Raw genomic sequence first — 54,410 nt, forward strand, 5'->3', positions numbered from 1 at the left:
ATCGACTCGTCGCGTCCGGCGCAGGAGATCATGAGCCTCGTGGTCGACGAACTGCACTAAACATTGCGCGCACGCTCGAGCCAGCGTTGTCTGGCTCAAGGCCGCAAAAGAAAACCCGCCTGCGCATCGCCGCGCAGGCGGGTTTTTTCATGCCCGCGCGCGAGCCGTACTCAGTGCGGAATCATCCAGGTGAGCAAGTTCTGCTGCAGCCACACGAGGATGCCGAGCAACACGGTCAACAGGATCGAGTGCTTGAACGTCTTCGCGAACACAATGCCTTCCTGGCCCTTGAGGTCCGTGGTGGCGACGCCCGTCGCGATGTTTTGCGGCGAGATCATCTTGCCCATGACGCCACCCGACGAGTTGGTCGCCGCCATCAGGATGGGGTTGAGATTGAGCTGTTTCGCGGCTACCACCTGGAGGTTGCCGAACAGCGCATTGCCCGAGGTGTCGCTGCCCGAAAGGAACACCGCGACCCAGCCGAGGAAGGCCGAAACGAGCGGGAAGAACGCGCCGACCGAAGACACCGCGAGACCCAGCGTATAGGTGAGGCCCGAGTAGTTCATGAGGAACGCGAGCCCGACGATGGTCGCGACCGTGAGGATGGCGATGCGCGTCTGCACCCAGGTATCGACGATCGCGACGCCGAAATCGGCGGGTTTCAGGCGCACGACGAACGCGGTGATGATCGCCGCGACGAGAATCGCCGTGCCGGTGGCGAGCGGCTGGAAGTCCCAGATCGCGCCATAGGGCGTGTTGTAGAGCGTGATGTAGACGGCCTTGTCGAGGCCCGGCCACGGCACTTTCACCTCGCCGATCGTGAAGACCCTCGCGACGGTCCAGATGATCACGACGGCCGCGACGATGATCCACGGATACCAGCCCTGCGCGCCCGTCACGGCGCCGCGCGCTTCCTTCGCGCGATCGACCTTGATGGCGAAGCGCGGATCGGGCGCGGGCTTCCACACGCGCAGGAACAGGATGGTGAGGATCAGCGAGACGAGCGACGAGAGCACGTCGGTGAGGCTGTAGTTGATGAAGTTGGCGGTGATGAACTGCGTGAGGGCGAAGCTGCCGCCCGAGACGAGCAGCACCGGCCAGATGCGCAGCATGCCGCCCATGCCCGCGTAGATCGCAATGACATAGAACGGCAGCAGCAAGGCGAAGAACGGCAACTGGCGGCCGACCATTTGACCGAGCAGATCGGCGGGCAGGTGCGTGACCGCGCCGAGCACCGTGATCGGCACGCCGAGCGCACCGAACGCAACAGGCGCCGTGTTGAAGATGAGCGTGAAGGTCAGGGCCTCGAGCGTCGGGAAGCCGAGCATGATGAGCAGCGAACTCGTGATGGCGATTGGCGTGCCGAAGCCGGAAATCCCTTCGAACAGCGCGCCGAACGAGAAGCCGACCACGACGAGCACGATGCGCCGGTCGTTGGGCAGATTGTCGAGCAACCACATGCGAAACGCCGCGAAGCGGCCCGAGCGCAGCGCGATGTTGTAGAGCAGGATCGCCGTGACGACGATCCACATCACCGGCCAGAGTGCGAACACCACGCCCGCGAGCACCGAGCTGATCGCGAGATTGACCGGAAACTGCCAGCCGGCGATCGCGACGATCAGACCGACCACGAGCCCCGCGAGCGAGGCTTGCCATGCAGGCCGCCGCGCCCAGCCGAGCAGGGCGAGCACGGTGAGAATCGGCAGCACGGCGATCAGAAACGAAAACAGCAGCGAATTGCCGATGGGGGTCAACAGCTGGTGGAACATCACGTCTCCTTTATGCTGGTTCGTTGTCGGCGCAGCAGTGCGGCAGCATGCGCCGGGGCGCGTCGTCGGCTGTGGCGTTCAGGGCCCGGCCAGGCGGCCGAGTTAAGGCGCTGCTTCAATCCCCGCTAGCCCACTTGGAGGATAGATAACGACACGGGAGCGTCAAGGAGGGAAAGTACGGTCCGGCACCGTTTTGTGGCGCAGTTCGCGGCGTGGCTGGGTGCGTGAACATCAGTGATGCCAGTGCCTGCCGCCGCCCCAGTAGCCGAAGCCGAAAGAGACGGCGGGCGCGCCCCAGCCCCAGCCGTACGCAGGGTAAGGGTAGTAGGCGGGATAGGTCGGGGGGTAGACCGCTGGAGATGCTGGATAGGCCGGCCACGCAGGCACGGCGATCGCAACCGGCGGCGAGGGATAGAGCGGTCCCGGATACTGCGCGTCGGGCACGGCGGCAGGCGCGGGGTTCGGCGCCGTTTGCACGACCGCGGTTTCCTGCTGGGTGGCGGCGACGGGCACGGTGCCGTAGTAGTAGGGCGGGTAGCCGTAGGGGGCGTAGTAGTAGCAGCCGGAAAGCGCGGGGAGCGCGCTCGCGGCGGCGATCACCAGCACAGACGGACGTTTCATGGCGGGCTCCGCGAGTGGCGAACGGCCGCGCAGGATGATCGCCATCGGGCTCGGGCCGTCTGATTCGTTCGAGCTTACGCCGTGCGAACACGCTTTGCGCGATGCGTCGTTAACCGATTATTTCGCGCAGTCCTGCGGCCGCGACGCCAGCGACCCAAGCAAACGCGGCGCAGCCCGTGAGGGTCTGCGCCGCGCATCCTTCCCTGATGCACGCCGTGGATGGCGTGTTGCCTGTCGTGTCGTTTCTGTTCTGTGCCGTCGCTTCGATCGTGCAGCCCGTCGTGCAGCCGCATCGTCGATCCGTACTGGCGCTAACGCTTACTTGCCCACCTGATTGCCGATCACGCCACCCACCGCTGCGCCGCCCACGGTCGAGAGCGCATTGCCGCCGATCGCCGCGCCGGCCACGCCACCCACGCCCGCGCCGATCACCGTATCGCGGTCGCGTCTCGACATGTTGTCGCAAGCGCCAAGACTGCCCAGCACGGCGATGAGTGTCGTCACCGTGAGTAGCGTGCGTGCACGTTTGAGCGTATTCATTTTTCGACTCCCTACGCATGATGCGTTCGAGTGTGCGGTGCGGCGTGCGCTGGCACGCACGCTGCGCCTTCGACACCCTCATGCTAGCCACGCGACCCGTATCAGGGTGTGTGCGCTTGTCAGAGAGTTGTGGGAATCGTTAGTAAATGTTTCGGCGGGCGGCGAGCGCCCGCCGGGGCGTAGTGAGCCCTGAGTCAGCCCGAAGTCAGCGCTTACTGGCGCTGATAGATTTCGGCGCCTTGCTTGATGAACTCGACCGCCTTCACTTCCATGCCCTTCTTGAGGGCCTCGTCGTCGCTCACGCCTTGCCTGGCCGCGAAGTCGCGCACGTCCTGGGTGATCTTCATCGAGCAGAAGTGCGGGCCGCACATCGAGCAGAAGTGCGCGACCTTGGCCGAGTCCTTCGGCAGCGTTTCGTCGTGGAACTCGCGCGCCTTGTCCGGATCGAGGCCGAGGTTGAACTGGTCTTCCCAGCGGAACTCGAAGCGCGCCTTCGACAGTGCGTTGTCGCGCACCTGCGCGCCTGGGTGACCCTTCGCGAGATCGGCCGCATGCGCCGCGAGCTTGTACGTGATGATGCCTTCCTTCACGTCGTCCTTGTTGGGCAGGCCCAGGTGTTCCTTCGGCGTCACATAGCAGAGCATGGCCGTGCCGAACCAGCCAATCATCGCAGCGCCGATGCCCGAGGTGATATGGTCGTAGCCCGGCGCGATGTCGGTGGTGAGCGGCCCGAGCGTGTAGAAGGGCGCTTCCTTGCACCAGTCGAGCTGGAGATCCATGTTCTCCTTGATGAGCTGCATCGGCACGTGGCCCGGGCCTTCGATCATCACCTGCACGTCGTGCTTCCACGCGATCTGCGTGAGCTCGCCAAGCGTCTTCAGTTCGCCGAGTTGCGCTTCGTCATTGGCGTCGTAGATCGAGCCGGGACGCAGGCCGTCGCCGAGCGAGAAGCTCACGTCGTATGCCTTCATGATTTCGCAGATCTCTTCGAAATGCTCATAAATGAAGGACTCCTTGTGATGTGCGAGACACCACTTGGCCATGATCGACCCGCCGCGCGAGACGATGCCCGTCATGCGGTTCGCGGTGAGCGGCACGTATTGCAGACGCACGCCCGCGTGAATCGTGAAGTAGTCCACGCCCTGTTCGGCCTGCTCGATGAGCGTGTCGCGGAACATTTCCCACGTGAGGTCTTCGGCTTTGCCGTTGACCTTTTCGAGCGCCTGGTAGATCGGCACCGTGCCGATCGGCACCGGCGAGTTGCGGATGATCCACTCGCGCGTTTCGTGGATGTGCTTGCCGGTCGAGAGGTCCATGACCGTGTCGCCGCCCCAGCGGATCGCCCACGTCATCTTGTCGACTTCTTCGCCGATCGACGAAGTGACCGCCGAATTGCCGATGTTCGCGTTGATCTTCACGAGGAAGTTGCGGCCGATGATCATCGGCTCGCTTTCCGGGTGGTTGATGTTCGCCGGAATGATCGCGCGGCCGCGCGCGATTTCGTCGCGCACGAACTCGGGCGTGATTGCCTTGAGCGCGTTCTCGCCGAAAGCGGCTGCGCCGAACGCCTGGCCCGGATGCTGGCGGCCCATCATCGCCGCGAGCTTCGCGCCGTTCGGGCCACTCGCCTTGAGGCTTTCCAGATACTCGGCGCGGCGCTGGTTCTCGCGAATCGCGATGTATTCCATCTCCGGCGTGATGATGCCCTGACGCGCGTAGTGCATCTGCGTGACGTTCTTGCCGGCCTTCGCGCGGCGCGGCGTGCGGTGCAGGCCGGGGAAGCGCAGTTCGGCAGTCGCGGGGTCGGCGGCGCGCTCGCGGCCGTATTCGGAGGAGAGGCCCGGCAGCGCTTCGGTGTCGCCGCGCTTTTCGATCCAGCCCTGACGCAGCGCAGGCAGGCCCTCACGAATGTCGATCTTCGCTTCAGGGTCGGTGTACGGACCCGAGGTGTCGTAGACGTAGATCGGCGGATTCTTCTCGCCGCCGAAGCCCGTGGGCGTATCCGCCTGCGTGATCTCGCGCATCGGCACGCGGATATCGGGCTGCGAACCGGTCACGTAGATCTTGCGGGAATTGGGCAGCGGCGCGATCGCGGCTTCGTCGACGTGCGCGTTGGCGGAAATGAACTTCGGATTCGCGTTCATGCGTCTCTCTCTCCATGCAAAGCAAAGTGGGAACAGCGGCTTAGCAGGAGACGAGACGGAACGTGGACGGACTTCGCTGTGATGAGGTGAGGCGCTGAGCGATGTTGCGAAGTCCGGACGCTTCCCTGCGCTGGCATTATCCAGATCAGGTTCAAAGGGTATTTCTCACCCGCGAAATACGCTGCACGACTTTCGTTCGATGCGGCGCATGACGCAGGACCCCCGCGTAAGCAAGGCCAAACGATACACCGCGCTGCGACGATCTGGCAAGTGCCATCTCGCGCGCGATGTGCCAGGCGCGGGGTGTCGCGATGTGTAGTATGGGCCGAGCTTACAGCGTGAAATCCTTCGAAGCTTCCGGCTGAAACAGGATGCGCTCGATCTTCAGCGTTTCGACCGCGCCGCCCGGCGTCGTGAAGCGCACGGCGTTGCCGCGTTTCGCGCCGAGGAGCGCGAGACCCGCGGGTGAGAACACGTTCAGGCGCCCGGCGTCGACGTTCGCCTCATGCGGATAGACGACGGTGTACGTGAGGGATGCGCCGTTACGCTCGTCCACGAGCGTGACCTGCGAGTTCATCGTCACGACGTTGGCGGCCATGTCGCGCGATTCCACGATCACGGCGTGTTCGAGGAGTTCGTCGAGCATGGCCTGGCGCGCGGGCGCGGCGCCGGGTTCGGCGGCGCATTTTTCGAGGCGGGCGACATCGAGTTCGGTGAAGTAACGGATTTTCTTCGACATGGCAGTCTTCCTTGCGATCCAGAAAAGATTCGAGGTAACGGCGAGGGCTGGGAGCGAACTCGCGCAATCGGGCGCGGGCCGCAGCGGGGCGTAACGGCGGTGTAACGGATCGGCCCGGAGCCCGACCGACCGGCTCCGATGGGTTGGGGAGGCGGTTCAGTGCGGACGCCGGGCGGCGTAAAGCGGAGCGGAGAGAGTAGCTAGGGCGCGCGCTCGGGTGTCGAGAGGCCACAGCGCGGTTCGCTCGCGCTCGGCGCGTACGCGTGCCGACGCGCCGCGCAAATGACGCGGCGGCAAGGCGAATACGGGACGCGAAACGAGCGAAAGCATGGCGAGCGGCGTGTATGAAATCCGGTTGGTGAAAGTTAAGCGAAAGGTTTTGTCATGCTAGCACGGTCTTCCCAGCGCGGCGCAACGCGGCCGTTACACGGCAATATGGTGCGCGATCCACGGTCCTCGCTTGCGCCGCTCACACTGTGACGCGCACGCAACGAATCGCTGCGCATAAAGCATCCTGAAAGCATCCGCAACACCCGGCGTTGTTGCATAATGCGCTTCGCCCGTCCCCGGGTGTCCTTCGTACTCCGTTTTTTTTCGCGTTTTTGCGCATCTGCACCATGCCGTCGAGCTTCACACGTCCCGCCACCTTGCTGCCGGGGCGACCGCGGTCCTGCCTTTCACCTGCCGCGGTGAATTGACGATGCCTCCCCGTTTGCCTTTCCACGTGAACACTCAATCTTTTTTCGCCGGGGCCAAGCAGGTCGCAGCCGCGCTATGGCGTTTCGCGCGTGCCGTACGGCTGCCGCAATCGCGCACCGGGCGCGTTGCGCTCTCGCTCGCCGTCGTCTACTTCGTTTGGGGCTCGACGTATCTCGGCGTGAAAGTCGCGCTCGATTCTTTCCCGCCGCTCCTGCTTTCCGGCTTGCGCAATCTGCTCGCCGGGATCGGCCTGTTCGTCTTCGCCATGCGCCGGCGGCCCGTCATGCCAACGCTGCTCGAAGTGCGCAACGCGGGCGTGGTGGGCACGCTGCTCGTGGGCCTGTCGAGCGGCATGCTCGCCTACGGCATGCGTACCGTGGGCACTGGCAAGGCGGCCGTGATGGTCGCCACGGTGCCGCTCTTTGCGACCGTGATCTCGGCGGTCACCGGGCGGCGCGTGGCAAAGGCCGAATGGGCCGCGGTCGCGCTCGGCCTCGTCGGCATCGCCATCCTGAGCCACGGCGGCGCCGCGGCCGGCTCGGCGGGCGGCAGCCTCGCGATTCTCTGCGGCGCGCTCTTCTGGGCAATCGGCGCGCATCTGGCGGGCAAGCTCACGTTGCCGACCGATCTCTTCGTCGCGACGGCGCTGCAGATCGGCCTGGGCGGCGCCATTTCGACGACGGTCGCGTGGATCAGCGGCGAACGCATGGGCGAGCTGCATTTCCTGCCGCTCGTGGCGTTTCTCTACCTGCTTTTCATCGGCACGATGGCGGCCTACGTCGCTTATGGCTACCTGATCCGCCATACCAGCCCGCTCGTCGCGAGCAGTTGCATGTACGTGAATCCCGTTGTTGCCGTCGCACTCGGCGCGCTGCTGCTCGGCGAGCCGGTCACGAGCGCAACCGTTGTCGCGACCGTGCTGATTCTCGGCAGCGTGGGTCTGTCGTTCCTGTTCGACGACCGCCGCCGCACTGCCTGAGTGCATCCTACCTTCGCGACGCGCCTCGCGTCGTCGCGCCGCGTTGCGTGCGCGGCCGCTGCGCATGCGAGGCGCACAGCGGCCGCGACTTCGTCGTTCACCGGTGATCGATGCCGGTAGCGTACGTACGAGCTACGCGCACGCGTTAGCCGTCATTCCGGCGCCTTTACCGTTTGCCGGACACTATTTTGCCTTTTCCGCCGAATTCGTGAGGGCGTGGCCGCCTGCGGAAACGTCCTCGCCGGCACCCGCCATCGTGTTGCAGGCCGAGAGCGCTGCCAGCGATGCGGTAACGAGAAAGAGGGCAATCAGGCGTTTCATGAGGAAGTCCTCCACGGTGTCAAAGGAGATCACTCTCCAGCATGTCTCGTGCCCGGTCATTTGTGCCGCCATGCGTCTGCGTGTGCGCAGGCGTCGGGTCCGCGGCTTGCGCTAGCGCTGACGCAGGCGCGACATAGCGCAGCACATCCGCCCACAAGGAGGACTACGCCATGCTTCACTACGCCATCGTGTTTTTCATCATCGCGATCATCGCCGCCGTGTTCGGCTTCACGGGAATCGCTGCGGGCGCGGCCGAAATCGCCAAGATCCTGTTCTATATCTTCCTCGTGGTCTTCGTCGTCACGTTGCTGCTAGGCGTGATGCACCGATGACGCGCGCATGCGAAACCCAATCCCACTCATGCATGTCATGTTCGAAGGAGAATCAGATGTCGAAGACACACGCTTCGTTTGAGTTCGATCTCAAGCGCGTACGCGATGAGGCGCGCCGCAATCTCGACCAGGGGCCGGTCACGTCGGACTACCCCGCGAATCGCGAGACCGTGCTCAAGTTGCTCAACGATTCGCTCGCCACGGAGCTCGTGTGCGTGCTGCGCTACAAGCGGCACCATTTCATGGCGAAGGGCATCGAGTCCGAGTCGGTGGCGGCCGAGTTTCTCCAGCACGCGACCGAGGAGCAGCAGCACGCCGATATGCTCGCGGCCCGGATCGTGCAGCTAGGCGGCGAGCCAGACTTCTCGCCGGCAACGCTGCTCGAGCGCTCGCACTCGGAATACAAGGAAGGGGTCGACCTGAAGGACATGATCCGCGAGAATCTGATCGCGGAGCGCATCGCCATCGAGAGCTATCGCGCGATCATCAATTATCTCGGTCATGACGACACCACGACGCGACGCATCTTTGAGGAAATCCTCGCGACGGAGGAAGAGCACGCCGACGATATGACCGATTTGCTGTATGCGAGCAAATAACGCCTGACGCCAGCCCTCAGGAAGAAGTCCGCGCGCCCGCGCCCATGCGCGGGCGCGTTGCATGGTGAATCCAGCCGGCGAGCGCCGTGAATGCGATGCCCGCTGCGCACACGCCGATCCAGCCGAATGCGTGCCACGCGGTTACGCCCACGGCGGAACCGGTCGCGCCGCCAATGAAGTAGCAGACCATGAACACCGTATTCACGCGGCTGCGCGCCTCGGGGCGCAGCGCGTAGATGCGCGACTGATTCGAGATCTGCGCGGCCTGCACGCCCACGTCGAGCACGATCACGCCGATCACGAGGCCAATCAGGCTCGTGCCGGAGAATGCGAAGATCACGAACGCGAGCGCCATCAGCGCGATCGACATCGTGATGACAGCGCGCGGCCCGCGCTTGTCGGCGGAGCGGCCCGCCATCGGCGCGGCCAGCGCGCCCGCCGCACCGACGATGCCGAACAGGCCCGCCGCCTGCGGCCCGAGATGGAACGGCTCGCCCGCGAGCAGCAGCGTGAGCACGGGCCAGAAGAGGCTGAACGCGGCGAAGAGGCAGGCGCCGGTCGCCGATGCTTCACGCAGTCCGGGCAGCTCCAGCACGAGATGCCACATCGAGCCGAGCAGCTTGCCGTAGCCGAGCGTCGAGGTCGGCTGGCTCTTCGGCAACTTTTTCACGATGACGAGCGCGAGCACGAGCAGCGCGACGATCGACGCGCCGAATACCGCGCGCCAGCCGAAGTACTGACCGACGAAACCGGCCGCCGTACGCGCGAGCAGGATGCCGAGCAAGAGGCCGCTCATCACCGTGCCCACCGCGTGGCCGCGCGCCTCGGGCGGCGCGAGTTCCGCGGAAAACGGCACGGCCTGCTGCGCGATGGTGGAGAGGATGCCGATCGCGAGGCTCGCGCCGACCAGCACGGCAAGCGAGGGCGCCGTGGCCGCGACGAGCAGCGCGACGCACAGGCCGGCGGTTTGCAGCAGGATGATGCGGCGGCGGTCGTAGCGGTCGCCGAGCGGCGCGAGCAGCAGCATGCCCGCTGCGTAGCCGAGCTGGGTGCCGGCCGGCACGGCGCCGATCCACGCGGCGCCGGCCGGGAAGCTCTGGCGGAAATCGTCGAGCAGCGGCTGGTTGAAGTAGATGTTCGCGACCGTGACGCCCGCGATGGTCGCGAGCAGGAGCAGCAGGCCGCGCAGCGACTGGCTTGCGCCAGCGGTTGCGGAATCAGGTGTGGACATGTGCGATGCGGGCGGCGCCCGGTGATGCGAAAGGCAGGCTTCGAGCGTGCCGATCATACCGGAGCGCGCACAATCGCGCTGACGGCCCGGGAGCGGGCCGCCTGTCGCGCTTTCAGGCAATCAGCTCGCCCGTGGGCTCGTAGAACGGATACGGTCCGTCGAATGGATCGACGTAGCCATGATGCGTGACGATCCCGCCCCGCGGATCGTAGCGATGCAGCGCGAAGGCGGGCGGCTCCAGCGTGAAGGTGGAGGGCGCATCGGGTGCGAGGTCGAGTGTGACCTGGTGGGCCGGCGCCGGCACGGCCGCAGCGATCGTGCCGCCGAAGCGCACGAACATGGGCCGGTGCACGTGGCCGCACAGCACGCGCTCGACATTGGGATGGTGCGCCACGAGCGCTTCGAGCGCCTGCGCGGCACTGTCGTCGAGCCGAATCGCATCCATGTGGCCGATGCCGCAGTCGAACGGCGGGTGATGGAGTGCGACGATCACGGGCTTGCCGCGCGCCGCATCGAGCTGCTGCGCGAGCCACGCGAGGCGCGTCGCGCAGAGTGTGCCCGCGCTTTGCCCCGGCTGCATGGAGTCGAGCGCGATCACGCGTAGCGCGCCGAGGTCAACGGCGTACTGGATGAACTCGCCGCCTTCGCGCAGTTCGGGCCGATCGGCGAATACTTCGCGCAGCGGCTCGCGCGCGTCGTGGTTGCCGATCAGGAGCCAGTACGGAATCTCGAGCGTGTCGAGCAGCGATTTGAGGTGCCGGTATTCCTCGACCGAGCCCTGGTCGACGAGGTCGCCGGTCATGAGCACCGCGTCGGGGCGCGGCGTGAGCGCGTTCAACCGCGCGATGGTGCGTGCGAGGCTCGCGGCCGTATCGACGCGGCGATAGGCGAGCGCGCCCGGTGGCTTGATGTGCAGGTCGCTGATCTGGGCGAGCAGCATGGTAGTCCTCATTGAGTAAGAATTACGCGAGCGCGATGAGCGCTTCAGGGGCAATCGAAATGCCGACCGGCGTGCCGCGCGCCAGCTCGACGCGGCCCGCCACGTCGACGAGCAGGGCATCGGGCGCCGCGCCGCCGATCGTGAGCCGCGTGCGCTCGCCGAGAAAGGTCGCCTGTTCGATCACGCCGCGCAGCTGCGCGCCGACAGGGTCGGCGAGCGTGGCGTCTTCGGGGCGGAAATACAGCTCGGCGGCGCCGCTCGTCTGGTACGGGCCGGCCGGCACGGCGCCGCCGCTCGTGCGCAGCATGCCACCTTGCCATTCTCCGGCGATCCGGTTGAGCGTGCCGACGAACTGCGCGACCGCACGACTCGCAGGCCGGAAATAGATCTCGCGCGGCGTGCCGATCTGCTCGATGCGGCCTGCGCTCATCACGACGATGCGGTCGCCCAGCTCCATCGCCTCGGCCTGATCGTGCGTGACGTAGACCGTCGTCACGCCCAGCTCGCGCAACAGCGCGTTCATCTCGCTGCGCAAGGTGTCGCGCAGGCGCGCATCGAGCGCGGTGAGCGGCTCGTCCAGCAGCAGTACACGCGGGCGTGGTGCGAGCGCGCGTGCGAGCGCCACGCGCTGGCGCTGGCCGCCCGAAAGCTGGTTGATGGGCTTGGTCGCGTGCGCTTCGAGACGCATCATCGCGAGCAATTCGTCCACGCGTGCGCGCGCGTCGGCGGCGGGAACGCGCTGGATTTTCAGGCCATAGCCGATGTTGCCGCGCACGTCGAGGTTCGGAAAGAGGGCGTAGTTCTGGAACACCATGCCGACCTTGCGCTGCTCGATCGGCAGCGCGGTCACGTCCTCGTCGCCAAAGGCCACACGGCCGCCGGCGTCGGGCGTTTCCAGACCCGCGATCATGCGCAGCGTGGTGGTTTTGCCGCAGCCCGAAGGGCCGAGCAGCACGAGCGTTTCGCCGGCGCCGATCGCGAGGTCGAGCGGTTCGAGCACGCGCGTGCCGCGAAACGTCTTCGCGCAGCGCGTGAGCGTAATCGGGATCGGTTCGAGTTTCATTCGGAATCCTTGTTGCTATTTTGCTGGCCTGCGAGGCGCTGCTTGCCAGAGGGCTTTCCCGAGGCGCCGGGTACGTCCACGCCGAGCCATTGCATCGCCACGAGCAGCGGCATCGTCATGACGAAGAAGAGGATCGTGTAGGCGCTGCCCACTTCGATGCGCAGCGACGCATAGGTGTCCGCGAGGCCGACTGGCAGCGTTTTGGTGTCGGGCGTGTGCAACATCCAGGTGAGGTTGAATTCGCCGATCGAAAGCGTGAGCACCGCGAGCGCGCCCGCCACGATGCCGGGCCGTGCATTGGGCAGCACGATGGTCGTGAAGCGCTGCCAGAAGCTCGCACCGAGGCTCGCCGCGCCTTCTTCGAGCGTGCGCAGGTCCGCCGACGCGCACACGGCTGCCACGGGCCGCACCATGAACGGCAGCGTGAACACCACGTGGCCGACCACGATGAATGCCGCGCTCATGCGAAAGGTGCTGAAGCCGCCGTACACCACGAGCAGGGCGAGCGCCGAAGCGAGGCCGGGCAGCGCAACGGGCAGCACGAGCAATTCCTCGATCAGGCGCGAGAGGCGCGTGCGGCTGCGTGCGAGCGCATAGCCCGCGGGCACGCCGGTCACGAGCGTGATGACGAGCGTGGCGGCCGCCACTTCGAGCGAGAGAAAGACGCTCGCGTGATACTGCGCCCAGACCTGGTCGAGCCAGCGCAGCGTAAGGCCGCTCGCGACGCCGCGAAGATAGTTGACGGTAAGCCCCGCGACGATCGACATCACCACGGGCACGATGAGAAATGCGCAGGTGGCGAGCGTGACGAGCCATTGCGCGCACGCAATCCATGCGCGCACCGAGGGCCGGGCGAAGCGCCGCCGCGCGGCGGGCGGCTGGCCGGGCGCTTCATGCATGTCTTGCGCAGCCGTTGCGGCGGGATTGACGACCGAATTCATTCTGGAGTCCTCGAAAACCACAGCGTGCTCATGCCGTGGCCGCGACGGCCGCGCCCGTCACGCTGCGTGCGAGCGTGAGCACCGCCCACGTCACGAGACCGAGCACGATCGAGAGGCCGGCTGCGGTGACCATGTTCGCGTTGAGCGTGAACTCGGTATAGATCGTCATCGGCAGGACGTCGATGTCGGTGGCGAGCGTGAAGGCCGTGCCGAACGCGCCCATCGCGGTCGCGAAGCAGATCGCTCCTGAGGCGACGAGGCCGGGCGCGAGCGCGGGCAGGATCACATCGCACAGCACGCGCCACGACGACGCGCCAAGCGATCGCGCGGCCTCTTCGAGCGAGCCGTCGAGCTGGCTTGCGCAGGCGATCACGGTCACGATCACCCGCGGAATCGAAAAGTACAGATAGCCCGCGAAGAGTCCCGCCATCGAGTACGCGAACACCCAGCGCTCGCCGGTGAGCCGCAGCGAGAGCGCGCCGATGAGCCCCTGGCGGCCGGCGAGCATGATCACCATGAAGCCGACCACCACGCCAGGAAAGGCCAGCGGAAACGTGAGCAGCGCGACGAGTGCGCGGCGCCCGGCGAACGTGCGCCGTGCGAGCAGAAGGCCGCAGATCGTGGAGATCACGAGCGTTGCCGCGGTCACGGCGGCCGAGAGCGCAATGGTCGCGCCAAGGCTCCTCATGTAACGGCCATTCGTCAGGAGTGCGCGATAAGTCTCGAAGAAGTGTCCGTCGGCGCTCACCTGCACGAGTGCGATCATCGGCAGCAGCCAGAAGGCGAGGAACACCGCGAGCGCGGGCGCGATGAGCGCCACACGCCAGCGCAGCGGAAAAGTGAGGTCATGCATGGAAGTGATCGGCCGGGGTATCAGTGCATGATCTGCAGATAGCGCTCGCCGAACGCCTGCTGCTGCGCCGCCATCTTCGCGAAGTCCACGGGTTTTGCGCGTGCATAATCGCTCGCGGGCAGGAACTTCGAAGCCGCTTCCGGCGAGAGCGCGCTTGCGCGCACCGGGCGCAGGTAGGCATTGGCCCAGAGCTTCTGGCCTTCGTCGGACAGCACGAAGTCGAGCACCTTCTTGCCGTTCGCTTCGTGCGGGCCGTTCTTCACGAGGCTCATCACGTAGGGCACCGAAATCGTGCCTTCCTTGGGGATCACGAACTCGACGTTTGCGTGGTCCTTGTACCTGGCGCGGTAGGCGTCGAAGTCGTAGTCGAGCAGGATCGGAATCTCACCCGACAGCACGCGCGCGTAGGCGGTCTGCTTCGGCACGATCGGCTGGTTGGCCTTGAGCTTGCCGAACCATTCGAAAGCGGGCTGGAAGTTGTCGAGCGTGCCGCCCAACGCGAGATTCACGGCTACCGCGCCCGCATAACCCACGAAGGCGCTCGACGGATCGAGGTAGCCGACCATGCCCTTGTACTCGGGCTTGAGGAGATCGGCCCACGAACGCGGCACCGGCTTGCCTTCGAGCGCGTCCTTGTTGACGAAGAAGCCGAGCGTGCCCGAGTGGATGGCGAACCAGTAGCCTTGCGGGTCCTTCAGGTCGGCGGGAATGTCGTTCCAGTGCGCGGGCTTGTATGGCGTGATCACGCCCTTGTCCTTCGCCTGGAATGCCGATGACACGCCGAGATAAACGACATCGGCGACCGGGCTCTTCTGCTCGGCCATCAGTTGTGCGATGGATTGGCCGGAGTTCTTGTTGTCGAACGGCACGCGAATACCGGTCTCTTTCTGGATCGCCTGGATCTGGCTCGCCCAGTCGGCCCATTCGGGCGGACAGTTGTAGCAGATGGCGGTCTGATCGGCCTGCGCCGTCAGCGGCGCGGCAAATCCGGCTACGAGGGCGGCGGCGCTCGCGGCGAGCGGCAGCGCGCGGGAGAAGCGGGCGAAGCGGGTCAGGCGCCGCACGGGTGCGGCTAGCGTGCGCAGGACGGCGCGCACGGGCACAAGCGAAAGCGGGCCGGCAAAGGCGAGTCGGCTGGTCAAGGCAGGTCTCCAGGTCGGTTGCGAGAGCGTTCTGGTGGATGAGGGCCGCGTGCGTGCACGGCCCCGGATTGTTCGGCTGGTTCGGTTTGTTCCTCAGACGCGCCACAGACTCACGAGAGCGCGCCGCCGAGTTCGAGGCCGCGATCGATCGCGCTTCCACGCGCGCCGAGCGGCGCGTGCGCGATCGCCGCGATGGTGCCGCCGGTGCGCAAGGTGTGCGGCAGCGTATTGGCGAGTGGCCCCGCATACTGGCCGCCGATGCGCGCCATCAGGCATTGCCACGCTTCGCAGCCGATATCGCGGTTCGGCGTGCCGATGCTCGCAAGCGGCGGTGCGAGCAGTTTGCTCATCGCGAGGCCGTCGAAGCCGAGAATCGACATGTCCTGCGGCACGCGCAGGCGGGCGCGGCGCAGTCCGCGCATCACGACCATGGCCAGCAGGTCGTTGCTGCAGAAGAGGGCCGTGGGCCGCGCGGGCCCGCTCGTCAGATGTGCGAGCACCGAAGGCGCAAGCTCTTGCGCGTTGAAATCGACTTCGAGGGCCGGCGCGGGCGTGAGGCCGGCCTGCTGCATTGCGAGTGCATAGCCCGCATGGCGCTGGCGCGCGCGGTCGGAGGCGGCGAGCGTGCCGGCCAGCATGAGGATGCGGCGATGGCCGTGCGCGATGAGCATGCGCACGCCGTCGCAGGCGGCCTGGTGGTTGTCCACCGACACCGAAGGGCGCCGTTTCGTGTCGTTGTGCATCAGCACGTAGAGCGGGCCGTCCGCGTCGAGTTCGTCGAGCAGGGGATGGGTGTCGGCGTCGGCGACGGTCAGGATCAGCCCCTCGACACGTTGCGCGCGCAACGTCTCGATCGCATGACGCTCGCGTTCGGCGTCGTACTGCGTGGTCATCAGCATGAGGCGAAAGCCCTGCGCCGCGGCGAGTTCGTCGATGCCCTGCAGGCACTCGGCGAACACCGGATTGGCGAGCGTGGGCAGCACCACGCCGATCAGACGCGTGCGCTCGCCGCGCAACTGGCGGCCGAGCGGGTTCGGGCGGAACTTCAGCGCGTCGATTGCTTCGCGCACCCGCGCGAGCGTGACGGGGTTGACCGTATGAGGCGCATTGATCGCGCGCGACACGGTGGCGATCGAGAATCCGGCGTGTGCGGCGACATCCTTGATGGTTGGCGTCATGCGATCGGCCCCGGCGTCGTATGTAAACGTTTTCGATGGGGCCGATTATGAAAAATGCGTATGACCGGCAGATGACGGATGCGGTCCCCCGTCCCGCCTTTGGGAGGTGCGCCGGGCAATGGTAGAATCGCGTCCGCCCTGCCGGGGTGATGAAATTGGTAAACATAGCGGACTTAAGAAACGATTGAGTGCCCGACCGGAAACGGCCGGTGCAGAACCCCTCAAATTCGGCGAAACCCCTGGGCCTGGAAGCGCGTCGCGCGCGAGGCGCCGAGGCAACGCCGAGCCAAGCCGGCTGCCGCGCAAAGCGGTGGTCAGGAAGGTGTAGAGACTAGACGGGGGGCGCCTAAGGCGAGGCGCGGCGTGAGATTACGCGGCGCTCAGCGACGGTGAAGGCATAGTCCAGCGCACGAACGCGCGCCCATGCATGGCGTGTGGCGTCGAAAGACGTGGTGTGACGAAAATCCGCCGCCTTACGGCTTGCCGGTTCGAGTCCGGTCCCCGGCACCACGACGTTTTAAAACATTCCCCCTCGAATGTTGAACCCCGTAGCTACGGGGCTTCCAGCGCGTCGTACTGTACGAATGAACAGTATTACTCCCCGGTCAATGGGGATATTCTTTGGCGCGGCTCCCCACGGATTCCCCAAGGCATTCCCCACGGTCACAACATGGCATCAATCACCCCCTACAAAGACGGCTGGCGCGCGCAGATAGCGATTAAGGGCGTGCGCGACTCGCGGACGTTCCGCACGCAGCGCGAAGCCCGCGCATGGGCGGCGTCGCGCGAACACGAAATCCGGCTGCAATCCACGCAATCCCCCGGCGAACGCTACACAGTGCGGGACATGCTGGAACGATACGAACGCGAGGTATCGAGCACGAAGAAAGGCGCGCGCTCTGAATCGTTGCGTATCGCGTCATTGCTGAAAAACTTTCCCGACTTCGCCGCGCTCAAGCTGGCGGACGTGCGGACCCCCGACTTGGCGGCGTGGCGTGACGCGCGCTTGCGCGACGTGTCCCCTGCTTCGGTCAATCGCGATATCAACTGGCTTCGCAATGCGTTCTCTGTCGCCCGCAAGGAATGGCACTGGATGGAAGGCAACCCGTGGGAAGGGTTTCGGCTCCCCGTGGACGGCCCGCCGCGTGACCGGCGCGTTACGTCGCTGGAAGTGAAGTTGATTTGCCGCCAGTTAGGCTATCGCACGGGCGTTGCGCCCGTGACCCTATCGCAAGAAACGGCGCTTGCGTTCCTTGTCGCGTTGCGGACGGCGATGCGCGCCGGGGAAGTGCTTTCGCTTGGCGCGGGCAATCTCGACCTGACAAAGCGCGTTGCGCGTGTGAACCACAAAATGCAGCACTTGACCGGTCGGCCCCGCGAAGTGCCGTTGACGCGGCACGCCGCGCGGTTGCTGCGGCCCGTGGCGGCGCGTGACCGATGCTTTACGGTCACGTCCGCAAGCATGGAAGCCCTGTTCCGAAAAGCGCGCGGTCGGCTGGCGGCGCTGTATCCCGACATTGCCGGGTTGCACTTCCACGACACGCGGGCGGAAGCGTTGACCCGGCTCGCGCGACGTGTGGACGTTATGACGCTGGCGAAAATCAGCGGGCATATGGACTTGCGCACGCTGCAAAACACCTACTACCGGGAATCGGCGGCGGACATTGCCGCACGAATCTAGCGCTTGCCGGTCGTCGGGAGCGCGGCGCGCGCGGCATCGACCATTTCAATCGGGATGCGCCCGCACCTGTTGAGCGCGAGCGTTCCCATATCAACCAACTTCGCCACGGTCCAGCGGGACAAGCCAAGCATTTCGGCGGCTTGCCCGATGGTCACTTGCGTTGGGCGCGGGTGGCGCGCCGCGTAAATCTCGATTGCCGCCAGTGCGGCCTGTGTTGCCTCGGTCATGTCAATTTTCTGCGTGAGCGCTTGGTTGATCTTCGGGGAAATATCCCCGGTCTGCAAAATCAGGATCACCCGGATAGCGGTCTGACCCGTCCGCCCTGTACCAACAATAAAGCGATCCTCGGCGATGCGGGAACGGGTACTGGCGGCAATCACAGCGCGTTACCGTGGTATCGCGCCGGTTCATCCATTTGTCTAGCCTGTAGTCACGAGCGCCGCACACGCGGCACGCTGGCGCGCTCGCGTATTGATCGGGCGGGCGCGAAAAGCAACGTCGGGTTGCGCACTTGCGGCAACGGCAGTGATAACGAAATCTGACAGACATTCCGACTCCCTTACGGCGGAGTAAATCTCCCGGAATCCCCGGAAATTTACTCCGGGGGAAACATTGTCCCCCGTTAGTTACCCATTGGTCAATCCCCTTGGGTCAATCTTTGGGCGAGTTTTTCCCGCGCGATCCTGTTCACTTCGCTGGCGTGTTCCTGATTGCAACCAAGGAACGGACGGATGCGACGGACGCCAACCGACAGTTCCCCGGCGTCGATTGCCGCAATCACGCGGGTAACGTCCGCGTCCATATCGCGCGAGGCAGACCCGGCGCTTTCCCGGCACACGTCCGGTTCCGGCATCGTCGGTGCTGGCGGAACGCTTGGCGGCGGTGCGCTCGGCGCGACGCGCGGCTTTGGCGGCGGCGGCATCGGCGCGCGTCGCGCTTCCCTCTTCGGTTCAAGGTGAAGCGGCCCGGTGAATCGCGGACCCGTGAACAGTTCCGCCGCCGTGGGCGCTGTTCCCGAAGTCTTTACGGTAGCGGTCACGGTCACGGGAACCGGCGCGGTATCGGTAGCGGGCGCGGTAACGGTCGGCGCGCTGATATACCAAAACGCGATTGCGCCAAGCTCAAGCGCGCAAGCCGTGGCAACGCCAAGGGCGGTTCGAAGCGCGCGGGACGAAATCCCCAAGGCGTCCGCCACGCTCGCCAGCGTGTCCGCGCGAGCGCTCGCAACCGAACTGCTATAGGCGGTCATTTCCGCGTCATATCGGCGGCTTGCGCCGTTCTGCGCGGTCAAGCGGTCTAGCGTGTCCGTTGTGGCGGCGACGGCGGCGCGCACGGTCGGGCAGGGCTCGACGCATCGGCGCGACTTGGCGGCGGTCACAGCGCGCGCCGCGTCGCGCAGCGGGGTTGCCAACTGCTCGACGGTCGCATAGCTGGCGGGCATGACCGGAACCGGCAACACGGCGGCGCGGTGGTCCGTGTTTTCGCTCGCGGAGTTCACGAAGAACGAAACGTGATTTGCCATGACCACGGCGAGCGCGACGACGAACGCTAGCACTCCAAGCGCTACCGAACCACGGTCACGCCCACGGATACGCGATAAGGCGGCATGCGCCACGAACGTTGACGCCAGCGCGGCAATGATCCAACCGGCGCGCGCGGACGGATCGGCGGATTGGTAGGTTGCGCCAATGACGGCGAGATAGCCGGAAACGCTGGTGAGTGCCAGCGCGGCGACGCGGTCGAAAAGTTGAGGCTTTGTCATTGCAGTTCCTTCGTGACCGGCTTCGTTGCGTCGAAGTAACCCGCCGACTCGGCAAGGGTGGAGTCACGCGAGATTGCGCGGCCCATTTGCGCGGCGTTCCAACCGCGCGCATATTCCGCGATCTGGCGCGCGGCGGTCATCTGTTCCCGAATTGCTTTCATGCTCCCGGCTCCCGGTGGTTGTTACCTAAAGGTCAACAGAATAGCGTTACCTTTACCCAAAGGTCAATAGGCGGTCACAAAAAAGGCCGGTAGTAACCGGCCTGTTACGGGTAGCGGGTCATCAGTACCGCACGACCTTTGCCGCAATGCGACCAACAATGCGCGCCTTCGCCAGCGGGGTAATCCCTTCCGGCCATGATGGATTCAGGGCGCGGAGGTATTGGCCGGAACTGTCAACGACAAGCTGGCGCGGGCACATGCTGTGCGATCCGGGGCGAACGAAAATTACCAAATCCCCCGGCTTCGCGGTTGTTGCAGGGTGGATCAGTAGCAAATCCCCGTCTGCAAGGCTCGGTTCAACTGCCGGGTTGTGCATGCACGGCCCGATCATGCGGAGGTAGTACGCGTTTGGATCGGCGGTAACGGCGGCGGGTATCCAATCGAGCACTTCCCAAGCGCCTTTCCCTTTCGGCAACTGCCACGAATACAGGGGGATCATGGTTCCCGCTTCTGCGCTGCTGGCCGCTAGTGGCGCGGCGGTCGGCGTCGCGAGCAATTTTGCAGTTTGATCTTTCTCGACTTGTCCGCGATTCGCAAGGATCGTGTCTATCGGTAGCTTGCTGTCAAGCGTTCCAGTTGGCACGCCAAGCGCATGCTCAATCTCTGCAACCATATCTTCGCCAATGCGCTTGCGGCCTTCGCGATCATCGGTCCAAAGCATCCGGGTAATGTAGCTGTCAGACTTCCCGATACGTTTTGCAAGGCTCGAATTCCGACCGTCACAAAGGCGGTCACGAAGTTCCAGCAAGCGCACGCGGCGGCGTTCATAGCGGTTTTCCATTGCTTCAAATCTCCTAATTCATGCCTGAATTGTGCGGGCATGCGCGCATCCGGGGAATTCCCGTTGGGATAACACCAAAAGGTAAAGCATAACGCGATTCTTGACACTTTGCTTTACCCAACGGTAAAGTATGGTATCACCAACCACGAAAAAGGGGAACAATCGTGAAACAACTACTCGACTTCATCAATTCCATGACGCCAGAAAACCAAAAGGCGTTCGCGGCGCGCATTGGAACGTCCGTTGGCTATCTGCGGAAAGCGATCAGCGCCAAGCAAACGTTCGGCGCGGGCCTGTGCGTGAACATCGAACGCGAAAGCGGCGGCGCGATTCCGTGCGAAGTGCTGGACCCGTCCGTTGATTGGGCTTATCTGCGCTCGACGTTCAAGCAAGCGGCATAAGGTGCGCGCATGAGTCTCGACGCAATCACATGGGCGCGCGCGCAAACACTCGGCAAGGGAAGTCTTAAGGCGGTGTTTATGGCGCTGGCGGACTATGCGGGGGAAACGTGGTTGTCCTACGTTTCCACGGAAACAATCTGCAACTGGACGGAGCAGGACCGTAAAACCGTGCTGGCGAATCTCGGCAAGTTGAGGGATTCCGGCTGGATCATCGACACGGGAAAGCGGGTTGGCGTGACGGCGCAAATCGTGGTCTATCGCATCAATCTGGAACGCGGCGTGCCCGTGACTATCGGCCCGCGCCAAGAGCCGAACAGTCCCAAAAACGGAACAGTTCCGTTTTTCCCTGATAACAGTACCGTTTTTCCGCGAAACAGTACCGTTTTTCCGCCGAAACAGTCCCAAAAACGGGACACAGAACAGTATGGAACAGTAAGAACAGTAGGGAACGGTATATCTGGCGATGAATCGCCAGCATCCAACCCGCCGAAAGCGAAGCGAGTGACCAAGGCGGAACGGGCGCGAATCGACGGCATCGCGTTTCTGGTCGACAAGGGCGTTGACGAGCGACACGCGGCGGATTGGATGACGGCGCGGGGAGATTCGGCAATCACGGAAACGGCGTGGGCGCGGCACTGCTCGCAAGCCGCCGAAGTCGGCATGACCCCGGCGCAAGCCGTGGAGTACGCAGCGGGCGCGGGCTGGAAGGCGTTCACGGCGGCTTACTGGCGGAATCAGAACCGGACGGACGCACCACGCGGCGGCGCGGCGGACGCGGCGGGAAAGTCGGAGCGTGCATTTGGCGCGCTGTTCCCTTCGGCGGCGAATCAACTCAAACGGGGCAAGGATGACGGGCGAACAATTGACGGTCACGCAAATTGGCAATGACGGCGGCGGGCTTCCCCGGCCTGATTCCGTGGAAGGCGCGGTTGAATTCATCTTCGCGCAGTTCGCGGGCGCGTTCGGGTTTGATGCGCTGGTGAGCAAGTTTGCGGGGCGCGGCGCGGGTTCCGAACTGGCGGACGCCGTGCTTGCGAACATGCGGATTCAGTGGGGCGACGATATCCGCGAAGCCGGGTTCACATGGTCGGAGATTCAACGCGGCGTAAAGGCATGCAAGCGCGCCCGGTTCGTTCCGGTATGGGGCGAGTTCGCGGAAGCATGCCGACCGGCGATCAATCCTCAAGCGGCGCTGTATGAGGCAATCGAGCAAATGCGCAAGCGCCAGTTCGGAAAGGATGTTTGGACGAACCCGGCGATTTTTTGGGCGGCGCGAAAGATCGGTGAGCACGACATGATTCAAGGCTCGGTTACTTCGTTGCTCCCGCGCTTCGAAGCTGCATTGGCGCAAGTGCTCGCAAGCGGAAAGATTCAACCCGTGCCGGAACGCATCATGGAGCTACCGGCCCCCGGCGCGGCGGAATCGACGCGCGAGCATGGGCGCAAGCAACTGTCCAACCTTGGCGCATCGGGCTTGCTGCGTCCGATGAAGGGCGGGAATCGAGATTGGGCGCGGCGTCTGTTGCAGCGGGCGAAGGATTACCCGGAACAGGTTGACGCGAATCAAATCCGCATCGCAACGGAGGCGCTGGCGTCATGACGAGCAACGCGGCGGCGGACGTGACCGAACGCGTTTGCCGGAACTGCAAGCACACGCGCAGCGCGGAATTCGTTTCGCGCCCTATGCACAAGCTCAGATACCGGAACTGCGATCACAAGCCGGTTTGGGTATTCGTTCCGGGTGGGATGAAATGCAATATCGGGAAATTCGAGGCAAAAAGCGTTTAGCGGCCCTGTGACGGGCTGGCGGTGTATTGGTGCGTCCAAGATATTCCCCAAGGGGAAACAATCGGCTGGCGGGTGGTTTCCGTGCGTTTCTCGCGGTGTTGCGCCCGACATGCACGGTCGGGAATGTCCGCATCGCGTTTCGGTAGGGGCCGGGAGAATTAGAGGAAAAGCTCTATATTTGCTCCTGGCTAGCTTTACCCAAGGGTGTCAGAATTTGACTTCGCAGTTACCTAGCGGGAAACGTAATGAGTATCGACAACGCGACGTTCGAAGAGTGGAAGGACGCCGCAAAACAGGAGCGGGAACGTATGGCAATGCAGCGCGCAAGTTGGGGCATGGCGGTGGAGCCGGGTCAAACGCATATCGGAACGGCTCGAATCCGTGAAGTGGTCGCATATGCGCCGGGACAGTTCGAGGACGAAATCACGCGGGAACTGCTGGCGCAGCGCGCCGCAAGTCTCGCGCCGGAAAAAATGGAACCGGTTCCGGCGAAGAAGGCGAAAAAGTCGAAGTATCGGAACATCGAATGCGAAGCGGACGGGATCAAGTTCGATTCGATGAAAGAGCGTCGTCGCTACATTTACCTACGGGACAAGCAAGCGCGCGGTCTGATTCGCGACCTTCGCATGCAAGTTCGCTACCAAATCGCGGAGTCATGCACGGTCGAAGGCGAGAAGCTGCGCGCCCGGTTCTACGTTGCCGATTTTGTTTATCGGGACATGGAGCGGGAAGCGGTGGTTGTTGAGGACGTTAAGGGCATGCGAACGGATATGTACCGGTTCAAGCGCCAGATGATGAAGTTAGTTCACGGAATCGAAGTCACGGAGATTTGAGGGTGAAGAAGCGCAGCAAGGGAAGCCCGCAAAACCGCCGCACGCGCGGCGTGTCCCGAATGAACGCGGGCATGAATCTGATTTTCAGCAAACAGGGCATGGACGACACGCAGCGCAACACGCTTGGGATTGCGTATCACGTCGCGTTGTCGCAAATCGAGCGCGGTCACGGCGACGAAACGCACTTTTCCACGCTCGCATGCGCCATGAACATCGGGATTGTGCTGGCGGAATCGGGCGCTGGCGCGGAAAGCATCGATGCGTTCAAGGGCGCAATTCAGGCGCTTGTTCGCATGCGTGACCGCGCCGACAAAACGGGCCGTTGGGGGTTGGACGGCGACGGGATTGTTGACCTTCGCCTTGCTGTGTCGCTTCACGATTCGCAACTGGAAATCTGTTCGCGCCGGATGGTCATGGCGGCGCGTGACGAAGTGCATAGACGGATCGAGGCGGGAACTGTGTTTAAACGAAACGAAGAGGTTGAAGCATGAGCGCGAAAGTTAAGGTCAAGGCATTGATGCAGGATTGCAAGCCGCGCACGATTGACGAGATCGTTGACGCCATTCCCGGCGCGGTGCGCAAGACGATTCAAGCCGCCGCCCGCGATCTGTCGCGCCCCGGTATGGGTCAAATCCTTCGCGTCGTCGGCTCGCAGGGGCGGAACCATGCGATTGTGTATGTGCTGTTCGGTGCGCCGACAACGGCAGCGGAAGCGGTGAGGGTCGGCGCAACGCTGGCGGAAGTTAAAACGGCGCGCGTTTCCATAGCTCGACGCATTGCCGAACTGATGCAGGACGAAAAGGAACGCAGCACGGCGCAAATCGTGGCGGAATTGAACGCGCCGGAAAAGACCGTGCGTTCCGCGCTGTCGGAAATGTGCATTGAGGGATTCGGGCAAGAGGTCCACATATCGCGCCGCTTCGGTCGGGTCAACTTCTACAAGGCCGGGGAAGGCGATAACGCCCCGGAGGAATATCAATCCCCGGCGCACGCGGCGAAGGCGGCGGCGCGTAAGCAACGGCTGGCGGATCAAATCGCGGGCAAGTGGTGGCCTGTCGCGTGTCCGGTGACGGTATCGGCAATGCACAACATGGTCACGGCGGGGAGGGTCGCAGCATGACGGCGCGCCGGTTGAAGTTGGCGGACGTGTGGGGCCAGTGCGGCCCGCACGAATCGCGCTTGAAGGTTCTGCGCGTTATCGAGCGGGAAAACCGCCCGGTAACGAATGGCGAAATTGCGGCGCTGGCGGGTCTGACACAACGCGCCGTTCGTTCGCATGTTGACCGGCTAGTTGATTCGGGCGTGCTGGTTCATTCAACCATCAACGTGAAAGCTGGCTTGGGGACGAAGGACATTCGGATTGTTTGGCGGTCGGACGCGCATTTGCCGTGCGAAGTTGAGGACGTGCTAGACGCTGGATGGTGGCCCGCTGCGGACCCGGTTGTGTGCCATGCGATCCGGGGGATGGTGCTGGTTGGTCGGATGGGTGGCGGCGCGCGTGCTGCGGCGTAGCGGATTCAAGCCGAAGCCGGGGAAAGTGTACAAGGGTCTATCCCCCGGCAAGGGATTCCAGAACAAGGGCGGCGGGCTGAAACAATCCGGGTTCAAGCGGAAGCACGCTGGCGGCGCGGTATTCATTGACGAAGCGGGCGAGGCGCACGCGCTGGACCATCAAGACCCGCACGGGGTCTATCGCGACGTTGACGCGGACGCGGTGCGCGGCGGCGTGCGCGTGTTCAATCCCGGCGACGTGGACGAGCACGGCGAGCCGTTACCGGCCCCGACTCGCGCGAAGCGCATAACGTTTAAACGGTCACGCCCGAAGCAACCCAAGGGTAACGATGCGCGGTATCTGGCGGCGTGTCGCGGCGAACAGTGTTACCTACGGCTCCCCGGCTGTATGGCGCGCGGCTTCGAACATGAATCGGTAGTGCCAGCGCATCGGAACGAAGGGAAAGGAATGGGCCTAAAGGTTCCCGACGAATTCACGGTGCCCGCGTGCTACGCGTGCCACATGGAGTTCGATCAAGGCATGCGTTACCCGCGCGAGCGCAAGCGCGCACTGTGGAACGCCGCTTATGCCGTGTGGGAACAGGTTCGAATGCATAAGTTGGGGCTGGCGGACAAGCCGGAATTCGTCACGATTTGACCTTTACCTAGAGGGAACACCTGTGGAATAATCGGGGTTCCCTGTTTTACCTAAGAGAAAAGTCTAGACCATGTTCAAGCACGCGTTCCGCTCGGGTATGTCGTCAAAGATGGATATGCAAGCCGCCATTGATGCGGGCGTGCCGTTCGGCGCGGTGGCGGGCGAACTGCAAACCGTCCAAAAGCTGATGACGATTCCGAAATACCTTGCCAGCGGCGGCGCGGTATTCATCGATTCGGGCGCGTTCACGGCGTTCCGAACGGGCGAGGCGATGGACTTTGACAAGGTGCTTGCGACATACGAAACCATTGCGGAAATGGCGGAAAGCGATTCGGGGATACCTGGGCTTTACGTGGTCGCGCCCGATGCGGTCGGGGATCAAGTCGAAACCCTTCGATTGATCGGTCAGTATCGGGAACGCCTGTTGGCGTTGATCGGTACGGGGTGCAATCTCATTGTTCCGATCCAGCGCGGCGCAATCCCGGCGCAAGAAATGCTGGACCGCGCAAAGGCGGTTCTAGGCACGGATCAATTCGTTGCGGGCATTCCTTCGAACGAAGAGGCTATGACGGTCGAAGAGTGCGCGACGCTCAAGCACCACGCGTTTCACATTCTCGGGCGCGTGAAGGTCAACGCGGAACAGGCGGCGCGCATCGACGCATTGCGCAAGCTGCAACCCAACGCAGCAATCACGGCGGACGCGAACTGGATGCGCTCGCGCATCGCGACGATTTGCAAAAACGCGGACGCGATCCGCTCGCGCATTTACCGGGACGGCGGGCGCGAAGCTGGTCAAGCGTCGGCGCGGACCATCGCACTATCAACCATGCTGAAAAGCGATAACCAATGGGCGGCAATGCCGGAAATGGAAATGACGAACGAACACGAACATACGCGCGCGGAAGATCGAATTGCGGAAGCCAAGGCGATTGACGGCGCGACGAAGCGCGCGAACGCGGTCATTGCTCGCGCTGACCGGGCGATTGCGGACGCGGAAGCGCTCGACAAGGGGCGGACGCTGGAAGGCTTCACGCATCGCGGCTATCGAGTGGCGAAAGGTCTGTGCGGCGGCGTTGGAATCTTCGCGCTTGATGACGGCTTTCAATGCGCCACGGTCGAAACGGGCGAAGCCGCGAAGCGCCGGATTGACGCATGGATTGACGGATGGATTGTGGCGGCGCGTGAGTCGTTCGATAGGGACGAAGCGGAAATGGCGCTGGCGGCGTTGATCGAGATTGGCGAGCTACCGAAGGAAACCACGCGCGAGGCGGTGAAGGCGGCTTGCGGGAAGTTCCTAGATGGCTTGGCGGAATCCGGCCCGATTGACTTTTTTGGGGTGAAGTAATGGCCGGGTACACGTCGAACGGCGTTTTGATGCAGGAAACGCGGAAGCAAGTCAACCGCCGTGAATTGGTCGCGTGCGTCCGTGAATACCATCGTGCCGTGCGCTTCAATGAGGCGGATTACATGGCGCTTTGGGCGGCGTCGATCACGAAGCGGCTGGCGATGGTCGGCGGGATGGTTGGTAGATGGTAGTTGGCGATTCGATCCGGCTAACCGTGCGAATGCCAACCATCGGGTCATTCGGCTCGCGCGGTCGAACGTCATACGGGACCGTTGAGGAAAGCATTGAAACGATGGCGCTGGAAATGCGGCGTATCGAGCATCGCGGGGTTCTCACGGGCGATTCGTGCAAGGTGCTGGCATATGCGCCGGAACGGTATAGGCGATACCTAAAGGAAATCGGGCGGCTGGTTGACGGGGAATATGTGTGGTGCTTCGCGTACCTGTCGCAAAACCGGAAATCGCTTGCGCCGTTCTTCGCATCGGGCGATGCGGTTTGGCCGGTCCCGCCGCCCGCGCCGGAAAAGATTGTGACGCACACGTTGACCCGCGCGCAGTTCGACGCGCTGGCGGCGGCGTGCGAAGTGCTGGCGGAACGGCTTGCCGCGCCGCTGCGTGAAATTCTCGAATGTTCGGGGGTTGTGAGTGAGTGAATCAACGTTGTTGCTGGTGGACGGTCATTCGGTCGTGCGCCGGGTTTATGAGGCGGTCAACGGCGGCGCGCCAATGATCGAGGCGGAAAAGGTCAAGCAAGCATCGCGGTCCAGTCTGCAATCGTTGCGCCGCGCATTTGACGAACACCCGTCAACGCATGCGCTGGTGGCGTTCGATGCTGGCGGAAAGAACTGGCGTCACGCGCTTTACCCGGAATACAAGGCGAACCGCGAAGAAAGCACGCCCGAATTCAAGGCGATGATTGCGCCGTTGCGTGAGCGCGTCGAAGGCGTGTTGGGCGTGCATACCGTGGCGGTTCCCGGCGTCGAAGCGGATGACGTGATTGGGACAGTGGTTCGGCGCTGGATCGAATCGGGCCGTGATCCTGCTCGAATCACGATCCTTTCCGGGGATAAGGATTTGGTGTGGCTGACGGCGCACCGTGCGCGCGTGTATGACCATTTCGGCGCGGAGTGGCGCGGCGCGGAATGGATTGAAAAGAAGTTCGGCGCGGGGATCAGGGCGGCGCAAATCCTTGATTGGCTCGCGCTCAACGGGGACAAGGTGGACGGCGTGCCGGGTTTGAAGGGTTGCGGAAAGGTCACGGCGACACGCTGGCTTAACGAGTTCGGAACGCTGGATGCGTTGATCGAGCGGGCGGCGGAAGTCTCGGGAAAGATCGGGGAAACGCTTCGCGCCGGTATCGAGGACGTGCGCTTGTCGCGGCGGCTTGTGTCGCTCAAAACGCGGGTTGAATGCGGTGTGACGTGGGGATTGCTTCGCCGCCAATGATGCGATTTTCGCGGGAAAGTATCTTTACCCGAAGGGAATCGACGTGGTATAGTTTGACCTTCAGGTAACGCAACGAAGGCGGACGAAATGGCAAAGGCGAAGGCGATTCCGGTTCACCCGGAAGGGTTCAAGTTCAAGGGCGGCGCGGGTCAATTCAAGGTTTGGCATGCGGGCTACATGGATTACCGCGTGACGGACGAATCGACCGGCGCGGAAGTGTCGAAGAAACAGCAGTTCGGTAACGCGTGGACTGCGGCGTGCCAAATGTATGACGCGGCGCGGCTCGGGTTGCGGGTTTAGTGAGTGGCAACCGGCCCGCCGCGCTGGCGGGCCAATCGAACGGAGGTTTGCGAATGGGTTGGTTGGCTGATGACGTGGCGCGGATTCGGAAAGAAGAGGCGAAGGCGCTGGAAAGCACGAAGGCAATCGAAGCGGGCGGCGTGACCGTCCAGTTGTATGCGAAGCGCGAGGGGATCAGCGAATCGGCGGCGCGCTACCGGCTGGAAAAGCTGGTGAAGGCGGGCAAGGCGAGCAAGCAAGTATTCAAGGAACCGGAATTGAGGACGAAGCGCGGCGGGTCGGGCTTCGGGTATGAGTGGCGGCGGCTGGCGGTCTACACGATAAGCGGGGGTTCGGAATGACGTGGGCGGTTGTTGGTGGTTGTGTGCTGGCGTGGGCTGGCGTTGTTGAATTACTTCGGAGGTTGGTGAAATGACGGTTGGTGATATCGAGGTCGCGCGCAAGGCGCTGGTTGTGGCGGTTCGCACGTTCGCGGGCAACGATCAATATTCGGACTACATTCGCCGGGAACTGGCGGGCGACTTCGCGGTAACGGTCGCGTCGCTTCTGGCGGAACGAACGAGAATCGCGGACGCGTGCATATGCGCGGCAATCGAACCGCCGTACAACGCGGAACAGGCTAAGGCGTGGCTGGAAGTCGTCAAGGCGCTGCGTGAGTTCGTGCCGGAATGGTCGAGCGTGGGCGCTCCCGGTGCAACGCCAGCGCAAAACGCGGTCAACGCAATCCGCACGCTGGCGGAAGTCGCGCGCGAAGCGGTAAAGGGTGGTAGCAAAACTACCCGGATTGAAGCCATGCAAGGTGAATCGCTCGCGCTGGAAGCGCTGGCGGGCGTGTCGATCACGATAAACGGCAACGTCACGATCACGGGGAATCTGGAATGACGGCGGCGGACCCGGACGCGGAATACATGGTTTCGGTGGACGTGCGCGACTTATTCGCATTTCTGCGTGCTGCGTGGCGCGAAGGCCAGCACTATGACCGTGAGGGCGTGCCCGACCAAGCCGATAGTTGGAGCGCGGCGACGGATCACGCTAGCAAGGTGATTGACCGTTGGGTTGGCGCTTCGGCTAGCGCGACGCTTCGAAATGGCCCGTTCCCGTTGTTCTTCGATTCGCTCCCGGTTGCGCGAGTTGGAAACGGCGGCGCGTTCTTTCTTCGGCGGCGCGATGACGGTTCCCCGTGGCCCTACGGAACGGACCTATACGTTGCGGCGGACATTGGGGCGTATATCTCGGGGCTGGTGCCGCTCGCGCTATCCCCGGATGAAATCGAGCGCTTGGCGCAAGGTGCTGGCGCTGACATTCGGATTGATACGGCGGGCAATGTCGATATCGGTGCCGGCGCGGTCTGACGCGCAATGATGCGATTTTCCCGGCAAAACACTTTTCCCAAAAGGTAATTGGCCGGGTTCTTTTTTTTTCGATTCAGGTAAAGGGAGTTATTGACGTGACGGTGCAAATTGATTCGACCGCTTCAATCCTTCGCAAGCGCTTCGGCGCGATCCTGCAAGCGCGGCGCGAGGATATCGGAATGACGCAATTGGATATGTGCGTTGAGTTGGACTATTCGGCCCCGACGATGGTTAGTCAGGTGGAACGTGGAACGTCCGCATTGCCGGAAGTTGACTTGATGCTGTGGGCGGACCTGTTGCGAATCAACCGTGCGGAGTTCGCGCACAGATACACGCGCTATTGCCGCCCGTTCGTGCATGAGGCGATGACGGGCGAGGACGTGTTTAAGGCGGAAGGCTTGGCGCGCCCCGCAAAGACCATCAAGCCGCGCCCGAAGAAACGCGGAGCAGATGCGAAGCTGGATTCCCGTCAGGTAATTGATAGGATATAATTGACCTTTGGGTAAAGATCAAAGGGAGCATCGGCCAGGTGAGAGTAACGACACGGGGAAAGGGTCAATGATCGGAAACAAAAAGGCACGCGCGCTGTTCGCCGCCAAGGTGGCAATGCGGTTTGATTCGAAGTTGCGGCATTACGTGGCGGATCAATTGAGCGAGGCGGGCGAATGGGCGTATGGCGCGCAGCGCTGGCGGTCGGTGGTTGTGAGGCTGTGGAAGTCGAAGGCGGTCAAGCTGGCGGCGCTGCTGGCGGGCATGACGGTTCGGGAGTTGGTTTCGTGGTGGTTGATTGATGCGGGGTATGTTCCGCGAACGCTGGCGGGCCGCCGCGATCTGATTGGCGACGTTATGGGGGTGACGGAATGACGGACGCGCAGAAGCGCGAGGCGGACGCGGCGGCGGAAAGTGCGGCGCGTATCGAGCGGGCAAAGGCGGAATTCCTTCGCTATCTGACCGGCGATTGGACAACTTCAAAGGGTGGAAAGTAAATGCTGGACGTGTGTTTGTTCGCGGGCGTATTGATCGGCTCGCCGCGCTTGCTGGTGAAGCTGGCGGGCCATTGGTTCAAGTGCCGTGTACGCGGCGAGTTCGGAGGGTTGGCGCGATGAAGGCTGTTCGGTCGTGGATTGGCGGCGGCGCGATGGCGGTCGCGATGGTGGCGGCGGGATACGGCGCGGAAGCGATGCACAACGCGGCTATCCCCGCGCACGGCGGCGCGCCGACCGCTAGCGTTGCCGGTTGCAGCATGGGCAAGGTTGGCGAGTGGTTCGGCTGTACGGCGCGCAAGCTGACTGGCGGCGCGCGATGAAACAAAGGTGCGGAACGTGTAGCCAAGCAGTATTCGAGCGGACGCCAACGGGTCGGGTGAAGCGCAAAGAGCCGGGTCAATGCCGCGCGGACATTCCGAACGTGGCGGCGCTGCTCCCGGCGTGCGTCATGGTTCGATATACAAGCCGCATGGCGGTATGGCCTGACGATGGCGAAGCGTGCCCCGCATACAAGCCGCCACGGTCACTGGTTGCAAGCGCAGGATAGAGAAAACGCGGGAAAACACTTTTACCCGTAGGAAAAGCCCCGAATTGGATTTGTCCGTTCGGGGCTTTGCTTTTGTGCGGGCCGAAAGCGCGCGAAGCCGCGCCGGACAACGGTTTGCGCCGTCCGTGCCCCCGTAGAATACAGGTAATTACCTATGGGGCAACGCAATGCGCGCACTACCGACGAACGTGGAAGAGGTTGCAAGGATCATTGGCCGCGATAAGGCGCTGTTCCTTGTCGGTGCGTTGCCGCGCTACGAGCGGCGCAACCACGGCGACGGAACCGTTCGGTACGACATCATGGCCTATGTCCCAACGATAAGCCGTCTGAAGCCGGATCACGCGCTATCGAAGCTGTTGGGGTACGCAGTGGCGGGCCGGTTGTCGAAGGCGTTCGGTGGTTCATTGCTGCGCCTCGAATCATGCCGTGAAATCTATCGTTCTTACCGGGATCGCATGGTGCGTGAGTTCTACGCCGAAGGCATGCGGGCAAGTGAGATTGCCGAACTATTCTCGATCACGGATAGGACTGTGCGAACAATCTGCTGCGATATTGAGAAACCAAGCAACAAAATGTTGCGCGAACCCAAGGCATCGCAGTCGTTTGCCGACGCCAATGGTGAGAAATTGCGTTTGTCAAGCAAAACACGCAACAAAATATCAAAAAGGGTCCTTCCGGCGGCGGGATAGCTTGCGGGGCCAAGGCTTCGCGCCGTTTGATATCTGGGTGGTGTAAAAACTACCACTTTACTATTACCCAAGGGTGCAGTTTTCCATGTCTGACACGTATAACCGAAGTGGGCTTGCCGCCGCTATGGGCGTGGCTTTGCCGACAATCGACGCTTGGCGAAAGGATGGTATGCCGGTTGTAAAGGTCGGCGGGCGTGGCGTGGAGTGGGAATTCTCATTGAAGGCGGTCATTGCGTGGCGGATCAAAACGCAGGTTGACGCGCTTTCAACCGGCCAATCAACCGACATGGAAGAGATTGAGCGGCGCACGGCGTTGGCAAAAATGGAAAAGGCGGAACTGGAACTGTCCATTGCCAAAGGCGAGGTTGCGCCAATCAAGGATTTTGAGCGGGTGCAAACCGCCGTCATGGCGACGATTCAACAAAACATCATGAATGTCCCGCAACGCGTGGTTCTGCAACTGCTCGGGGAGACGAGCGAAGCGGAGTTCAAAAAGAAGCTTTCGGCGGAACTGCGGACGGCGTTGGAGCAAGCCGCCAGCGGGGATATCGACATTCCAGAAGAGGACGAAACCGGTGACGAGGAATCCGTTTAAACAATTCGGGAATCTGACCGGGGTTCTGGATTCGATGGTGCGGGCCATGACGAATCTGGTTCCGCCGCCTGAAATGCTCCCGTCCGAATGGGCGGAAGCCAACGTAAAAATCCCTATCGGTAATGCCATTCCCGGCCCGATCAACTTTGACAATGCGCCGTATCAGCGGGGCATGCTCGACGCGATCAAAGAACCGGGCGTGTATCGAGTCGATTACATGACCGGCGCGCAGTTGGGGAAAACCACGGTGCAGCAATGCGCGACCGGGTTTTTTATCGCGCACGAACCGCGCTCGCAAATCTTCGTGCAACCGACGCAAGGCGACGTTCAGACGTTTCTAGAAACGAAGCTGCGGCCAATGCTCGACGCCAATCCGAAAATCTCCCGGCGCATGGCGAAGAAGCGAAGCCGCGAAGGCGTGAACAACTCGCGGATCATTTCGTATATCGGCGGGTGGCTTATGTTCTCGTGGGCTGGCTCCCCGAAAACGCTTCGCGGTCGATCCGCGCCGATCACGCAGGCGGACGAAGTGGACGGCATGGACGCAACGCCAGAAGGCGATCCGGTCGAACTGCTCGCGCAGCGCGCCGCAACGTTCGGGGACCAAGCGCTTTCGACGCGATCCAGCACGCCAACAATCAAGGGTAGTTCGCGGATCGAAACCGGGTTTCTGGAAGGCGATCAGCGGCGCTATCACGTTCCCTGTCCCGGCTGCGGCGAGGGGCAATATTTGAAGTGGTCGAACGTCCATTGGTCGGGGCGCTGCTCGACCGGGATTCATGACGCGGAGAACGACAAGGGCAAGGAACATGACCCGCATTCCGCGCGCTATACGTGCGAGGTGTGCGGTTCGCTTTGGGATGACGGTCAACGCATTGCGGCCATTCGCTCGGCGGAATCCAAGGGGTTCGGCTGGAAGGCGGAAAAGCCGTTCAAGGGTCACGCGTCATTCCATGCGCCGGAACTGCTATCGACGTTCCGCAAGCTGCGCGACATTGTTCAATCGTATCTGGACAAGCTGGCGGTCAACGATCTGCAATCCTTCGTCAATGTGTCGCTGGCGGAAACGTGGGAAGAGAAGGGCGACAAGGCGGATTCGAACGCGCTGATGCAGCGCCGGGAGCAATACCGCGCACAAGTGCCAATGGGCGGCGTGTGGCTCGGCGCGGGTATCGACGCGCAGGTTGACCGGCTGGAAGTGCAAGTTGTGGCGTTCGGGCTTGGCGAAGAGGCTTGGCACGTGGATTACCGCGTGCTTTATGGCGATCCGCTCGGGCCTGACGTGTGGGCGGACCTTGAGGACGTTCTGGCGGAAACGTGGCAGCACGAAACCGGCGTTGAAATGCGGATCATGGGCGCGTGTATGGACACGGGCGGGACGAATTCATACACGCAAACCGCTTATGACTGGCTGGCGGGTAAGACCGGGCGGCGCATTTTCGGGGTCAAGGGCGTTGCCGGTTGGGGGCGCGGGATCGTTGAAAAGAGCCAGAAGAAGCAAAGCGGTAAGGGTTCCAGAAAAATTGACCTTTACCTTGTGGGCGTGGACGAAGCGAAGCTAATCACTATGCGCCGGTTGAATCAGCAATCACCCGGCCCCGGCTACATTCACTTTTCGGAGGACTGCGACAACGAATATTTCGACCAACTGACTGCGGAAAAGCTCGTTACACGATACGTGAAGGGGTTCCCTAATCGCGTATGGACGAAGCTCGACAAGGCGCGCAACGAAGCGCTAGACACGTTTGTCTATGCCTATGCTGCGCTAAAGATTCTTAGGCCGAATTTAAAACGATTGGATCAACGCATGCGCGAACAAGCCAAGCACGCCGTTAATGTTACCTACAGGGAAGTTTCGCGGACGCCCGAACCCGGCGCACCCGAAGCGCCCGCGCAACTGGACGCGGAAGCGACGGCGGAAGCAACGACCGCCCCCGCGCCGGTCGCGCCCCCGGCAAGCGATGAGGTGAAGGTGTTTAAACATACCGTGAAGCGCCCGGAAAAAGCGCGGGTGGAACGAAAGCCCGCCCAAACTGAAAATGGGGGAATCGAAAAATCGTCGCGCAAGTTTGCCGGTGGGAAGGCAAGGAAGCGCGGCACATGGGCGACTAAATTCTAATGGTGAGTTTTCCCGCAACGGGAACGGTCGGGCTTGATTTTCAAGCCCGGTTGACCCTTCCGCAATACCCTTCCGCTTCGTGGTCGGTTACTGCCGTGCTGCGCGGCCCGGTTGCGCTCGACTTGCCGTTTTCCCCGGACGTTGACGGGATCGCGCACGATCTGGCTGTGTCGGCGGCGGAAACAGCCAAATGGACCGCTGGCGACTACTGGTATTCGCTGCGCGCCGCGTCGAACGGATCGGTTTTCGAGGTCGGTTCCGGCTCGGTCGCGATCAAGCCGGATTTTGCGGCTATCGCTTCGCCTTATGACGGTCGTTCGGACAACGAAAAGGCGCTGGAAGCGATTGAGGCGGTGCTTGGCAAGCGCGCCACGCTCGACCAAGAGCGTTACCGGATCGGTGAGCGTGAATTGTGGCGCACGTCTATGTCCGATCTGCTCAAGCTGCGGACCTTTTACGCGGAGCGCGTGCGGCGTGAACGGCTGCGCGCGCAGGGAAAACGCACCACGTTTGGGCGCGCAATCCGCGTGAATTTCCAATGAAAAAACAGAAAACCCCCTTTTTTAAGCGGATTTTTACCCAAGGGGACAATTCCCCGGCCCCGCGCTCGAAATTTCGAAAGTTCGTGCGCCGCATGCATGGCATGTTCAAGGCTTCGTTCGTGGACCCCGCCGATAAGTGGTCGGCAATCCCGATTCCGATTGAGCAATTCATTTCGCTGCGGCTCCCGGCGCTTGTCGCGCGCTCGCGCGAACAGTGGTCGAACAATCCGTATGTTCGCGGCTACGTCCGCCGCTGCCGACAAAACATCGTTGGCGAACATGGCGTGTTGATGCAAAGCAAGCCGTTGCTTTCGTCGGGCAAGCTCGACAAGGCGGCGTCCGATGCAATCGAAGCGGCATGGTTGGATTGGTGCAAGCCGGAAAACTGCGACGTTGCCGGGAAGCTGTCATGGCGACGCATGCAAGCGCTGGCAATCGAGCATGCGGCGCGTGACGGGGAATTCATTTTCCGCAAGGTGCGCGGCGATAACGCTGGCCCGTTCGGCTTCGCGCTGCAACTGATTGATCCGGTTCGCTTGCCCGTTGGGTATGGCGATATGGGTTATGGAACCGAAGGGAATTTCATTCGGAACGGGATCGAGTTCACGCGCTTTGGCCGCGTGGTTGCGTATCACTTCGATTCGCTGGATGAATCGGACGCCGGTTTCTATTACAGCGTTGCGGGCAACGGTTATGTCCGCGTCGAAGCCGCCGACATTATCCACGGATTTGTTTGCGAAATGGCTAGCCAGCGGCGCGGCATTCCGTGGACTAGCACGGGCCTTGACCGCATGCACAACCTTGGCGGGTTCGAGGATGCGGCGGTGCAGAACGCCCGCGCTGGCGCGAACCAAATGGGCTTCATCGAATATGACGATGGATTTGGCCCTGACATTGACGATGACGATGACGTTGACGTTGCGGCAACCATCAACGCGGAACCGCTTTCGTTCCATGAATTGCCGCGCGGTGCGCACCTGAAAGAGTTCAAGCCGCTTTATCCGAATGGCGAATTCGCGACGTTCAACAAGTCGCAACTGCGCGCGGCGTCTACCGGTTGGGGTGTGGCCTATAACGGGCTTGCGAACGATCTGGAAGGCGTCAATTTCAGTTCGATCCGTGACGGCAAGGTTGACGAGCGGGACAACTGGAAGGAATTGCAGCAATGGCTTATTGAGGCGCTTTGCTGCCCCGTGTTCGATGACTGGATCAAGTATGCGCTGCTCGCGGGGTTGATCGTGAACACGAAGAACGGGAAGCCGCTTTCCCCGGCGAAGCTGCGCGAGTATCGAAAGGCTATTTGGCAACCGCGCCGTTGGGATTGGATTGACCCGAAAAACGACGCCACGGCAAAAATCACGGAAGTTCGCGGCGGGCTTACGTCCATTCTTCAAATCATGCGCGAGCGCGGGCGCGACCCGGAAACGGTATTCGGCGAAATCGCGGAAAGCTATGAAATGGCGGTTGCGGCTGGAATCCCGCAACGCTTTATTGATGTCATGTTCGGCATTCTCCCGGCTCCCGAAGCCGCGCCAAGCAAGGCGGACGAATCTGTTGCAAAGGAACCCAAATGATTCGCAGTGACGACAAAACGCAGTTGAGCAAGGTTGCGCGGGCGCTTTCGCAAATCACGGAACGCGGCCTTATCCAGCGGGATATGACCGTTTCCGCCGTGGACGTTGAGGCGCGCACGGTCGAACTGGCGTTCAGTTCGGAGATTGAATATCCGCGCTGGTTCGGTATCGAGATTCTTTCGCACGATCCGGCGCACGTCGATATGTCCCGCCTTCAAAACAAGGCGGCTGTCCTGTGGAACCACAATTGGGACGACATGCGCGGCGTTGTCGAAAGCGCCAGCATTGATTCCGACCGCGTTGGCCGTGCAAAGGTGCGAATCAGCACAAGCCCCGCTGGCGAACAGCTATTGCGCGACGTGGCGGACCAAATCATTACCAAAATCAGCGTTGGCTACGCCGTAACCGGCCTCAAGCTGGTTGAGGAACGCGAGGATACGGACGTGTTCCTTGTGAACGCGTGGATGCCGTATGAAATCAGTTTCGTGTCCGTGCCCGCCGACGATACCGTTGGCGTTGGTCGGTCTGCGGAAATTGCGCGGGTGGAACCTGTTGCCGCGCAAGTAGAAAATCAGGACCATCAACCAACCCCGAAGGAAGGGAATCGAAGCATGAATACCAAGGTACTGCGTGACGCGTCGGGCAATCTCGTCCGCGCGAAAGTGGACGAGAACGGCGCGATTATCGAAGTGCTGGAAGTTCTCGAAGTGGCTGGCGCGGCGCAACGTGACGCGCAAGCGGCACAAGCTCGCGGCGCTGACACGGAACGCCAGCGCGTGCGCGATCTGACGCAAATGGGCCGGGATTACGGCCAAGTGGACAAGGCGCTGCAATTCATCGCGGAAGGCAAGACCCCGGACGACTTCCGCCGCGAACTGCTGGCGGACTATGCGACGCAACGCGCCGCTGGCCGTCCGCTGTCGGAGCAAGCGAAGGGTCCGGGCGCCGAAATCGGCATGACGAACAAGGAAGCGCGCCAGTTCTCGATTCTGCGCGCCGTCCGCGCGCTGGCGAATCCGCACAACAAGGCGTATCAGCAAGACGCGGCTTTCGAATTCGAATGCTCGCGCGCTGCCGAAGAAGCCTACGGCAAGACTTCGAAGGGCGTTCTCGTTCCGGCTGACGTTCTCAACCGCGCGTTTTCGTCGACGACCCCGGCGAGCGGCCCCGGTTCGAACGCAATCGCAACGAACCTGCTGGCGAACGAGTTCATTTCGCTGCTGCGTCATCGCACTTGGGCGCTCAAGCGCGTCCGCACGATGGGCGGCTTGGTCGGGAACGTCGATCTTCCGCGCCAGAACAGCGCAACGCAAGCGTATTGGGTTGGCGAAGGTGCGGCCCCGTCCGAAAGCGAACCGGGTCTGGATCAAATCTCGTTCACGCCGAAAACGCTGGCCGCGTACACGGACATTACCCGCCGCCTGATGCTGCAATCGAGCATCGACGCGGAAAACTTCGTGCGCGACGATCTGATTGCGGTCATGGCCCGCGCGCTGGACAAGGCTGTGCTGTACGGCGCTGGCACGGACAACACGCCGACCGGCCTTATCAATCAGGACGGTATCAACGCGGTTGCGCTCGCCGCGTCGGATGCGGCATACAAGGAATATGTCGCGATGGAAACCGCGATTGCGGCGGCGGACGCGGACGTTGGAACTATGTCCTACGTCATCAACGCGAAGGCTCGCGGCTCGGCAAAAACCACGCTGCAATTCCCGGACGTGAACGGCTCGCAACGCATTTGGGAACCGGGCGGCACGATCAACGGTTACGCCGTGGACGTGACCAACCAAATCGACGGCTCGGACGTGTGGTTTGGCAACTGGAACGACTTCATCGTTGCGATGTGGTCGGGACTCGACCTGATGGTTGACCCGTATTCCCTCAGCACTTCGGGCGGAACGCGCCTTATCGCGTTCCAAGACGTTGACATGAACGTGCGCCACACGCAGTCGTTCAGCTACGCAACCAAGGCTTCCGCGTAAGCGGTCATGGCGGGCCGGTAGTCAAACCCCGGCCCGAAGAGGATAGAACATGAAATTGCTTGACGAAATCAGGTCGGATGTCAAGGTCATCGTCAAGGTGACTTCGGCAATCGTCCACGGCGGCGTAATTCGCGCGGTCGGTTCGAAGCTGGAATTGCTCGAATCGGAAGCGCTTCACCTGCTGCATACGGGTATGGCCGAACTGGCTGGCGAGGTTCCCGCCGAAGTGGCGGACGCCGCCGTTGACGCCGCCGCCGATGCCGCCGCGCAACCGGTCCCGGTTGCCGCGCCCGTCGCTCCCGCTGTCGCCGCCGATCCGGCTGGCGATTCCGAAAACCAACAACCGAACACGGAAAATGCTCAATCCGCAGAACCTGAACACCAACCGGACAACGCCAGCGCGGGACCCGCAACCGGCGACGCAAGCGCCGCAACCGGCGATTCCGCTTCGAAGCCCGATGAATCGGGGGATAGTTCCGCCGAAGGCGTGAGCGTAACGGCGGAATAAGCAATGCACCCCGCTTGGGATGACGTTTCGGAGTTCCTTAGCATGGACGAATTTGCAGTGCGCGGGGTCATCCAGTTCGCAGACGGAGTAACGCCCGACAAGGAAATTGTCGGGCTATACGATGGTCCGTATGTAAAGACCACGTTGAAAAGCTACGTGCAGGACACAACCGCGCCGATTTTCACGACCGGCGAAGGGGCATGCAAGCCCGCAAAGCGCGGTGACACGCTGGTTGTGTATGAACCGGACGGCGTTACCGTGTTCGGGACATTCGGGATTCTCACTTATCCGCAGGTTGATGGTCATGGCCTCGAAGTGCTTTCGCTAGACCCCGATTGATCGTTTAAACGCAGCAACAGGGTAACTCCCCGGCACGCATCAAAGCTCAGACACATGGAACTAAACTTTGACCTGAAAGACTTTGAGGACGTGACCGGGGAGTTACGCGCTACCGAAAGGCAAATCAGTTTGGCGCTTCGCCGCGCTATCCGCCGCACTTCCTCACGCCTGAAAACTCTAGCCACGCGCGGCCTACGCGATGAATTGGCATTGCGCCGCGTTAGATCGCTGCGTAAGCGGCTGCGAACGATTCGCCTAAAGGGAGGGTCGGGCAAGGGCTTCCAAGGCGTCATGCTTTGGTTTGGCTTGAATGACATGCCTATTTCATGGTTCAAGGGAACGCCGAAGCAAACCGCAACCGGCGCGACGTTCCGAAAGATCGAATACCCCGGCGCATTCGTCGCGCGGTCAAGCTATGCCAGCGGCAAAACCATTCTCAAGCGGAAGGGGTCGGCGCGGCTTGCTGTCGAAGAACAGTTATTCCCGGTCCAGCACGAAGGCGAACAGTTCATTGAACGCGTTGCGTTCGTGCGCGTGTCGGATATTTTTTGGCACGAATTCAGGCGCGATATCACGGCGCGCGTGAAATACAACTTGGGTGAAAAATGAGCATCAACGCGCCAATCGACCTTGACGCGCTGCAAGACAAAATCGTTGCAGATATCAAGGCGCAATTCCCCGACCTGCAAACCGTGGAGTTCTACCGCGAAGAGGAACGGGAGGGCTTGCCGCTGCCCGCCGTCATTCTCGACCTATGCGAGTTCGAAACTGTTTCGGACAACGACGTTGGGACCGGTCAATTGCCGGTCATGGCTCGGTTCGAAGCTGAAATCATTTTCGGGTTCCGGGTGGCGAACGTAAAGCGCGAGGTCCGCAAGTTCTCGGCGGCGCTGGCGGCGTGGCTGTATAAGCGCCGCTGGCCGGGTCACGTCTGCGACGCGGCGGAAGTGGTGGGGTGTTACCCCGACGACTTCGATCCGAAGATGGACAAATACGTTGTGTGGCGTGTGGAGTGGACGCAAGGGCTTTACCTTGGGAATTCCGTTTGGGATAACAACGGGAAAATCCCGCTTACGCGGTTGAGCGTGAGCATCAACGGCGGCCCGCCGGTTGATGACTGGATTCCGCAACCGTTGCCGGTCACGAACTGCGACGGATGGGGGAAGGCGAATGAGCCGTGAAGCCTATAACGCGCTGTCCGAAATGGCGCGCAAGCTCGCTCAAGTCGTTTCGTGGGGTGTGGTCACGGATATTGACCTTGAATCCGACCCGCCGCTAATCAAATGTGATTGCGGTGGATACGGAACGGATTGGGTTAAGTGGTTCGCGGTTCGCGGCGGCGAAACCCGAAAATGGAGCCCCCCGACAATCGGAGAAGAGGCGGTTGTGTTCGCTCCCGCTGGCAAGTCGGGAACGGGCTTCGCACTGGTTGGATTCTATGGTGAGGGTGACGCGCCAAGCAATTCGCCTGACGTGGAAATGACCTTGTACCCGGACGGTTCGACGGTCGCGTATGACCATGCGGCGCACGTTCTCACGGTTGACGTTGGTTCCGGCTCGGTGGTGGTGAACTGCAACGTGGCGACGGTCAAGGCGGCGGATAGCGTCACACTCGACACGCCGAAAACGCACATGACCGGTGACTTGGTGGTTGACGGCAACGCCACGGTCACGAAGAACCTTGGCGTTACTGGCGGCATGGCGGTTCAAGGCGAGGGCACTGACGGGGCTGTATCCACGTTCGCCGGGTCTATCCGACTGACGAACGGCGACATTAGCGCGGACGGTCACACGCTGAAGGGTCACAAGCACCCCGACCCGCAAGGCGGCGAAACGGACGTTGGTGTGGGTTGATCGTTGGAAATTGCGCGGGTAGATCGGTTCATCCGCCCGCGCGATCATCCACGCATGAACGGAACCAACGCAAACACTGGCAAATGGTTGTCCGATATTGACCATTTGCGCCAGTCGATCACGGACATTCTTACGACGCCGCTAGGCACACGCGTAATGCGGCGTGACTATGGCTCGCGCCTGTTCGAACTGATTGATGCGCCGATGAATAGCGAAACAGTCATGGAACTGTACGTTGCCACGGCGCAAGCGCTTAATCAGTGGGAACCGCGCTTCCAAGTCTCGCAAGTCAAGGCGTCATCTGCGACGCCTGGACAAATAACGCTTGATCTTGTTGGAATTTACGTTCCCACGGGTCAACCTGTTTCCCTTTCCGGTATCAAGGTATCCTAAATGGCCGGTACGTTTACTGTTGTCAATCTGTCGCAACTCGCCGCCCCTGATGCTGTCGAAACGCTGGACTTTGAAACCATCGTTTCTCAGATGCTGACGGACCTACAGGCGCGCTCTGTCGCGGCTGGCATAGCCTATACGGCCCCTGTCGAAAGCGATCCGGCATATAAGATTCTGGAGGTCGCGGCCTATCGCGAAATGCTTGTTCGCCAGCGCGCGAACGAAGCTGTGCGCGCGGTCATGCTCGCGTATGCGAAGGGTTCGGATTTGGATCAAATTGGCGCGAACTACAACGTGGCGCGGCTCACGATCAAACCCGCCGATTCAACTACCATTCCGCCAACTCCCGCCGTCATGGAAGAGGATGACGATTACCGGATGCGCATTCCGCTTTCGCTCGAATCGTACACAACGGCGGGGTCCGAAGGCTCGTATGTCTTTCAGGCGCTTTCGGCAATCGGGACCATTTCCGACATTCAGGCGGAAAGCCCCTCACCCGGTCAAGTCGTGGTCTATGTGCTGTCTCGCAACGGGAACGGCGCGGCGTCCAGCGAAGAGATTGACGCGGTTACGGCTGCGCTTTCTGCAAAGACCGTCCGCCCGATGACGGATCAAGTATCCGTCCTCTCTGCTGCCGTTGGTACGTATGAAATCGACGCTGATCTTACGTTGTTTGACGGCCCTGACGCGGACGTTGTAATTGCTGCCGCCGAATCGGCTGCGCAGGCTTACGCAGATTCCGTTCACAAAATCGGCTATGACGTGGCGCTGTCCGGTATCTACAAGGCATTGCATCAAACGGGCGTGGATTCTGTCGCGCTGAATAGCCCGCAAGCCGGAATTCCCGGCGTTACCGGGCAAGCGATGTATTGCACTGGCATAAACATTCGAAAGGCGGAGTAATGGCGGACGCTGTAAGTGACGAATCGCTGTTGCCGTACAACGCGACATTGTACGAACGCGCGCTTGAAGGGGCGGTGTCGCGTGTATCGAGCGTGGACATTCCAGCGCGTGAGGTGTGGAACGCTGACGCTTGCCCCGTTGAACTGCTCCCGTGGCTTGCATGGGCGCTCTCTGTGGATTTTTGGGATTCGAATTGGGAAGAGTCGCAGAAGCGCGCCGCAATCCGAACCGCGTTCGATGTGCAGCGCGTAAAGGGCACGGTTGGTGCGGTCGAAACTGCTTTGGCGTCTCTCGGTTGGGACGTGACGATTCAGGAGTGGTTCAACCAAAGCCCGCCCGGCAAGCCGTACACGTTCGACGTAATTATTGACGTTGCGCAATCGAGCATTGACGAGGCTGGACTGGCTAAGGTCATGTCCTATATCTCGGCAACCAAAAATCTGCGCTCGCATGTAGGGGTGGTGCGGCCAAGTCTCAGCACTAGCACGGAACTTTACTCGGCGGCCGTATGCACGCAGGGCGAACAGGTAACGATCAAATACCGTGACGACGAGGACTATTCGGACGGCGAGCCAGCGCTAGACCTTATGACGGACGCGGCGATATACGGCGAGGCAAGCACGATTGCCGGACTGGACGCGCTTGATTCAACGCTTAGTTCGACCATGCCTAAGCAAAATTGGGGTTCCCTGAAATGAAAGATTCTTTGAACGATTCACTCCATGACCGCGTTCAGCGGTTCGAGACAAACGAATCTAATTTTGACCGTTGGGTTAAGGCTGACGAAAATACTAGCGTGGACTTTGGCGGCGGTCCTGTCGAGAGTCCAGCGGCGGCAATTGCAGCAATCGCGAAGGCTGCGGAATCGCTTGTCGATGACTACGCGAAAAACGAGAGTCCAACATTTACCGGAATCCCGAAAGCCCCAACGGCAGACTCGGGCGACGTAAGCGAGCAAATCGCCAATACGGAATTCGTTGCGGATACCGTTGCGCCGGTTGCGCAAAATGTGGACGCGCTCACGGAAAAGGTTTCAGGTCTTGCGCCAATCGACTCCCCGGAATTCAGTGGCATTCCTAAGGTTCCGACTGCTGATGAGGGCACGGCAACGGAGCAAGCGGCTAGCACTGAATACACGGTGCGGGCCATTGCGAAGGCGATACAGGATTTGATTGGAGGCGCGCCGGATGCACTGGACACGCTTAAAGAATTGGCTGCGGCGCTTGGCGATGACGCGGATTTTGCGGCAAATCTCACGAACACGCTGGCTACGAAAGCCGATATCACCTATGTTGATTTGCAGGTTGGGAAAGCGGTCGATACGATCACGTCGAGCGATTACACGAAGCAACTTGGCACGGCATACGATGACGCGACGATTTACATTAACGCCACGAACGACACGCCCGCCTATCTGAAGTTTGAGGCGGACGGCGTTCCAATGTGGGATTGGGCGCAAGGGAAATCGGCGGACGATCACGCCATGATTCTCAACCGCTACAACAATGGCGTGGTGGTCGATCAGGTCATCAACGTCAACAACACGACCGGCCTGACGACATTCAATAAGGATTTGGCCTTTGCTGGCGTGACCGTCACGAACAACGCGAACGGCCTGTTTTACGGTGGCAACCTGAATTTTTCGACAACGGCCAGCGGCAACGGCGATCTGTCGGCGTACATTGTTCAGCGCTCAGGTCCGGGGTTCCTTGGCTTGTGCTGGACGGATGGCGCGGGCGATCACTACATGCGCATGTATGGATCGAACAGCGGCACGCCGGGGAAGGTTGAGGTTGTCGGGCAGGGCGGCGACGCGTTCTACGTATCGAACGGATATTCAACCTTTGCGGGCCGGGTTTACTTCAATGCCGGCCCCGCTGCGGGCGGCAGCGGCGGCGAACTGGGAATTACAAATCCTCAGGGAACGCGCATGTACATTCGTGGGCGTGACGGCAGCGCGGGGTCCGGACTAGAGTTTGTCAATAACGCGTATAACGCTGTCGTTGCATACATGAATGACGATGGCACGGTGGGATTTAATGGCCGGGTGACTAGCAATAACTCTCTCGCCGCTGGCAGCGCGGTTATGGGTACTGACGGCAATTTGTATATGCCGTTTGCTGGCGACTATCTCTCAAACAAGATAATGGACAGTTGGGCCGCATCGGGCAACGGCTGGATTCGCTGGCGGAATGGCTTCACGATTGCCTGGGGTAGTTTCAGTGGGAACTACTGGACGTTTCCACGGTACATGGGGGGCGTGTGGGCGCTTGCTGGCGCGTCGAATAGCTCAAGCGGATCGGGCGCAGCAAACAACATCTGGAACATTTCAAATACGGGATGCAACTGGCACACGTACAACGACGTTGGCGGTTGGGGAATTGTTATTGGGAACACCTAAATGATCGACATTGAAAACACGGACCCCGCTTCTCTTGACGCGTTGGCGGCCGGGATTCCTAAGGTTCTCTCGTATCACATTTTTTGTGACGACGCGGGCAAGGTAATTACGTTCCTACCCGCTGGCGAAACCATTCCGGATGCGCTTAAGCAATATACGGCAACGGAAGTGGGCGAGGACGTACACGCACAGGTAATGGACCTGTTGAACGGAAAGGGCGTTGATGTCCAGTTCAAGGAAGGCGTTGTTACGGATCTGATTCGACCGGACGAATACCACGCGGCTATCGTTCGCACGCAGCGTGATAACAAGCTGGCGGATACGGATTGGCTAGTCACTCGCCAGCATGAAGCATCGTTGACTGGCGATTCGTATCTTTCCACGGATGAATTGCGCGCGCTCGTAACGTATCGCCAAGCGCTTCGGGACGTGCCAAAACAGAAGCTTTTCCCCTTCAAGATCGAATGGCCGGCCTATCCTGATCTGTCGGTTTGAACGGTTCAAAATTTAACGCTACGGAAAACTAATCAGATGGCAACGTATCGCACCATTCACACGAATTACGGCCTGCGCCGCATGGCACAGGCGGAGGCAACGGGGATTCCGATTAACCTTGTCGCGGTCGCGGTTGGCGACGGCGGCGGCAACGCCACGACCCCGGACGAATCGCAAACGAAGCTCGTTCGCGAGGTCTACCGGGCGGCTCCCAATCGCGTGTATCAGGACCCGCTCGACCAACTGAAGTGGACCGTTGAGGTAATCATTCCCGCCAGTGAGGGCGGATTCGTCATGCGTGAGGCGGCGGTATTTGACGACACAGGCGCAATGTTCCTTGTCGCGAACACCCCGGATTCCTACAAGCCTATTGGCGATGGCTCGGAAGGCTCTTTCTCGGATACGGTGCTGCGCCTTCAATTCGCCGCGTTCAATGCGTCAATCATTACGCTACAAATCGATGCGAATACTGCGGTGGCAACGCAGGACTGGATTGCAAACACGATAACGCTTCCCTATCTGTTGAAAGGCGGTTCGCGCGGTCAGATTCTGGCCAAACTGTCGAATGCGGACGGCGATGTTGTTTGGCAGGACCCGACAACGGCGAACGTGACGGTGAACACGATTGACGAAGTGCAGACGCTTGCGGAAGGCCAATCGGAAATCACGCTGGAAAAATGCACGACGATTGGGCTTGCGGTGTATGTCGGCGGCTCCCGACTGCTGCCGTCCGAATGGACCCCGGATGATTCGGACCACGCGAAACTTAGCCTGGTCACGCCCGCCGATTCGGAAAAGCCAATCTACTTCGTGCAGAACGATCCTGCTGGCTACATTCCCGACCCTCTTATCCAGCACAACAACCTTTCTGACCTGCTGGACGTTGCGGCGGCTCGGTCGAATCTCGGCGTCGATTCGAAGTCGAACACGGACACGCACGCGCCGCCCGGTAATGTGGCGTACACGGCGGCGTCTGCCGCCCCTACCGGCTGGCTCAAGGCAAACGGCGCGCTTGTCTCGCGAACGACCTATGCGGCGCTATTCGCGGCGATTGGAACCACGTATGGCGTGGGCGATGGTGTTTCGACGTTTAGCCTGCCGGATTTGCGAGGCGAATTCCTTCGTGGGTTCGATGACTCGCGCGGCGTGGATACAAACCGCAAGCTAGGTTCGTCGCAGTCCGAATCGTTCCTTTCTCACAACCACGCCGGATCGACGGATAGCCAAGGCTCGCACAACCACGTTGCGACGATCGATCAGCAAGGCGCGCACGCGCACGGCGGTTCGACTTCCGCCGTGGGCGATCACCAACACGTTTCCCCGTTCGGTGAGAACAGCGGTTCATATGCGCCGCCTTGGGGGACGTATGGCGCTAACAATCAGGTGGGTTCGAAGGATCACGACAACGACAATATGTGGGGGATGACAAGCCCCGCTGGTGGTCATAGCCACACTATCGGGACGGACACTCAGGGCACGCACGCGCACAATGCAACGATCCAGAACAACGGCGCGCACGTCCACAACATCACGATCAACGCGGCTGGCGGCACGGAAACCCGCCCGCGCAATGTCGCGCTGCTGGCGATCATCAAGTATTGAGGCCACATGAAAACCGTATATCAAACCGACCGCGCGGGGCTTCTCATTGGCTCGACAACGGCGGACGAATCCCCGCTTGAACCGGGCGTCTTTCATATCCCGGCTGGCGCAACGGAAATTGCGCCGCCCGAAAGTTTCCCTGCGGGTCAATGGCCCCGATTCAATGGCGTGGCGTGGTCGCTAGTCAACGTGACGCCAGCCAAACCGGAGGCGGTGGACCCGGTCGCAAAACTGCGCGCGTTCCTGAATTCGAACCCGGACGTTGCCGCAATCCTGAATCAATAGGCGCTGGAAAAAGCGCGGATAGAACCCCCGGTATGCGCCGGGGGAGAATTGATAAACAACCATTAGGATAGGAAATGGCGGATACCTTTTTGCATGGCGTGGAAGTTGTCAATATTGACGATGGCCCGCGCCCCATTCAAGTCGTGGCAACGTCGATTATCGGCATTTGCGGCACGGCCCCCGATGCGGACGAAGCAACGTTCCCGCTGAATACCCCGGTGCTTATCTCGGGTTCGAAATCGACGGCGGCAAAACTCGACATGGCGGGCAACGGAAACGGCACGCTGCCGGATGCGCTGGATTCGATCCTTCAGCAGGCTGGCGCGGTCGTGGTCGTGGTGCGCGTCGAAGAGGGCGAAACCGATGACGCGACGCTTGCCAACGTTCTCGGCGGCGTGGACGCGAACACGGGCAATTACAACGGGATTCAAGGCTTTCTGGCTTCGGGTTCGGTTCTCGGTTTTGCGCCGCGCATCCTGATTGCCCCCGGCTTCACGCATCAACGCGTGACTGGCGGCGTGACCGTCATCAACTTCACAGCGGGCGACGGCTACACGGATGGCACTTACACGCTCGACGTGACCAACGGCGAAGGCGACACGACCGGCACGGGCGCGGCTGCAACGGCAACCATCAAGGGCGGCAAGGTGACGGCGGCTGCGGTGACAAACAACGGCATGAACTACAAGGTTGCGCCTGTTTTTGCGCTGCCCGAAGCCGCTGGCACGCCCACGACTGCCGCGACGTTCACGCCCGCCATTGGCGACGCTGGCAACGCGGTTGTGGCCAATCTGCTCGACATCGCCAACCGTCTGCGCGCGGTAATCGTTCAGGACGGCGCGAACACGACCGATGCGGCGGTTATCCTGCAAGCGGGCGACTTCGGTTCGCAACGGGTCTATCTGGTTGACCCGCAAGTGCTGAAAACGAGCAACGTTACCGGCGCGCTGGAACAGTCGTATTCGTCGGCAATCGTGGCGGGCCTGATCGCCTACAACGACAACACGAACGGCTATTGGGTGAGCCCGTCGAACAAGGTCGTGAACGGCGTTCAAGGCACATTCCGCGCTATCGACTTCGTGAACGGCGACCCTTCGTCGCGCGCAAACATTCTCAATAGCAAGAATGTTGCGACGATCATCCGCCAGAACGGTTATCGCCTGTGGGGCAATCGCACGCTGTCCAGCGATTCCAAGTGGCAATTCCTGTGCGTGGTTCGCACTGCCGATATCATCAACGATTCGCTGCAAGCGGCGTGTCTGCAATTCGCAGATATGGGGATCAACAAGGCGTTCGTTACGGAAGTGGTCGAATCCGTCAATGCGTTCCTTCGTTCGCAGCAAACGCAAGGCGCGATCCTTGGCGGAACCTGCTGGTGCGACCCGGACCAAAATTCGGACGAAGAGATTGCCAACGGTCACGTTACGTTTGACTTTGACTTTACCCCGGCTTTCCCGGCTGAACACATCACCATGCGTTCGCATCTGGTGAACGACTACATCACTTCGATTTTCTCGTAAGTGGCGCGACGCGGGTATGGATAATTCCCGCGTCAAACAACGCATAAGGAGCGCGCCGAAATGGCAACTCGCGACATTCTCAAAAACCTTACGTTGTGGGCGGACGCTAAGGGGTTGGCGGGCAAGATTCGAAACATCAATCTGCCGAAGCTCACGCAGAAAACCGAACAGTTCCAAGGCGGCGGAATGTTCGGTGAAGCAACGATCACATTGGGCCTTCAAGCGCTCACCACGGACTTTGAATTGATCGACTATGACCCGGACGTGCTGGCTATGTTCGGGTTCACGGAAGGGTCAACGAATAGCCTGACGGTGCGCGGCTATCTGGAGGACCAAGCCGCAAACGTCACGCCCGTTATCGTGAACATGCGCGGCAAGGTCACGGAGCAAGACCCCGGTACGTGGACCCCCGGCGAAACTTCGTCGCTGCGCTCAACGATGGCGCTCAACTATTACAAGCTGACGCACGGCGGCAAGGTCATCCACGAAATCGACGTGGAAAACATGATTGCCGTCATCAACGGCACGGACGTTCTGGCGGCGGCGCGCTCGGCGCTTGGCCTGTAAATCGGCGGGGGCTTCGGCTCCCGCTCACTTTGTTTAAACGGAAAGATCATGACGGCGAAGAAGCTGCCCGAATACCTGAAACTGAACGACGATGGTTCGATCAACATCACGCTTTCGCGCGCAATCACGGTCAACAGTGCAACGCTCGGTTACGTGACCATGCGCGAACCGTCCGTGAACGATCACTTGGTTGGTCGGCGCACGGCGGGCACGGAAGAGGACAAGGAAATTGCCTTGTTCGGCAACCTTTGCACGCTCACGCCCGCCGATATCGGCAACGTGAAGCTGCGCGATTACGTGCGCATGCAAGAGGCTTACGCCTGTTTTACCGATTGAGCGCCGAATTTGTCCGCGACGGCGTTCTAAGACTGTCCGCCGCTTTGCCGGGTTGGACGAAAGCGGAAATACATTCAATGCCCCAATCGGAATTCCTTTGGTGGCTTGAGGGCATCAAATAGGGAATGGGTCGATGGCATCGAATAAAAGGCTGGCTGCAACAATCGTAATTGGCGGCGCGGTTGCGGGTAGCTTCAAGGCATCGACCAAAAGCGTTGATGACGCGTTCAAGGGCATTGGCAAGTCACTTGACGCGCTCGCGAAGCGTCAAAAGCTGCTCAATACGCTGGTTGGCGACTTGGGGCGCGCCGGTCGCGACGTTGAAGGCGTGGCGCGTTCTTATCGGCAAGTCACGGCGCAAATCGACGCGGCACGGCGAGCGCAAGAGCGCTTGAACGCCGCGCAAAAGTTCCAAGCGACGGCGGCGAAGGTCGGCGGCGCTGTGTCGCGAGCAGGCACGCGCGCGGCGGCGGGTGGCGCGCTTATCATCGGCGGCGCTGTCACGCTCACCCGCGCGGGCGTCACGCGCGAGAACGCGGAAAACTTGGTGCGCAATTCCGGCGCGACGAAAGAAGAGCAAGACGAAATGCTTGCAAGCGCCAAGCGCCTTAAGCAATTTGGCGTGTCCACCACGGAAGCAATCAAGGCGGTTGTGGAACTGCGCGCCGCGACGGGTTCCGCGCAAAGTGCGCTTGAACTGCTCCCGGTCATGGGGCGGCTAATGTCCGCCTCGCAAGTCTATAACCGCGCGCACCCGGACAATCAAATTGACGCGGCTGGCGCGGCGGGCATGATTGCAAAGCTGGTTGACGAGCGCGGCGGCGCGAACGACCCGAAGCGCGCGGCGGCGATTGCGAACGAAGCATGGAAAACCGTCACAAGCACTGGCGGGAAAATCTCGCCTGAAATGCTCTTTACGGCGGCGCGGCGCGCGAGGCTCGCGGGCGTCGCGCAGTCTGACGAATCGCTTTTTGGCGACTCGTTCTTAATGCAAGCGTTGACGCCTGACGGATACGGCACTTCGCTTGCCAAGACAAATTCCGCGCTGCTCGGCGGAAATCAAACGCTCAAGTCTCTTACTCGCCTGATGAATGATGGTCTGATTGACCCAAGCAAGGTTTTGGTCAATCAGAAAACCGGGATCATCAAGCGCTATTCGCCGGATGCACTTCGCGGTCACGAACTGTTTTCGAGCGATCATCAATCATGGGTTGAGAAGTACCTTATCCCGGCGATGCAAAAGGCCGGGGTCAATCTTGACAGCGCGGCGGCGGTCAACGCCTACGTGTCGGAGAGATTCAGCGCTGACAGCGTGCGTAACGAAATCGGCCAACGCGTGATTAACCGTCACGCTATCGACCGGGACCGGCAAAACTGGCATACCGCGCCGGGGATTGTCGAAACGGATCGACTCAATCAGCAATCGACTGGCGGCAAAGAAGAGAACGCCCGCGCTCGACTTGAGGACGCGGAAGCGCGCGCCGGGAAGGCGTTGACGCCTATTGCGGCGGATGCAATGGATAAGTTCGCTGGCGCAATGGAGCGCTTCGGCGCATGGGCGGACGCGCACCCCGACACGCTGAATAGCTACGTTGAAAACACGGTTAAATTCGGTGCGGCGTTGCTGGTTGCTTCGCCGGTATTGAAGGCGGTCGGCGCTGGGCTTCAAGTTTGGGCGACGTTTCGCACGGCGGCGGCGGCGGCGGCGGTCACGGCGCTTGCCGCAAGCATCGACAAGCTGACGGCATCGGCGGCGGAAGGCGCGGTTGCTACCGCTGCGGAAGGCGCATTGGGCGGCGGCGCTGGCGGCGTTGGAAAGACGATTGGCCGGGTTGCTGCCGTTGTCGGCGTGGCTCGCGCTGCCGCGCCGATTGCCGCCGCTGCCGCGCTTCCGTTGGTGAATTCCGATGAAGAGACGGACGAGCTAAAGAACGGTGACGCGCGCTGGAAGGCGATTCGCGCGAAACACTCTCAGGCAGAGATTGACGCGGCGCGGAAGGAAAACCAACCGTGGTATCAAGTCGGATCGGGATACGCCGCCGAAAATGAGCAATGGCTTGCGGCATATGAGAAGAAGCACGGCGCACAACCCGCGCCACAACCGCTGCCGCAAGTCATCGACAATAGCCAGAACACGTTCCATATCAACCTAGACCTTGGGGCGCAACCGGTCGATCCGAAGGAACACGCAACGGCGATCATGCGAGAGATTCAGCAACAACAAGCTGCGCGCAGTCGCGCGCGGTTCTTTGACGGGGAACATAGGTGAGTGACGTTCTGGACACTGCGGGGGTCATGCTGTCGGGACTTGTTCCGATGCTTACCCTTCGCGCTTCCGCTTCCGACATTAGCGCCGCGCTGTCTAAAATAGGCTCTACAGCGTCCGCCGCCGCTTCGTCGGTATCTGCGGCTATCTCGGGCGGCGGGAGCGTCACAGGCGCGCTGTCCGCCGCTGCAACCGGCATCGGCGGCGCGCTATCCAGCGGGCTTTCGCAATCCGCTTCCGAATTGCTGTCCGGGTTTAACTTTTCGTTGAATACGGCGGTTTATCAATCCATGCGCCGTTCGACGCAATACGTTTGGGGCGAACAATCCCGATTCGGACAACGCGCCGCGCGCCAGTTCGTTCGCGTTGGCGATGACACGCTTACGCTTCCCGGCGTCATCTATCCCGAATGGAAGGGAAGTTCGAGCGCAATGGGCGTGCTGCGGAAAATGGGTTCGGCGGGGATTCCGTATCTGATGATGGACGCACAAGGTTACGTCTATGGGCGCTGGACTATCGAAAGTGTTGAGGAAACCAAAAGCGAATTTGCGGCGTTCAACCAACCGAAAAAGATTGAATTCGTGGTGACGCTGAAAATGTATGACGGTCAAGACGGATCGCTACTCGCGAACGCGCTTCAAGGCACGCTGATTGGGAACACGATCAACCAGATTCAAGGCATTCTGTAAATGGCGACGACGTACACAACGAAGGACGGGGACACGGCGGATTCAATCGCTTGGGCCTACTACGGAACGCTTGGCGGTCGCGTGGTGGAACAGTTGCTTGACGCCAACACGGGACTGGCGGACTACGGCCCGCTGCTGCCGCAAGGCGTAGTTATCACGCTGCCGGATATTGCGCAGGTTCCCGCGCAAACTTCCGTTCGACTGTGGGATTGATATGGCGGACTCGACTTATAAGCGGCCCGTCTATCGCGTGACGGCGAACGGATCGGACCTGACGGCAACCATTGCGGATCGCCTCGTTTCTTTGAGCATTACTGATGAAACGGACGAATCAGCGGACGTGCTGGAAATCGTTCTGGCGGATCATGACCCCAACGCGCCAATCGCGCTTCCGCCTACCGGCGCGCTTCTGACGGTCGCGCTTGGGTATGGATCGGCGGATACCGACATGGGCGGCTATATCGTTGATGATATTTCGTTGAGCGGGCCGCCCGAACAAATGACGATCCGCGCGAAGTCGGCGGCATTCGATGAAAACAACAATGGCCCGTATCACCTGCAAACGCAGGTAACGCGCCATTGGGCGGACAAAACCACGATTGGCGCGATGGTTCAGAAAATCGCCAGCGAACACGGCATGACCGCGCAAATCGCCGCGTCACTGGCAAGCATTCAGTTGCCGCACACGGAACAGGTTGACGAATCGGATTTGAACCTGTTGGCGCGGCTCGCGCCGGAATATGACGCGGTAGTGAAGCCCAAGGGTTCCGTCCTGCTCTTTATGCAGCGCGGCGCGGAACTGTCCGTGTCCGGTCAAGCGCTGCCCGCTACCGTGGCGGAGAAGGTGGATTGCACGACATGGCACTACAACGTCCAGCGGCGTGAAGGCGCGGGAACGGTCGTGACGAAGTTCCGCGCGTTCAAGGAAAAGCAAATCCATTACATCGCGGCGGGTTCGGGAAACCCGGTGAAGCGCATAAAGCAAATGTTCACGAATCGCGCGGAAGCGCTCGCGGCGGCGAAGGCGGAATTGCGCAAACGGCGGCGCGCGGCGCAACGGATGGAT

The 54,410-nt window shown here is 61.5% G+C and carries 67 protein-coding genes and 1 riboswitch (2 of these 68 running past the window's edge); of the genes, 50 read left to right on the forward strand and 17 right to left on the reverse strand.

The annotated features are described in order from the left end of the window. On the forward strand, window positions 1-60 hold the 3' end of the coding sequence (bamC, locus tag AB4Y36_RS10040) for an outer membrane protein assembly factor BamC (protein WP_368682875.1). It extends 1,179 nt beyond the left edge of the window; the window shows 60 of its 1,239 coding nt (coding positions 1,180-1,239); its start codon lies off the left edge, out of view; its stop codon occupies window positions 58-60. A 110-nt stretch (window positions 61-170) separates the two neighbouring features. Here the strand turns inward: bamC and AB4Y36_RS10045 are convergent, their stop codons facing one another. The 5 genes from AB4Y36_RS10045 to AB4Y36_RS10065 all read right to left on the reverse strand — a co-directional run bounded on the left by AB4Y36_RS10045 (window position 171) and on the right by AB4Y36_RS10065 (window position 5,813). After that, window positions 171-1,769: an L-lactate permease gene (locus AB4Y36_RS10045; protein WP_368682876.1), complete on the reverse strand. Its 1,599-nt coding sequence runs from the start codon at window positions 1,767-1,769 to the stop codon at window positions 171-173. A gap of 231 nt (window positions 1,770-2,000) precedes the next feature. Further along, the gene (locus tag AB4Y36_RS10050) at window positions 2,001-2,390 is read right to left on the reverse strand and encodes a hypothetical protein (RefSeq protein ID WP_368682877.1); all 390 of its coding nucleotides are present in this window, start codon (window positions 2,388-2,390) and stop codon (window positions 2,001-2,003) included. 318 nt (window positions 2,391-2,708) lie between these two features. After that, window positions 2,709-2,930 (reverse strand): glycine zipper 2TM domain-containing protein, encoded by a 222-nt coding sequence (locus tag AB4Y36_RS10055; RefSeq protein WP_069268170.1) that lies wholly within the window; start codon window positions 2,928-2,930, stop codon window positions 2,709-2,711. 212 nt (window positions 2,931-3,142) lie between these two features. Next, on the reverse strand, window positions 3,143-5,074 hold the full coding sequence (gene thiC, locus AB4Y36_RS10060; protein WP_069268169.1) for a phosphomethylpyrimidine synthase ThiC: 1,932 nt from the start codon (window positions 5,072-5,074) through the stop codon (window positions 3,143-3,145). 104 nt (window positions 5,075-5,178) lie between these two features. Further along, a riboswitch (TPP riboswitch) is annotated at window positions 5,179-5,308 on the reverse strand. Between the two features lie 97 nt (window positions 5,309-5,405). Continuing rightward, complete coding sequence (locus tag AB4Y36_RS10065) at window positions 5,406-5,813, reverse strand: GreA/GreB family elongation factor (protein ID WP_069268168.1); 408 nt, start codon at window positions 5,811-5,813, stop codon at window positions 5,406-5,408. Between the two features lie 799 nt (window positions 5,814-6,612). On the opposite strand from AB4Y36_RS10065, the gene AB4Y36_RS10070 reads away from it, so the two are divergent. Further along, window positions 6,613-7,491 (forward strand): EamA family transporter, encoded by an 879-nt coding sequence (locus AB4Y36_RS10070; protein ID WP_069268204.1) that lies wholly within the window; start codon window positions 6,613-6,615, stop codon window positions 7,489-7,491. A gap of 183 nt (window positions 7,492-7,674) precedes the next feature. On the opposite strand, the gene AB4Y36_RS10075 is transcribed toward AB4Y36_RS10070, so the two are convergent. Beyond that, a complete protein-coding gene (locus AB4Y36_RS10075) occupies window positions 7,675-7,812 on the reverse strand; it encodes an entericidin A/B family lipoprotein (protein ID WP_042264962.1) in 138 nt (45 codons plus the stop codon). A 170-nt stretch (window positions 7,813-7,982) separates the two neighbouring features. Between AB4Y36_RS10075 and AB4Y36_RS10080 the strand changes: the two genes are divergently transcribed. Further along, the gene (locus AB4Y36_RS10080) at window positions 7,983-8,144 is read left to right on the forward strand and encodes a DUF1328 family protein (RefSeq protein WP_028204224.1); all 162 of its coding nucleotides are present in this window, start codon (window positions 7,983-7,985) and stop codon (window positions 8,142-8,144) included. A 56-nt stretch (window positions 8,145-8,200) separates the two neighbouring features. Beyond that, complete coding sequence (locus AB4Y36_RS10085) at window positions 8,201-8,743, forward strand: bacterioferritin (protein ID WP_256094991.1); 543 nt, start codon at window positions 8,201-8,203, stop codon at window positions 8,741-8,743. Between the two features lie 16 nt (window positions 8,744-8,759). Here the strand turns inward: AB4Y36_RS10085 and AB4Y36_RS10090 are convergent, their stop codons facing one another. From AB4Y36_RS10090 to AB4Y36_RS10120, 7 genes are all read right to left on the reverse strand, one after another. Further along, window positions 8,760-9,974, reverse strand: a complete 1,215-nt coding sequence (locus AB4Y36_RS10090; RefSeq protein ID WP_069268203.1) for an MFS transporter — start codon at window positions 9,972-9,974, stop codon at window positions 8,760-8,762. A 112-nt stretch (window positions 9,975-10,086) separates the two neighbouring features. Beyond that, complete coding sequence (locus AB4Y36_RS10095) at window positions 10,087-10,914, reverse strand: phosphodiesterase (RefSeq protein WP_368606294.1); 828 nt, start codon at window positions 10,912-10,914, stop codon at window positions 10,087-10,089. A gap of 22 nt (window positions 10,915-10,936) precedes the next feature. Then, a complete protein-coding gene (locus AB4Y36_RS10100) occupies window positions 10,937-11,977 on the reverse strand; it encodes an ABC transporter ATP-binding protein (RefSeq protein WP_069268165.1) in 1,041 nt (346 codons plus the stop codon). Beyond that, the gene (locus tag AB4Y36_RS10105) at window positions 11,974-12,876 is read right to left on the reverse strand and encodes an ABC transporter permease (RefSeq protein WP_368683073.1); all 903 of its coding nucleotides are present in this window, start codon (window positions 12,874-12,876) and stop codon (window positions 11,974-11,976) included. The genes AB4Y36_RS10100 and AB4Y36_RS10105 overlap by 4 nt, the downstream gene beginning before the upstream one ends. A gap of 70 nt (window positions 12,877-12,946) precedes the next feature. Further along, a complete protein-coding gene (locus AB4Y36_RS10110; RefSeq protein ID WP_368682878.1) occupies window positions 12,947-13,771 on the reverse strand; it encodes an ABC transporter permease in 825 nt (274 codons plus the stop codon). A 20-nt stretch (window positions 13,772-13,791) separates the two neighbouring features. Beyond that, a complete protein-coding gene (locus AB4Y36_RS10115) occupies window positions 13,792-14,835 on the reverse strand; it encodes an ABC transporter substrate-binding protein (protein ID WP_368617773.1) in 1,044 nt (347 codons plus the stop codon). A gap of 188 nt (window positions 14,836-15,023) precedes the next feature. Then, window positions 15,024-16,091: a LacI family DNA-binding transcriptional regulator gene (locus AB4Y36_RS10120; RefSeq protein ID WP_368682879.1), complete on the reverse strand. Its 1,068-nt coding sequence runs from the start codon at window positions 16,089-16,091 to the stop codon at window positions 15,024-15,026. A gap of 670 nt (window positions 16,092-16,761) precedes the next feature. Between AB4Y36_RS10120 and AB4Y36_RS10125 the strand changes: the two genes are divergently transcribed. Next, the gene (locus tag AB4Y36_RS10125) at window positions 16,762-17,772 is read left to right on the forward strand and encodes a tyrosine-type recombinase/integrase (protein WP_368682880.1); all 1,011 of its coding nucleotides are present in this window, start codon (window positions 16,762-16,764) and stop codon (window positions 17,770-17,772) included. Here AB4Y36_RS10125 and AB4Y36_RS10130 read toward each other — a convergent pair. The 4 genes from AB4Y36_RS10130 to AB4Y36_RS10145 all read right to left on the reverse strand — a co-directional run bounded on the left by AB4Y36_RS10130 (window position 17,769) and on the right by AB4Y36_RS10145 (window position 20,536). Then, window positions 17,769-18,152 carry a hypothetical protein gene (locus tag AB4Y36_RS10130; protein ID WP_368682881.1) on the reverse strand — a complete coding sequence of 128 codons (384 nt, stop codon included), beginning with the start codon at window positions 18,150-18,152 and terminating at the stop codon, window positions 17,769-17,771. The genes AB4Y36_RS10125 and AB4Y36_RS10130 overlap by 4 nt on opposite strands. A gap of 257 nt (window positions 18,153-18,409) precedes the next feature. Beyond that, a complete protein-coding gene (locus AB4Y36_RS10135) occupies window positions 18,410-19,387 on the reverse strand; it encodes a hypothetical protein (protein WP_368682882.1) in 978 nt (325 codons plus the stop codon). A 143-nt stretch (window positions 19,388-19,530) separates the two neighbouring features. After that, window positions 19,531-19,695, reverse strand: a complete 165-nt coding sequence (locus AB4Y36_RS10140) for a hypothetical protein (RefSeq protein ID WP_368682883.1) — start codon at window positions 19,693-19,695, stop codon at window positions 19,531-19,533. Between the two features lie 121 nt (window positions 19,696-19,816). After that, entirely contained in the window at window positions 19,817-20,536 is a 720-nt protein-coding gene (locus AB4Y36_RS10145; protein WP_368682884.1) for a S24 family peptidase, read from the reverse strand. A gap of 164 nt (window positions 20,537-20,700) precedes the next feature. On the opposite strand from AB4Y36_RS10145, the gene AB4Y36_RS10150 reads away from it, so the two are divergent. The 45 genes from AB4Y36_RS10150 to AB4Y36_RS10370 all read left to right on the forward strand — a co-directional run. Further along, window positions 20,701-20,937 carry a transcriptional regulator gene (locus tag AB4Y36_RS10150; protein ID WP_368682885.1) on the forward strand — a complete coding sequence of 79 codons (237 nt, stop codon included), beginning with the start codon at window positions 20,701-20,703 and terminating at the stop codon, window positions 20,935-20,937. 9 nt (window positions 20,938-20,946) lie between these two features. Next, window positions 20,947-21,825 (forward strand): helix-turn-helix domain-containing protein, encoded by an 879-nt coding sequence (locus AB4Y36_RS10155; protein WP_368682886.1) that lies wholly within the window; start codon window positions 20,947-20,949, stop codon window positions 21,823-21,825. After that, window positions 21,785-22,537, forward strand: coding sequence for a hypothetical protein (locus tag AB4Y36_RS10160; RefSeq protein ID WP_368682887.1), 753 nt, complete (start codon window positions 21,785-21,787; stop codon window positions 22,535-22,537). Before AB4Y36_RS10155 ends, AB4Y36_RS10160 begins: the two co-directional genes overlap by 41 nt. 433 nt (window positions 22,538-22,970) lie before the next feature. Next, the gene (locus AB4Y36_RS10165; protein ID WP_368682888.1) at window positions 22,971-23,558 is read left to right on the forward strand and encodes a DUF1064 domain-containing protein; all 588 of its coding nucleotides are present in this window, start codon (window positions 22,971-22,973) and stop codon (window positions 23,556-23,558) included. 2 nt (window positions 23,559-23,560) lie between these two features. Next, entirely contained in the window at window positions 23,561-24,049 is a 489-nt protein-coding gene (locus AB4Y36_RS10170; RefSeq protein WP_368682889.1) for a hypothetical protein, read from the forward strand. After that, window positions 24,046-24,678, forward strand: a complete 633-nt coding sequence (locus AB4Y36_RS10175; protein WP_368682890.1) for a hypothetical protein — start codon at window positions 24,046-24,048, stop codon at window positions 24,676-24,678. The genes AB4Y36_RS10170 and AB4Y36_RS10175 overlap by 4 nt, the downstream gene beginning before the upstream one ends. Continuing rightward, window positions 24,675-25,070 carry a winged helix-turn-helix transcriptional regulator gene (locus AB4Y36_RS10180; protein ID WP_368682891.1) on the forward strand — a complete coding sequence of 132 codons (396 nt, stop codon included), beginning with the start codon at window positions 24,675-24,677 and terminating at the stop codon, window positions 25,068-25,070. Before AB4Y36_RS10175 ends, AB4Y36_RS10180 begins: the two co-directional genes overlap by 4 nt. After that, a complete protein-coding gene (locus AB4Y36_RS10185) occupies window positions 25,057-25,707 on the forward strand; it encodes a hypothetical protein (protein WP_368682892.1) in 651 nt (216 codons plus the stop codon). Before AB4Y36_RS10180 ends, AB4Y36_RS10185 begins: the two co-directional genes overlap by 14 nt. Window positions 25,708-25,777: 70 nt before the next feature. Continuing rightward, the gene (locus tag AB4Y36_RS10190) at window positions 25,778-27,052 is read left to right on the forward strand and encodes a hypothetical protein (RefSeq protein WP_368682893.1); all 1,275 of its coding nucleotides are present in this window, start codon (window positions 25,778-25,780) and stop codon (window positions 27,050-27,052) included. Beyond that, a complete protein-coding gene (locus AB4Y36_RS10195; RefSeq protein ID WP_368682894.1) occupies window positions 27,052-27,243 on the forward strand; it encodes a hypothetical protein in 192 nt (63 codons plus the stop codon). The genes AB4Y36_RS10190 and AB4Y36_RS10195 overlap by 1 nt, the downstream gene beginning before the upstream one ends. A gap of 101 nt (window positions 27,244-27,344) precedes the next feature. Next, window positions 27,345-27,704 (forward strand): hypothetical protein, encoded by a 360-nt coding sequence (locus tag AB4Y36_RS10200; protein WP_368682895.1) that lies wholly within the window; start codon window positions 27,345-27,347, stop codon window positions 27,702-27,704. Then, window positions 27,697-28,497 carry a 5'-3' exonuclease H3TH domain-containing protein gene (locus AB4Y36_RS10205; RefSeq protein WP_368682896.1) on the forward strand — a complete coding sequence of 267 codons (801 nt, stop codon included), beginning with the start codon at window positions 27,697-27,699 and terminating at the stop codon, window positions 28,495-28,497. Before AB4Y36_RS10200 ends, AB4Y36_RS10205 begins: the two co-directional genes overlap by 8 nt. Window positions 28,498-28,584: 87 nt before the next feature. Further along, window positions 28,585-28,797, forward strand: coding sequence for a hypothetical protein (locus AB4Y36_RS10210; RefSeq protein ID WP_368682897.1), 213 nt, complete (start codon window positions 28,585-28,587; stop codon window positions 28,795-28,797). A gap of 62 nt (window positions 28,798-28,859) precedes the next feature. Next, window positions 28,860-29,138 (forward strand): hypothetical protein, encoded by a 279-nt coding sequence (locus tag AB4Y36_RS10215; RefSeq protein WP_368682898.1) that lies wholly within the window; start codon window positions 28,860-28,862, stop codon window positions 29,136-29,138. A 70-nt stretch (window positions 29,139-29,208) separates the two neighbouring features. Continuing rightward, the gene (locus tag AB4Y36_RS10220; RefSeq protein ID WP_368682899.1) at window positions 29,209-29,679 is read left to right on the forward strand and encodes a hypothetical protein; all 471 of its coding nucleotides are present in this window, start codon (window positions 29,209-29,211) and stop codon (window positions 29,677-29,679) included. After that, window positions 29,676-30,149, forward strand: coding sequence for a hypothetical protein (locus AB4Y36_RS10225; RefSeq protein ID WP_368682900.1), 474 nt, complete (start codon window positions 29,676-29,678; stop codon window positions 30,147-30,149). Before AB4Y36_RS10220 ends, AB4Y36_RS10225 begins: the two co-directional genes overlap by 4 nt. 95 nt (window positions 30,150-30,244) lie before the next feature. Continuing rightward, window positions 30,245-30,640, forward strand: coding sequence for a helix-turn-helix domain-containing protein (locus AB4Y36_RS10230; protein WP_368682901.1), 396 nt, complete (start codon window positions 30,245-30,247; stop codon window positions 30,638-30,640). 67 nt (window positions 30,641-30,707) lie between these two features. Then, entirely contained in the window at window positions 30,708-31,013 is a 306-nt protein-coding gene (locus AB4Y36_RS10235) for a hypothetical protein (protein WP_368682902.1), read from the forward strand. After that, window positions 31,010-31,135 carry a hypothetical protein gene (locus tag AB4Y36_RS10240; protein ID WP_368682903.1) on the forward strand — a complete coding sequence of 42 codons (126 nt, stop codon included), beginning with the start codon at window positions 31,010-31,012 and terminating at the stop codon, window positions 31,133-31,135. The genes AB4Y36_RS10235 and AB4Y36_RS10240 overlap by 4 nt, the downstream gene beginning before the upstream one ends. Before the next feature lie 116 nt (window positions 31,136-31,251). After that, a complete protein-coding gene (locus tag AB4Y36_RS10245) occupies window positions 31,252-31,455 on the forward strand; it encodes a hypothetical protein (protein WP_368682904.1) in 204 nt (67 codons plus the stop codon). 394 nt (window positions 31,456-31,849) lie between these two features. Next, entirely contained in the window at window positions 31,850-32,371 is a 522-nt protein-coding gene (locus AB4Y36_RS10250) for a hypothetical protein (RefSeq protein WP_368682905.1), read from the forward strand. Between the two features lie 85 nt (window positions 32,372-32,456). Then, a complete protein-coding gene (locus AB4Y36_RS10255; RefSeq protein ID WP_368682906.1) occupies window positions 32,457-32,966 on the forward strand; it encodes a terminase small subunit in 510 nt (169 codons plus the stop codon). A 46-nt stretch (window positions 32,967-33,012) separates the two neighbouring features. Further along, window positions 33,013-35,085: a phage terminase large subunit family protein gene (locus AB4Y36_RS10260; RefSeq protein ID WP_368682907.1), complete on the forward strand. Its 2,073-nt coding sequence runs from the start codon at window positions 33,013-33,015 to the stop codon at window positions 35,083-35,085. Continuing rightward, the gene (locus AB4Y36_RS10265) at window positions 35,085-35,627 is read left to right on the forward strand and encodes a hypothetical protein (protein WP_368682908.1); all 543 of its coding nucleotides are present in this window, start codon (window positions 35,085-35,087) and stop codon (window positions 35,625-35,627) included. The genes AB4Y36_RS10260 and AB4Y36_RS10265 overlap by 1 nt, the downstream gene beginning before the upstream one ends. Further along, the gene (locus AB4Y36_RS10270; protein WP_368682909.1) at window positions 35,624-37,201 is read left to right on the forward strand and encodes a phage portal protein; all 1,578 of its coding nucleotides are present in this window, start codon (window positions 35,624-35,626) and stop codon (window positions 37,199-37,201) included. Before AB4Y36_RS10265 ends, AB4Y36_RS10270 begins: the two co-directional genes overlap by 4 nt. Beyond that, on the forward strand, window positions 37,198-39,186 hold the full coding sequence (locus AB4Y36_RS10275; RefSeq protein WP_368682910.1) for a phage major capsid protein: 1,989 nt from the start codon (window positions 37,198-37,200) through the stop codon (window positions 39,184-39,186). The genes AB4Y36_RS10270 and AB4Y36_RS10275 overlap by 4 nt, the downstream gene beginning before the upstream one ends. 49 nt (window positions 39,187-39,235) lie before the next feature. After that, window positions 39,236-39,694 (forward strand): hypothetical protein, encoded by a 459-nt coding sequence (locus AB4Y36_RS10280; protein ID WP_368682911.1) that lies wholly within the window; start codon window positions 39,236-39,238, stop codon window positions 39,692-39,694. 42 nt (window positions 39,695-39,736) lie between these two features. Beyond that, a complete protein-coding gene (locus AB4Y36_RS10285; protein ID WP_368682912.1) occupies window positions 39,737-40,033 on the forward strand; it encodes a hypothetical protein in 297 nt (98 codons plus the stop codon). A gap of 54 nt (window positions 40,034-40,087) precedes the next feature. Next, on the forward strand, window positions 40,088-40,642 hold the full coding sequence (locus tag AB4Y36_RS10290) for a hypothetical protein (RefSeq protein ID WP_368682913.1): 555 nt from the start codon (window positions 40,088-40,090) through the stop codon (window positions 40,640-40,642). Continuing rightward, on the forward strand, window positions 40,639-41,214 hold the full coding sequence (locus AB4Y36_RS10295) for a hypothetical protein (protein WP_368682914.1): 576 nt from the start codon (window positions 40,639-40,641) through the stop codon (window positions 41,212-41,214). Before AB4Y36_RS10290 ends, AB4Y36_RS10295 begins: the two co-directional genes overlap by 4 nt. Then, entirely contained in the window at window positions 41,204-41,887 is a 684-nt protein-coding gene (locus tag AB4Y36_RS10300) for a phage baseplate assembly protein V (RefSeq protein ID WP_368682915.1), read from the forward strand. Before AB4Y36_RS10295 ends, AB4Y36_RS10300 begins: the two co-directional genes overlap by 11 nt. Window positions 41,888-41,941: 54 nt before the next feature. Then, window positions 41,942-42,280: a GPW/gp25 family protein gene (locus AB4Y36_RS10305; RefSeq protein ID WP_368682916.1), complete on the forward strand. Its 339-nt coding sequence runs from the start codon at window positions 41,942-41,944 to the stop codon at window positions 42,278-42,280. Further along, window positions 42,281-43,183, forward strand: coding sequence for a baseplate J/gp47 family protein (locus AB4Y36_RS10310; RefSeq protein WP_368682917.1), 903 nt, complete (start codon window positions 42,281-42,283; stop codon window positions 43,181-43,183). Continuing rightward, entirely contained in the window at window positions 43,183-43,881 is a 699-nt protein-coding gene (locus AB4Y36_RS10315) for a phage tail protein I (RefSeq protein WP_368682918.1), read from the forward strand. The genes AB4Y36_RS10310 and AB4Y36_RS10315 overlap by 1 nt, the downstream gene beginning before the upstream one ends. Further along, the gene (locus AB4Y36_RS10320; RefSeq protein WP_368682919.1) at window positions 43,878-45,584 is read left to right on the forward strand and encodes a hypothetical protein; all 1,707 of its coding nucleotides are present in this window, start codon (window positions 43,878-43,880) and stop codon (window positions 45,582-45,584) included. The genes AB4Y36_RS10315 and AB4Y36_RS10320 overlap by 4 nt, the downstream gene beginning before the upstream one ends. Next, window positions 45,585-46,079: a tail fiber assembly protein gene (locus AB4Y36_RS10325; protein WP_368682920.1), complete on the forward strand. Its 495-nt coding sequence runs from the start codon at window positions 45,585-45,587 to the stop codon at window positions 46,077-46,079. It abuts the gene before it with no gap. A gap of 36 nt (window positions 46,080-46,115) precedes the next feature. Then, window positions 46,116-47,681, forward strand: coding sequence for a phage tail protein (locus AB4Y36_RS10330; protein WP_368682921.1), 1,566 nt, complete (start codon window positions 46,116-46,118; stop codon window positions 47,679-47,681). Between the two features lie 6 nt (window positions 47,682-47,687). Continuing rightward, entirely contained in the window at window positions 47,688-47,966 is a 279-nt protein-coding gene (locus AB4Y36_RS10335; RefSeq protein WP_368682922.1) for a phage tail protein, read from the forward strand. Between the two features lie 74 nt (window positions 47,967-48,040). Then, window positions 48,041-49,486, forward strand: a complete 1,446-nt coding sequence (locus AB4Y36_RS10340; protein WP_368682923.1) for a phage tail sheath C-terminal domain-containing protein — start codon at window positions 48,041-48,043, stop codon at window positions 49,484-49,486. Window positions 49,487-49,546: 60 nt separating this feature from the next. After that, window positions 49,547-50,053, forward strand: a complete 507-nt coding sequence (locus AB4Y36_RS10345; RefSeq protein ID WP_368682924.1) for a phage major tail tube protein — start codon at window positions 49,547-49,549, stop codon at window positions 50,051-50,053. A gap of 48 nt (window positions 50,054-50,101) precedes the next feature. Further along, window positions 50,102-50,389, forward strand: a complete 288-nt coding sequence (locus AB4Y36_RS10350) for a phage tail assembly protein (protein WP_368682925.1) — start codon at window positions 50,102-50,104, stop codon at window positions 50,387-50,389. Window positions 50,390-50,522: 133 nt separating this feature from the next. Continuing rightward, the gene (locus AB4Y36_RS10355; RefSeq protein WP_368682926.1) at window positions 50,523-52,658 is read left to right on the forward strand and encodes a hypothetical protein; all 2,136 of its coding nucleotides are present in this window, start codon (window positions 50,523-50,525) and stop codon (window positions 52,656-52,658) included. Then, window positions 52,655-53,344, forward strand: a complete 690-nt coding sequence (locus AB4Y36_RS10360) for a phage tail protein (protein WP_368682927.1) — start codon at window positions 52,655-52,657, stop codon at window positions 53,342-53,344. The genes AB4Y36_RS10355 and AB4Y36_RS10360 overlap by 4 nt, the downstream gene beginning before the upstream one ends. Further along, the gene (locus AB4Y36_RS10365) at window positions 53,345-53,557 is read left to right on the forward strand and encodes a tail protein X (protein WP_368682928.1); all 213 of its coding nucleotides are present in this window, start codon (window positions 53,345-53,347) and stop codon (window positions 53,555-53,557) included. Between the two features lies 1 nt (window position 53,558). Continuing rightward, window positions 53,559-54,410: the 5' portion of a contractile injection system protein, VgrG/Pvc8 family gene (locus AB4Y36_RS10370; protein WP_368682929.1), read on the forward strand. It continues 273 nt past the right edge of the window; the window shows 852 of its 1,125 coding nt (coding positions 1-852); the start codon lies at window positions 53,559-53,561; its stop codon lies beyond the right edge, outside the window.

Origin of the sequence: Paraburkholderia sp. BR10936 (assembly GCF_040965735.1) — a bacterium.
Lineage (GTDB): Bacteria > Pseudomonadota > Gammaproteobacteria > Burkholderiales > Burkholderiaceae > Paraburkholderia > Paraburkholderia nodosa_A.

Bases quoted from the DNA above. Each gene is read 5' to 3' on its own strand.
- AB4Y36_RS10045 (WP_368682876.1), bottom strand. From the start codon at position 1,769: ATGTTCCACCAGCTGTTGACCCCCATCGGCAATTCGCTGCTGTTTTCG.
- AB4Y36_RS10050 (WP_368682877.1), bottom strand. From the start codon at position 2,390: ATGAAACGTCCGTCTGTGCTGGTGATCGCCGCCGCGAGCGCGCTCCCC.
- AB4Y36_RS10055 (WP_069268170.1), bottom strand. From the start codon at position 2,930: ATGAATACGCTCAAACGTGCACGCACGCTACTCACGGTGACGACACTC.
- thiC (WP_069268169.1), bottom strand. From the start codon at position 5,074: ATGAACGCGAATCCGAAGTTCATTTCCGCCAACGCGCACGTCGACGAA.
- AB4Y36_RS10065 (WP_069268168.1), bottom strand. From the start codon at position 5,813: ATGTCGAAGAAAATCCGTTACTTCACCGAACTCGATGTCGCCCGCCTC.
- AB4Y36_RS10075 (WP_042264962.1), bottom strand. From the start codon at position 7,812: ATGAAACGCCTGATTGCCCTCTTTCTCGTTACCGCATCGCTGGCAGCG.
- AB4Y36_RS10080 (WP_028204224.1), top strand. From the start codon at position 7,983: ATGCTTCACTACGCCATCGTGTTTTTCATCATCGCGATCATCGCCGCC.
- AB4Y36_RS10085 (WP_256094991.1), top strand. From the start codon at position 8,201: ATGTCGAAGACACACGCTTCGTTTGAGTTCGATCTCAAGCGCGTACGC.
- AB4Y36_RS10090 (WP_069268203.1), bottom strand. From the start codon at position 9,974: ATGTCCACACCTGATTCCGCAACCGCTGGCGCAAGCCAGTCGCTGCGC.
- AB4Y36_RS10095 (WP_368606294.1), bottom strand. From the start codon at position 10,914: ATGCTGCTCGCCCAGATCAGCGACCTGCACATCAAGCCACCGGGCGCG.
- AB4Y36_RS10100 (WP_069268165.1), bottom strand. From the start codon at position 11,977: ATGAAACTCGAACCGATCCCGATTACGCTCACGCGCTGCGCGAAGACG.
- AB4Y36_RS10105 (WP_368683073.1), bottom strand. From the start codon at position 12,876: ATGCATGAAGCGCCCGGCCAGCCGCCCGCCGCGCGGCGGCGCTTCGCC.
- AB4Y36_RS10110 (WP_368682878.1), bottom strand. From the start codon at position 13,771: ATGCATGACCTCACTTTTCCGCTGCGCTGGCGTGTGGCGCTCATCGCG.
- AB4Y36_RS10120 (WP_368682879.1), bottom strand. From the start codon at position 16,091: ATGACGCCAACCATCAAGGATGTCGCCGCACACGCCGGATTCTCGATC.
- AB4Y36_RS10125 (WP_368682880.1), top strand. From the start codon at position 16,762: ATGGCATCAATCACCCCCTACAAAGACGGCTGGCGCGCGCAGATAGCG.
- AB4Y36_RS10140 (WP_368682883.1), bottom strand. From the start codon at position 19,695: ATGAAAGCAATTCGGGAACAGATGACCGCCGCGCGCCAGATCGCGGAA.
- AB4Y36_RS10145 (WP_368682884.1), bottom strand. From the start codon at position 20,536: ATGGAAAACCGCTATGAACGCCGCCGCGTGCGCTTGCTGGAACTTCGT.
- AB4Y36_RS10155 (WP_368682886.1), top strand. From the start codon at position 20,947: ATGAGTCTCGACGCAATCACATGGGCGCGCGCGCAAACACTCGGCAAG.
- AB4Y36_RS10160 (WP_368682887.1), top strand. From the start codon at position 21,785: ATGACGGGCGAACAATTGACGGTCACGCAAATTGGCAATGACGGCGGC.
- AB4Y36_RS10165 (WP_368682888.1), top strand. From the start codon at position 22,971: ATGAGTATCGACAACGCGACGTTCGAAGAGTGGAAGGACGCCGCAAAA.
- AB4Y36_RS10175 (WP_368682890.1), top strand. From the start codon at position 24,046: ATGAGCGCGAAAGTTAAGGTCAAGGCATTGATGCAGGATTGCAAGCCG.
- AB4Y36_RS10180 (WP_368682891.1), top strand. From the start codon at position 24,675: ATGACGGCGCGCCGGTTGAAGTTGGCGGACGTGTGGGGCCAGTGCGGC.
- AB4Y36_RS10190 (WP_368682893.1), top strand. From the start codon at position 25,778: ATGTTCAAGCACGCGTTCCGCTCGGGTATGTCGTCAAAGATGGATATG.
- AB4Y36_RS10195 (WP_368682894.1), top strand. From the start codon at position 27,052: ATGGCCGGGTACACGTCGAACGGCGTTTTGATGCAGGAAACGCGGAAG.
- AB4Y36_RS10200 (WP_368682895.1), top strand. From the start codon at position 27,345: ATGGCGCTGGAAATGCGGCGTATCGAGCATCGCGGGGTTCTCACGGGC.
- AB4Y36_RS10210 (WP_368682897.1), top strand. From the start codon at position 28,585: ATGGCAAAGGCGAAGGCGATTCCGGTTCACCCGGAAGGGTTCAAGTTC.
- AB4Y36_RS10220 (WP_368682899.1), top strand. From the start codon at position 29,209: ATGACGGTTGGTGATATCGAGGTCGCGCGCAAGGCGCTGGTTGTGGCG.
- AB4Y36_RS10225 (WP_368682900.1), top strand. From the start codon at position 29,676: ATGACGGCGGCGGACCCGGACGCGGAATACATGGTTTCGGTGGACGTG.
- AB4Y36_RS10235 (WP_368682902.1), top strand. From the start codon at position 30,708: ATGATCGGAAACAAAAAGGCACGCGCGCTGTTCGCCGCCAAGGTGGCA.
- AB4Y36_RS10240 (WP_368682903.1), top strand. From the start codon at position 31,010: ATGACGGACGCGCAGAAGCGCGAGGCGGACGCGGCGGCGGAAAGTGCG.
- AB4Y36_RS10245 (WP_368682904.1), top strand. From the start codon at position 31,252: ATGAAGGCTGTTCGGTCGTGGATTGGCGGCGGCGCGATGGCGGTCGCG.
- AB4Y36_RS10250 (WP_368682905.1), top strand. From the start codon at position 31,850: ATGCGCGCACTACCGACGAACGTGGAAGAGGTTGCAAGGATCATTGGC.
- AB4Y36_RS10255 (WP_368682906.1), top strand. From the start codon at position 32,457: ATGTCTGACACGTATAACCGAAGTGGGCTTGCCGCCGCTATGGGCGTG.
- AB4Y36_RS10260 (WP_368682907.1), top strand. From the start codon at position 33,013: ATGACGAATCTGGTTCCGCCGCCTGAAATGCTCCCGTCCGAATGGGCG.
- AB4Y36_RS10265 (WP_368682908.1), top strand. From the start codon at position 35,085: ATGGTGAGTTTTCCCGCAACGGGAACGGTCGGGCTTGATTTTCAAGCC.
- AB4Y36_RS10270 (WP_368682909.1), top strand. From the start codon at position 35,624: ATGAAAAAACAGAAAACCCCCTTTTTTAAGCGGATTTTTACCCAAGGG.
- AB4Y36_RS10275 (WP_368682910.1), top strand. From the start codon at position 37,198: ATGATTCGCAGTGACGACAAAACGCAGTTGAGCAAGGTTGCGCGGGCG.
- AB4Y36_RS10280 (WP_368682911.1), top strand. From the start codon at position 39,236: ATGAAATTGCTTGACGAAATCAGGTCGGATGTCAAGGTCATCGTCAAG.
- AB4Y36_RS10285 (WP_368682912.1), top strand. From the start codon at position 39,737: ATGGACGAATTTGCAGTGCGCGGGGTCATCCAGTTCGCAGACGGAGTA.
- AB4Y36_RS10290 (WP_368682913.1), top strand. From the start codon at position 40,088: ATGGAACTAAACTTTGACCTGAAAGACTTTGAGGACGTGACCGGGGAG.
- AB4Y36_RS10295 (WP_368682914.1), top strand. From the start codon at position 40,639: ATGAGCATCAACGCGCCAATCGACCTTGACGCGCTGCAAGACAAAATC.
- AB4Y36_RS10300 (WP_368682915.1), top strand. From the start codon at position 41,204: ATGAGCCGTGAAGCCTATAACGCGCTGTCCGAAATGGCGCGCAAGCTC.
- AB4Y36_RS10305 (WP_368682916.1), top strand. From the start codon at position 41,942: ATGAACGGAACCAACGCAAACACTGGCAAATGGTTGTCCGATATTGAC.
- AB4Y36_RS10310 (WP_368682917.1), top strand. From the start codon at position 42,281: ATGGCCGGTACGTTTACTGTTGTCAATCTGTCGCAACTCGCCGCCCCT.
- AB4Y36_RS10315 (WP_368682918.1), top strand. From the start codon at position 43,183: ATGGCGGACGCTGTAAGTGACGAATCGCTGTTGCCGTACAACGCGACA.
- AB4Y36_RS10320 (WP_368682919.1), top strand. From the start codon at position 43,878: ATGAAAGATTCTTTGAACGATTCACTCCATGACCGCGTTCAGCGGTTC.
- AB4Y36_RS10325 (WP_368682920.1), top strand. From the start codon at position 45,585: ATGATCGACATTGAAAACACGGACCCCGCTTCTCTTGACGCGTTGGCG.
- AB4Y36_RS10330 (WP_368682921.1), top strand. From the start codon at position 46,116: ATGGCAACGTATCGCACCATTCACACGAATTACGGCCTGCGCCGCATG.
- AB4Y36_RS10335 (WP_368682922.1), top strand. From the start codon at position 47,688: ATGAAAACCGTATATCAAACCGACCGCGCGGGGCTTCTCATTGGCTCG.
- AB4Y36_RS10340 (WP_368682923.1), top strand. From the start codon at position 48,041: ATGGCGGATACCTTTTTGCATGGCGTGGAAGTTGTCAATATTGACGAT.
- AB4Y36_RS10345 (WP_368682924.1), top strand. From the start codon at position 49,547: ATGGCAACTCGCGACATTCTCAAAAACCTTACGTTGTGGGCGGACGCT.
- AB4Y36_RS10350 (WP_368682925.1), top strand. From the start codon at position 50,102: ATGACGGCGAAGAAGCTGCCCGAATACCTGAAACTGAACGACGATGGT.
- AB4Y36_RS10355 (WP_368682926.1), top strand. From the start codon at position 50,523: ATGGCATCGAATAAAAGGCTGGCTGCAACAATCGTAATTGGCGGCGCG.
- AB4Y36_RS10365 (WP_368682928.1), top strand. From the start codon at position 53,345: ATGGCGACGACGTACACAACGAAGGACGGGGACACGGCGGATTCAATC.